Source organism: Aristaeella lactis, assembly GCF_018118585.1.
Lineage (GTDB): Bacteria > Bacillota > Clostridia > Christensenellales > Aristaeellaceae > Aristaeella > Aristaeella lactis.
This window is the reverse complement of sequence record NZ_CP069421.1, coordinates 977,247-1,034,917: the sequence shown is the minus strand read 5'-3', so window position 1 is coordinate 1,034,917 and position 57,671 is coordinate 977,247. Positions and strand designations below refer to the sequence as shown.

The window sequence follows — 57,671 nt, the reverse complement described above, 5'->3', positions numbered from 1 at the left end:
GATCCCCATCCAGCTGGGAAGACAGGACGGAAAAACCGTCCTTTTTTAATTGCGTGAGCGCATCCGGAAGGGATTTCGGGAAAGAAAAGCCCAGGCGGAAAATGCTGCCCATGGTGGAACGCAGCACCTTGGGAGAAAAGAGGTCAGCACATTCCGGACTGAAGAGCACACCGTCAAAACCGGCGGCATCCGCGGTACGGATGATGGTGCCCACATTACCGGGATCCTGGACGCCGTCCAGGGCCAGCAGGCGGGAACCCGCCGCTTCCTTAGCATGAAGATTCAGGACAGCGGCAATGCCCTGGGGAGTCTTTGTGTCGCAGACAGACTGGAACACATGCTCCTGCAGGAGATACGTGCGGATGGAGTCCGGGATGACGAAATCCGGAACAAAACCTTCCCGCAGGAGGACGGCATTTACCGTGAAGGAAGAGGACAGCGCCTCACGAACCATACGGACACCCTCCACGAGGAAGGCATTCTGTTCCAGGCGGCCCTTTTTGTCACGGAGAGAACGCCAGGAGAGAACCTTGGGGTTTTTGAGGGAAGATAGGGTTTCCATAAGTGGGTGGCTCCCTTCAGGGGGCTGCTGGCGCAGCCAATGAATTATTCGCCTAAAGGCGAATGTGAATTATTGAACGACTATGTCGTTCAATATGAATTATCTGCCGTAGGCAGATATGAATTATTCGGCTCCGCCGAATATTTTGGATACTTACACCACAGGCTCATGAAGAAGGTCCAGGAGGGAAGAAATCCAGGCGGCGAGGGCATCGTAGGGGAGGAGCGCGGTGCGGTCGGTGAAGGACTGGGAGATCGCACGGGAGATGACGGATTCGCCGTAGGGGGTGAAGGGATGATAGAAATCACCGGTATAGAAGCCGTGGAAGAGCAGCTCCGCGGAAGCGGGGAACTCCTTCGCAAAACGAAGGATGAACTCCGGCAGGAGCTCCTCCGGACGGACGGAGATGGCGGCGGGTACCATGGACGCCGCGGGCAGGGCAGCGGAAACCTCTTCCAGCACGGAAAGGCCCACAGGGATCTCCATTTTCTTCTCAGAAGAGAAGAGGAAGGACAGGGACGCCACACGGCGGTTCCGGAACATGGTCAGGAAATGCCAGAGAGCAGTTTTATACTGATCCGGCAGGCACTCCGGCAGGATGGAACCGCGGCCGGAAAGGCAGAGGCTCATCTGCTCCGGCAGGAAGTCGTTTTTGCCGGGATCCGCGGCGATCTGCAACAGGATGAGGCCGGAAAGCATCATCAGATAGCTGAAATGGAGCAGCAGGATGGAACCGGTGCGCGTGGGCATACCCGTTGTCGGATTCTGGAGCAGGGCCGGCATCAGCGAGGTGAAGCGGTCCGCAATGAAGCTGTCCAGGGCCAGGCGGGAATGACGCAGGGCGGAGATATCCGCTTTGGCATCACAGAGCGTTTTTTCCAGCATGGAAAGATCCTGCTGGAAGGCGGGATCCTGTATATAACCGAGGTCCTGGCGCAGCATGCCCGGTTCCCGAAGCAGGGAGGGCAGCAGCATATAATGGACGCCCAACGGAATCTGGCAGGTACGGACGGCCTGCTCACGGCCGCGAAGGAACAGGGAAATATCCGCTGTGCAGGCACCGATATCCAGCACCATAAAGCCGCCGCGGGTATCCTCGGAAGCGCAGAGGCGGAAATAGGCGCCCAGGGCGGAACTTTCCGCCGCAAAAGTCACCAGGGGCACATTCTTCGGAATGGGGAAACCGCTTTCCAGGCAGACCTGCTCCGCCAGTTCGGTGAAGAGGGCAGCCAGACGTTCACGTCCGGCCCGTGCCATCTCATCCGGAACGGAGAAACGCCAGCAGAGGGTGGCGGCACCGTCTGAGCGGGCCTGCAGGGCAGTCATGAGCATGATCTGATGCAGGCAGAGGGAAACAGAGCGGCCTTTTTCCTCCTCCCATTTCAGGCAGGTATACAGGGCACCGGAAGGAATGGAAAGCACATCCTGCAAGTCGGAAGACATGAGGACTATTCCATCCTCGAAAGGAAGCGGGGATTCGCCCGGGATATTGCGGAAAATACGGGAAGCGGTGGGCAGCAGAGCCGAGACAGGAACAGCGGGCAGAAATTCCCTGCGGAGAAGATCCCTGGAACGGGCAGGGTTTGTGATAAGCGTACGGACGAGGGTCGGCCCCTGCATTGGACGGCGCTGATGACCGACAGAGAAGACCACGGAAGTTCCCACCGAACCGAAGTCCACACAGGCGGTTACAGCATCCTCCCGGCGGATTTCCGGACGGGGCAGTATATTCAGCACAGCACCCGCAGACTGCGTTCCGCGGAAAAGGGAGAAGGCCAGCGGGAAGGAAGCGGAGCGGCAGACAGAACGTTCCGCGTCTTCCGAGGAGGATACGGTACCGCCATCGGCTGTGCCGGCAGATACACTGAAACCGGCGGGCAGTGACGAATAAATAAAGTAAGCCTTCCAGTCCTCCGGATCAAAGGGAAGATCCGGCCAGACGGAGAGGGTGGGAATATCATGGGCATAGAGACGGACAATCTCTTCCTCACTGTAAACACGGGTCAGCCGCACATCAAAGCTTCCCTCCAGCAGCAGGGTGACCTTAACCGCGTTGTTATCCGCATGATCAAAGGAAAGCATGCCGGGACGGATCATGGTTTTTCCTTCCGGCAGGCGGCAAAGGGCATTACAGAGCGACGGGGACAGGGGCGGAAGAACCGAATCCGCGGGTACTTCATGAGGCTGGGCCTGCTCCTCCTGATCCTGATCGAGCTCCTCTTCCGTCTCTTCCGGCTGGATAGTTACGGGACGGGGCGGCAGGACGCACATGGCGGACATAAGGGCATCGCCGATGATCTCCCGGCCTCGGGCAGGGAAAAGGGTCAGCAGGTCACTGAAGGGCTGCAACGCGGCGGAAGCCAGGTTTTCGCCCAGGCATTCCGTAAGGATTGTCAGGACGGAAGGAGACTTGGGATCCCAAGGCCAGGTCAGTTCCGTATCCGGGGAAGTGACGGGCTTGGCTGCTTTTTCCATCAGGTCGGACGCTGCTTCCCGGGCTTCCGGCAGGGCATCCGGATAACGTTCCAGGAGCTTGCCGAGTTCCTGCATCAGACGCTCATGATAATCATCAGACGCGCTGGAAAGGATTTTGCACTCACTGTCCAGGAGACTGAGGATCCACTTTTCCGCGGGAAGCGGAATGGCTTCCAGCAAGGTACGGGAGCTTTCCCGGGCAAAGGGAACATCCCTGTACAGGAACAGGATATCATCCGGTACAGAGCAGGGTGAGGCTGTAAAGGAGGAACGGCCCATGAGCGCCGCTGCGATTTCATCGGAATCCAGGAAACGTTCATAGAAACAGGGTGTGCGCAGCAGGGTATCGCTGAACGCCGGCAGCATCCGGAGACCATAGGCAGCCTTCATCCGGAGCTTGAGATGATCCGGCAGCGCGGATGAAAGATGTACGGGATCCAGGTCTTTGAAGAAGGCGGTAAGGAAGGAAACAAGGGCTTCAGAACCTTCTTCCGGTAAGGCTTTGATCATCCGGTCCAGCTGTTCACGAAGGATCGTACGATCCCCCTCACACAGAACGCCGCAGGGATCCCGGAAGGAAAGCGTCTCCGAGTCAAACCAGGGAGAGGCAAAGACAGGGATCAGGGAAGTATGTGCCGCAGTCAGGCGGGCAGGCAGTAAAGCCCGGCCCGGAATAAACAGGGCAAAGGGAAGGCTGGTATCCTCTTTTTCAAGAGAGCAGATATATACGCTGTCTGTGCCGCGGGCGGCCAGCCAGGCATTCAACACGGGAGAATCCCCGGACTGATACTTTACAACAGAAAGGGAAGCTTCATCAGAAGCACGGCGGCGGTACTGTCGAAGCAGGAGCAGGGCCAGCAGGGCACGCCTGACAGGAACGGGATCCTCCCCGGCTGAACCGGGCAGAAGCGGCAGCAGGGAATCCACTGTCAGCAGGGGACCCGCAGGGTACAGATCCGGCAGGAGCGGAAGGGCTGGTACTTCACCGGCAGAAACGAGGCGAATGGGACGCAGTTCCGCCGTGCTGACATCCAGGGCGGAAAGGCAGAGTTCGGACAGCGGATCAGTCGCCGAATCCGGGGATGAAACGGACTGGAGCTGGCGGAAAAGCTGCTTTGCGTCAGACAGGGTAAAACCGGGGAAAAGAGAAGGAAGCAGGCTGATAAGCTCCTTCTTCGATGCTTCAAAGGAATCCGCGGAAGGTGTGATCAGGACAGACAGCTTTTCAGCCGCCGCGGGATCAAAAATCAGGGAAGAGAATGAGGTGAGACCTTCCAGGGAAGAGGGAGTATCAGACTCCAGACGGGCGGACAGCGAAGGATCGGAAATATCCCGGTCACAGCGGGCAACCGCCGCCTCCAGCAGGCGGATCCGGCGGGCAATGGAAGCTTCAGCCAGATGATCCCCGGATGCCTGCGCAAGCACATCAGCCTGACGGGTCTTAGCCTTTTCCAGTGCCTCCTGGCAGCGCTGACGGCAGTTATGCAACGCCAGGAAAGCCCAGCAGCCGCCAACGGTTTTGAAGAGTTCATCCCTTTTATCGGTTTCTTCTTTCAGCTGGGCAGCGATATCCTCCAGGCGGCGGCCGGCTTTTTCCTCCTCCGTATCCGCCATGGAGACACGGTGAACCGGACGGACATTCAGAACACCTGCTTCTTCAGCTTCCGCCCTGGAGACATCATATTCTGAAGCGACGGTGACCGTTTTGCCGCAGGCATCCACAACCTTCTGCCAGAGAGGATCGGAAACGGCCGGCAGGCGCATCTGATCCGGCAGGAAGCGAAGGGTGGAGAGAATCTCCGACAGGACAGCACTGAAAGCGCGACGGACCCGGGAAATGCTATCCCGCAGTTCCGAAGGATTCGCATGCTGACCCGCAAGACGACGGAAGAACCCGCCGCGGGAATTGCGGCCAAGGGAACGAAGGGCGCCCTGGCGATCGCAGGCAGAAGAAAGAGAGGGGAAAAGATCGGCCAGCAGCCAGGCGGAAGAATGCATAAAGGCGGCAAAAGACTTTGCCTCTTCCCCCAGGGACTGAAGAGTCAGGATTCCGGGTAGGGTAACTGTATGAAGCCCCGGGGCAGGCACTTTGGACGCGGTGAAAAAGCGGGCCAGGCACCTGGCAAGGACAGTGTAAAGCAGGCGGATAGATTCCGGTGAGCGGAGCATGGAGGAAGGCATAAAGAGCAGCCAGACCGCGTCCGCACAGGCGGTACCGGGACGATCCGGACGGCCGGCAAGATCCTGTTCAGCCAGCGCACGGACAGAAGAAGCAAAGCAGTCACTCTCGGGTCCGGACGCATTCAGGGATCCGGTGCCAATACAGAAAAGGGAAAGGCAGGACGGATCCGCTTTGACCGTTCTGCTGAGCCAGCGAAGCAGCGCAAAGGAAGCACCGGCGGAAAAGGGATCGGCAGGATCACATAGAATCGCTACACGGTATTCTTCCGCAGAGGAAACGCAGGACCTGATCTTTTCAAACCAGGTACGCATGGGAGCGGTAGTGCCTTCCGGATCAGAAGAAAGCAGGACCGAAAAGGCCCATTCCACCGCTTCACGGTCAGTTTTGTAAGAGAGGGGAACGCCCTTACCGCGCAGTGCGGCCAGGAGGGCAGCGGAAGACGGATCCTCAGACAGGCTGAGGACAGAAGGAAGCTGCGGACGGAAAGACTGATATACAAAAGAAGACGGGAAAAGGGAAGCATTATCCCCGTGTTTCAGGAGAGTATGCATCCTGTTCAGGTCTTCGGCAAGAGTCGGGATCAGCGGATCAGATTCGACGTCTGTGATATGAAAAATGTCCAGGCCGGTAACAGGAAGCGCGGCACCGCAGGAAAGAGCGGAGAAAAGCGTTGGCAGAGAGGCACCCGCACGCTGGCCGACCGGAATGAGAAAAGACTTCAAAAGAGAGCCCCCTCTTTCATTAAATACATAACAATAAAATATTCTACGTGAGAGGAGAGAAAACCTTCCGGAGGGAAGGTGAGGAGTGGTATAATGCTTGGAGGAAGGTGTGCGCCTTCGGATGAAAGTGGTAAGTGAAATATTTCAAAGCAATGAATTGCTTTGAAATGTGAAATACGCCTTCGGCGTGTGAAATATTGGGCTGCGCCCAATGTGAAATATTCGCCTGCCGCCGAATGTGAAGGTTACTGGCGGCTGCGGCCGCGGGGAATGGCTGCTGACGCAGCCAAATGATATGTTGACTGCGTCAACATGATATATTCTGCTTTCAGCAGAATATGATATATTGAGCCTGCGGCTCAATGTGATATTTTCGGCTAAAGCCGAAAGATTTATAGTGTTAACAGCTGAAACAAACAGTGAGAGAGGAGAACTAAAAGATGAAACATGAAAGAGTGATCGCGGGAATAGGATGCTTTTGCTGGATCGCGGGATTTATCGTGTTTATGGTTGGGATGAACCTGGAAGGGGCAATTAAAGAATGGATGTCCGTGGTGGGGAGCATTGTGTTTTTTATAGGGCTCGTGATTGTGGGAATCATTTGGGCGAAGAAGAAGTACATTGATGAGGATGGGGATAGTAAGGAAGAGGGTAGTGTGCCTTCGGATGAGGCAGGTAAGTGAAATATGGGGCTTCGCCCCATGTGAAATATCGGCCCAAAGGCCGATGTGAAATATTGAACGGCGAAGCCGTTCAATGTGAAATGTGGCCTGACGGCCACGTGAAAGATGGTGGGCTGCTGACGCAGCCGAATGGAAAAACCGCTTACAGGATGTAAGCGGTTTTTGAGTTGAGAGTTTGCGATACTGCTTATCAGCTGCGATAACCCTTTGGGTTTTGTGTCTGGAAACGATAGGTATCCCTGCACATATCCTCCAGGTTCTTTTCGGCTTCCCAGCCGAGAAGACGCTTGGCTTTGGAAGGATCGGCATAGTTTTCGGCGATGTCGCCGGGACGGCGGGGAGCGATGACATAGGGAACATTCACATTATTCACCCGCATGAAGGTGTTGACCAGATCCAGGACGGAATAGCCGTGACCTGTACCCAGGTTAATGATCTCGGAACCGGTATGGGAAGCGGCATAGTCACAGGCCTTCACATGACCTTTGGCAAGGTCCACCACATGAATGTAGTCCCGGACGCCGGTGCCGTCGGGGGTGGGATAATCGTTGCCGAAGACGGAGAGCTTTTCCAGTTCGCCGACAGCTACCTTGGCCACATAAGGCATGAGGTTGTTCGGAATGCCGGAAGGATCCTCACCGATCAGGCCGGAAGAATGGGCGCCGATGGGATTGAAATAGCGCAGGAGTACAATGCTCCATTCCGGATCGGCAACAGCCTGGCCTTCCAGGATCTTCTCGATCATGTACTTGGTCCAGCCGTAGGGATTGGTGCAGCCGGCTGACTGCATATCCTCACGGTAAGGCACGGTGTCCTGGTTGCCGTAAACTGTGGCGGAAGAGGAAAAGACGATCTTCTTCACGCCATGGGCCTGCATGACCTCACTGAGGGTGAGGGTGGTATCCAGGTTGTTGCGGTAATAGAGCAGCGGCTTGGCAACGCTTTCACCAACCGCTTTCAGGCCGGCGAAATGAATGACGCAGTCAAAATCATTTTCCGAGAAAATACGGTCCATAGCCGCCTTGTCCGCCACATCCGCTTCGTAATGGGGAACGGGACGGCCGACGATCTTTTCGATCCGGCGGATGGATTCCGGGGAACTGTTGACATAGTTATCCACGATAACGGGATCATGACCCGCGTCACAAAGTTCCACGCAGGTATGGGAGCCGATAAAGCCGGCACCGCCGGTAAGCAGAATTTTCATAGCTGTTTATTCCTTTTCATGATCAGAATTCTTACAGGACGGCCGGATAGACACCGCTGTCATGAAGCTTTTTCAGTTCCGCGGAGACATAATCCTTATCTTCCTTGTAGGTGACGCCGAACCAGACAGCATCCGTGGAAAGGACTTCGACCTTCAGGCCGCGGAGATGCATGAGACGGTCCACCAGGGAAGGAAGGAGACACTCCTTTTTGAGCGGATCACCTGTATCGTCCTTAAGGAACTCAGACAGGTAAAGCATCGCTTCGTCAAAGAAGGAGGGCGCAAAGCCCCACAGGTTCATGGAAACCAGGGCATCCGGATCCAGAAGGTTTCCCTCGGGATTGTCATGGATATCACGGATGGTTCCATCCGGGAAGGGCAGGATGCTGAAGGTTTCGGTAACCTTGACCAGGTGACCGGTATTATCCGTTGTGCAGACACCGCGGGTGACATGGCCGTGCTTGGAAACCGTGTTCTTCAGGTAGTAAGCGACCATGTAGGCTTTGTTTTCTTCCGTCTGCAGGCGGTGAAGGGCATCCGCCATGGCCTTGAAGGCATCACGGCCATAATAGTCATCGGCATTGATGACAGCGAATGGCTCATGGATAACATCCTTGGCACAGGCAACCGCGTGCACGGTGCCATAGGGCTTTGTGCGGTCAGCCGGCGGGACAAAGCCGTCCGGCAGGGAATCATATTCCTGGTAAGCATATTCCACTTTGACCTTTTTCGCGATCTTATCGCCGATCATGGAGCGGAAAAGCTCGTCCATGCTCTTACGGATGACAAAGACCACCTTGTCAAAGCCCGCTTCCACCGCGTCGTGAATGGAGTATTCCATGAGAATCTCGCCATTGGGTCCGATCCTGTCAATCTGCTTGTTTCCACCGTAACGGGAGCCGAGTCCGGCTGCCATGATCAGAAGGGTTGTGTTCATGATCTGATATCTCCTCTTTTTGCTTTGATATTCGATCCGGGACTCTTCTGAAAGCCCTGGGTTGAATCTTTTTTCAGGAAAATGGTCACTGTCCTGAGGATAAGTTTCACATCCAGCCAGATAGAAAAGCTTTCGATATACATCATGTCGAGCATGAGCTTATCCTCGGCAGAGGTATTGTAACGGCCTTCAATTTGCGCGTATCCGGTGAGGCCGGCCTTCATCTTTTCACGGTAGACGAAGCTGGGCAGGTTCATCTTATAGCGGGCAACGTTGGCCATCATCTCAGGACGGGGGCCGACAACGGACATATCCCCGATGAGGATGTTAAAGAACTGGGGAATCTCATCCAGCCGGTAACGGCGAAGGAAGGCGCCCACTTTGGTAATACGGGGGTCATCCACTGAAACGGAAACCTGGACTTCATCCAGTTCACTGTGGACCTTCATGGTCCGGAACTTACGGATGGTAAAGGGACGGCCTGCCACAGTCAGCCGGGACTGCTTGAAAATGACGGGACCGCCGTCTTCCAGCTTGATCAGCAGGGAGATCAGCAGGATGAAGGGGGAGAAAAGGATCAGCGCAAAGAGCGAGATGATGATATCCCCGAACCGCTTGGCAAAACGCTGGAAAGGCGTGATCTTATTATATTCCATGGACAGGAAGGCCGCGTCATCCACGATGGTGGGCCGGGCATTACAGAGCATGATATCCTCCAGTTCAGCCTTGCACATCACGTCCTTGCGGTCGTCATAGCAGAGCTTCAGGAGGGCAACCTTAGCACGGTCCGGCACCGCGCCCAGGAAGATCACATCCGCCATTTCAATGCGCTGGGCAAGATCCGGAACGTTATACAGGACTGTATCCTCCACACGCCACTGGAGCTGGTACCGTTCGATCTTCGCGCGGAGCGCCTCTTCCTGGGAAGGGGAGCCGAGGATCAGCAGGCAGCGGCGGGGAGGGGTAAAATAGAAATACAGCTGATTGCCGACGCGGACAAAGAGGATGATGACGATCACCTGGATGACATAGCAGAGCAGCAGGTATAACAGGTCCGGACCGAACAGGATCAGAGTCTGATTGTTGTTCGGGTTCACGTTCATGATCTGCAGCTGGATATAGGTGATGATATCGGTGATCGCGATGCCGGAGATCATGGCGGAAATAACGGGTTTATTCTTCTTCCGGCCCACATCAAAACCACCGTAGACCGCGTGCATGGCGATGCTCATGGCTGTGAAGGTGAGCAGCGTTGTGGCAAGGGTACGGTTGATATGGCGAAGAAAGTAGTTATTGACAGAAAGGCATACGAAAAACGCGATGCCAAGGATAAGATACAGGATAACGGAGATGGCACCGATGAGAATGGTGGTCTTTGTCTGATGAGATGAGTGATCCCGGAATGGCAAAAGTACCCCTCCATTTCTCAAAAACTATATTATTTTATCATAGGCTGAAAAGGGGTGTCAATGCGGCAAAAATGAGTTTACAAGACCCTATTATAATGATAAAATATTTTATTGAGTCGTCCCTTTCATGACGGCTTGATGACTGGATTCAGAAGAAGATTACCGCAACAGCGGAAAGGGAAAAATAATGAAGCGAAAAGAGCAGAACTTTACGCAGGACACCGGATTCATGCCCCAGGGCGGTTATCCGCAGGGGTCCTATCCTGCGGGCGGTACCGGCTACCAGGGCTATCCCTCACCGCAGGGACAGCAGGCACCGGCCGGCTATACACAGCCCCAGGGATATCCGCAGACGCAGGGCTATCCCCGGCAGGGCGGATACTTCCAGAATCAGAATATCCCGCAGATGCCCGGAACGGCGGGAGCGAGAAGCTACCAGACACCCCAGGTCGCGGGCGGACAGACCGCCCCGGGAACCGCTGAACCGGCATACATCGGCCAGGGATCCTTCGCACAGACCGGTTACCAGCCACAGGCATACGGACAGGGACAGACCCAGCCCGGATACCAGGCCGCGCAGCCTTATCCGCAGCAGACAGGATACCAGCCGAATCCCGCGGGCACGACTCCCGGCTATCCTTATCCCGGAAGCCAGGCACCTGCCGGCAGCTATATTCCCCAGACTCCTTACAGCCAGGGATATGTGACGCCCGGATACCAGGCGCAGGCACAGGCCGGTTACCAGGCACAGACCGGATACACCCAGGGATACGGCGCCTACACCCAGATGGGCCGCGCTCCGCAGACTCCTGTGAACCCAATGCAGGGACCCGGCGGACAGGTGCCGCTGAACGGCGGCGGATACGTTCCGCAGCCTGTTCCTGTGCGGAAAAAACCGTTTGAAATGACGGATGCCTACCTGCTGATCCTTTGCGCGGTGCTGCTGGTGCTTTTCGCACTGGGAATGTTTGTGCCGGGACTGGGCGGCATCAAGTGGCTTTTCCTGGCCCTCGCGGCAGGAGCCATCGGCCTGTTCTGGTTTAAACCCATGATCGCCAGCAACAAAAGGCTGTGCTTCTCCATCGTCTTCGGAATGCTTATGCTGGTCACCGTGATCGGCCTTGTGACAGGCGGCGCCGGCGACACCGGTGCTGACCGGACCAATAACCAGCAGACCGTCAATACAGGAGCGGCTTCTGTTTCACAGGAAAACAACGGCGCCCAGCAGGCGGCGCAACAGCAGGCTGTGCCTGTTACTCCGGCACCGGAGGAAACACAGGAAGTTGATCCTGAAGAGCAAAAGATCAGCAACAGGCTCCGTGAATTCTTTGAGTACTGGACAAACAATGATATAGATAAAATGCTCAACCTGTGCAGCCCCAAATGGAAGGCCAACACAGAAAATCCCAGGAACTCGCTGTTTAACCTTCTCAGCAACAGGAAGCCTACGGACATGAGCAAGGTATATCCTGAAAGCATCTCAGGCACGTCCCAGGACACATCGAGAACCATTACCCTCTCGGCAGAGATGGACAGGAACGACGGTAAGGAGCCTGTTCAGTACCGTATTGGCGTCATTATGAAGTATGAATATGATGACCAGTGGTATGTGGATCCCCAGAGCCTGAAATCCAATGAACCGGTTGTTACAAAGGATCCGAACGAAACACCCACGCCGGAACCCACACCGAAGCCGGAAACCAGCGCTTCCACGATTTTGTATTATAACCCGGATGGCGGCAAGAGCTATCACCGGGATCCAAACTGTCCTTCCACCAGCTCGAAGTACCTTCCTTTTAAAGGACAGTTTACGTACGGTGAACTGCTGGCCGGGCAGCACGACGACCTTACACCCTGCTCAAGATGCGCCGCTCCCTGGAAGGGAGAAGGACAATAATGCACAAAGCCTGCGAAAAGCTGCGCCTTCAGATCAGACAGGTCCATGAAGGCCGGTACCTGCTCGGACTTTCAGGCGGAGCCGACAGCACAATGCTGCTGACACTGCTGGCACCTGACGCAAGGGAAGGCAGGATCAGGCTTGAGGCAGTCCATGTGAACCACGGACTGCGGGGTGCGGAATCTGATGAGGATGAACGGTTCTGCCGTGAACTGTGCGAAAGGGAAGCCGTTCCCTTTACCGCATACAGGGCGGAACTGGACGGACGGAAAGATGAAGCTTCCGCCCGGACGGCACGATTTGCCTTTTTCCGGGAACGATACCTGGAAACCGGCGCGGACGCGCTGATCCTGGCTCACAATGCTGATGACCAGGCGGAAACCTTCCTGATGAGACTTCTGCGGGGAGCCGGTCCCGAAGGGCTGGAATGCATGCGGAACGATGAGATCACGGACGGGATCCGGATCCTTCGGCCGATGCTTGGAATCCGCAGGGATGAAATCCGTGAGGCCCTCAGGACAGACAGCCTTTCCTGGCGGGAAGACTCCACCAATGGACAGGACGTTTACCTGCGCAACCGGATCCGCAAGGAACTGGTTCCCGCGATGGAACGGATTGCTGAAAACGCTGTGGAAAAGATCTGCCGCACCGCCGGACAGATCGCGGATGATAACGATACGCTGTATGAGCGGACGGAAAAACTGATCCGGGAGCATTGCAGCGGCAGTACACTGGAAGCCGCAGCGATCGCGACGGAACCGGCCGGCATGCGGAAACGGGTGCTGCGAAAATGGTGGACCATGAACGGTCCCAGACTGAAGGAACATGCCCTGAGCGCCACACAGACCGATGAGCTGGACAGGCTCCTGATCAGTCATAAAGGAAAGATCAACCTGCCGGGCAACCGGCACGCCGTACGGACAGGCAGGTACCTGTTCCTTACGGGAAATGAAGAAAAAAAGCCTGATCCGGTTTCCTTCTGCACACCGGAGACGGCTTTTGGTTCTTTCCGGCTTACGGTAACCCCGTCAGAAGGCAGACCCGGAAACGGTAAGACAACGCAGGAAGTTCCGGAAGATTTCTGCGACGGATGTGTGATCCGGACCCGGAAAGACGGAGACAGAATCCGGCCTTTCGGATCCGCCGGACACAAAAAGCTCCAGGACTTCCTGACGGACAGGAAGATTGAGGAGCCATTCCGGGACAGGATCCCGCTTCTCTGCCGCGGCGATGAGGTACTGCTGGTATGCGGCGTAGGCGCGGGAGATATACCAGGATGGAATCCGGATGATCATCCGGTGAGACTGACCTGGCACGGCGATATGCCCTGGGCAGAAAAGACAGGAGAGTAAAACAACATGGAACAGAACGCCAAAATCTACGAAGACCTTGAGAAAATCCTTGTAACCAGGGAAGAAATTGCTGAAAAAGTCAGGGAGCTTGGCCGCAGGATCACCGCGGACTACGCCGGAAAAGAACCGGTGCTGGTCTGCATCCTGAAAGGCGCGGTACTTTTCTTCTCGGATCTGATCCGGGAGATCGACCTTCCGCTGACAGCTGATTTCATGGCGATCTCCAGCTACGGAAGCGCCACCAAAACCAGCGGCGTTGTCCGCGTGCTGAAGGACCTGGACAAGGATATCGTCGGCAAGGACGTTATTATAGTGGAAGATATCGTTGATACCGGCGTGACGCTGAATTACCTGAAGAGCATGCTGGCTCACCGGGGCGCCGCCTCCATCCGGATCGCGGCCCTGCTGGACAAAACAGCCCGCAGGACAGTCAAGGACCTGAAGGTGGATTATGTGTGCTTTGACATCCCGGATGCCTTTGTGGTAGGCTACGGGCTGGATTATGACCAGACCTACCGGAACCTGCCGGATATCGGCGTTTTATCCCCGAGAATCTACGGAGAATAATCCACAAAGGCTTGAGGAAACACTGATTAACATCTGACGGACCCCATTAGTCAGATTTTCCTTATAAGGAGGAATACCTTTTGAACAGAAAACCATCCAGAGGCATCATCGGATACGTTGTGCTGCTTTCAACGCTGCTGCTGATCGCTATCCTGCTGAACGGCGGGCTTAACCAGACGGTCAGCCGCAGGATCGAATATCCCCAGCTGCTGGAGATGATCAAGGAAGGCAAGGTGGCCCGTGTTGCTGTGCGCAACAACTCCCTTGTCGGCCTGACGAACTCCACCACTGTGCTGAGGGATGATTTCCCGGAACGGAACTATGACTTTGAAACCACGATCGGTTCTGATTTCCTGGAAACAGCACGGCAGATCGAGGCGAATAAAAAAGGCGTCAGCCTTGACCAGATGACGGTGGACCAGCTGTCCTTTGACCTGGAATACCGCGCGCCTGTTGTGGTGCCCTGGTGGTATGACCTGCTGCCTTACCTGATCATGCTCGGCATTTTTGCCGCGATCTGGTTCGTGATGATCCGGTCCCAGGCTGGCGGCGGCGGAAAGGTGATGTCTTTCGGCAAGAGCCGCGCGCGGATGCAGGATCCGACCAAGAACAAGGTAACTTTCGCGGACGTTGCCGGCGCGGATGAGGAAAAGGAAGAACTGCAGGAAATGGTGGACTTCCTTAAGAATCCCCGCAACTATACGGAACTGGGCGCGCGCATTCCCAAGGGTGTGCTGCTTGTGGGACCTCCCGGAACAGGTAAAACCCTGCTGGCCAAGGCGGTTGCCGGAGAAGCGGGCGTACCCTTCTTCTCCATCAGCGGCAGCGACTTTGTGGAAATGTTTGTCGGGGTAGGCGCCAGCCGTGTTCGCGACCTGTTTGACCAGGCCAAGAAAGTGGCTCCGGCCATTGTTTTCATTGATGAAATCGACGCGGTTGGACGCCATCGCGGCGCCGGACTGGGCGGCGGACATGACGAACGTGAACAGACCCTGAACCAGCTGCTGGTTGAAATGGACGGTTTTGCGGTGAACGAAGGCATCATTGTGATGGCTGCCACCAACCGCAGGGACATCCTGGATCCGGCGCTGATGCGTCCCGGACGTTTTGACCGCCAGGTGACCGTAAACTATCCGGACCAGAACGGACGCGTCGCGATCCTGAAGGTTCACAGCAAGGGCAAGAAGCTGGACGAGCATGTGGACCTGGACAATATCGCCAAGCGGATGCCTTACGCGACCGGTGCTGACCTTGAAAAAGTCATGAACGAGGCCGCCATCCTGGCTGCCCGTGCCCGGAAGAAAAAGATCGACCAGCAGCTGCTGATCGACGCTATCGCGCGGGTTCAGATGGGTCCTGAAAAGAAGAGCCACAAGGTAAACGAAAAAGACCGCAGGATGGTAGCCATCCATGAAGGCGGACACGCGATCATCGGACACCTGCTGGAAGGCTGCGATGAAGTCCACCTGATCACCATTGTGCCCCGCGGACAGGCCGCGGGCCATACCCTGGCACTGCCGGCGGAAGAGCATGACAATATGAGCCGGAGCCAGCTGCTGGACCAGATCACCATGATGCTGGGCGGACACGCCGCGGAAGAAGTCGGCCTGGGCGAGATCTATACCGGATCCTCCAGTGACCTGAAGCGGGCAACGGAGATCTGCCGGAAGATGGTCACCCAGTTCGGTATGAGCGACAATATCGGAACGATCTACCTGGGAAGTGACCAGGAAGTCTTCGTGGGTATGGAATTCGGCCAGAGCCGTGAATACAGCGAGGAGATCGCGGCCAAGATCGACCGCGAGGTTGCCGATATCCTGGCGAAGTGCTATGAAAAGGCGAAGAAAATCCTGACAGACCATAGCGACCGGCTTGAGACCCTGACCCAGGCACTCCTTGAGCAGGAAACCCTCAACCGCGCTGAGTTTGTTGAGCTGATGGAAACGGGTAAGATTCCGGAGGGAACGAAGGAAGACAAACCCAGGACCGCTGCCGAGATCATTGCCGAAAGCACTGAAGCACAGCAGGAAATCGCTGAAGAGGCGAAAAAGGACGAAATGACAGAAGCTGAGATCAGCACTGCAGAAACCACCGAAGACACAGCCACGGAAACTACAGAAGCCTGAACATATAAAGGCAGACATTGAAAACAGAGGGAAAGGAGGAAGCAGTCATGGCCGGACGCAGGACAGACCGCGTAAACCAGACAAACGGAAACCAGATTCCGCAGCGGGTGGAAGACGCTGCCAGGACCATGATGAATAACGCATCCTCCGGTCCGCGGCGCGGGTATATCCCGAACGCCGCAGGAAGACAGCAGATCCCTCAGCAGCAATGGCAGCAGATTCCGCCGGGATACTACAACAATGCGCAGAACCAGCAGCCTCCCTATGGGGGATACTATGCACCGCAGCAGCCGCAGCAGGCATACTACCAGCCGCAGCAACCGGCCAACGGCGCCCAGCGGGGATATGTGCCGGTTGGCGGTAGTACCGGCAAAAAGCCAAAGACTAAGAAAAAAGGCCATAAGGTGCTGACGGTACTGGCCTGCCTGGTGCTGATCGCCGCCCTGGGAACAGGCGGATATTTCGCCATCACCAACCATATCCGTACACAGACTATCAACGATAAGGTAACGCCCTATGACGGACTGTTCTGCCCGGGCGTCTATGTGGACGGGATCCACCTGGGCGGCATGACGCCGGAGCAGGCGGAAAATTCCGTGATATCCCAGATCAGGCAGCAGCATGACAACTGGAAGGTTCAGCTGACCTACAACGGAGAAGTGCTGGGTGAGATCAACGCGGATATGCTTGGTTTTTCCGTTGATACAGCCACTGTGCTGACCAACGCCTGGGCGCAGGGTCATACCGGTACAGCTGAACAGCGTTATGACGCCATGCTCCGGCTGGAACAGGAACCGTATGAGGATTATACGGCCAAGCCGGAAGGGAATACACAGGTGATCGACCAGAAGCTGGCGGAGATCAAGGAAAAAATCGATACTCCGGCCAGGGACGCGACGATGACCTTTGACCCGTCACAGAGCTATCCGTTTCTGTTTGAAGAGGAAGTGTACGGCAGGGTACTTGATACAGCGCCGCTGAAGGAGCAGCTGTATCATATGGTTTCCACCATGGAGACAGGATCGGTGGAGATTCAACCTGAACCCATTGAACCGATGGTGAAGGTTAACGACCTGAGGAGCACCTGCGCGCTGCGGGCCGAAGCAACCACGAAGATCGACCATCATTCAACCGATGAGCGGAATAAAAATATTGCCCGGGCGTTTGAATTCATCAACGGCACGGTGCTTAAACCCGGAGACACCTTCAGTTTTAACAAGGTGGTAGGCGAGCGTTCGCTGGCCCGCGGTTTTTATGAAGCGATTGAATACGTATCCGGCGAACATGTGACCGGCGTCGGCGGCGGAGCCTGCCAGGCCAGCACCACCGTTTACCAGGCAGCGCTGAAGGCGGGCCTGAACGTAACAAAACGGTACTTCCACAACGATAAGGTTTCCTACGCGGATTACGGACTGGACGCCACCGTGTACTGGGACCGGAAGGACCTGGTTTTCAAGAACAACACGAGCGGCAACATCTATATTACCGCCGTGGTGGAAAAGGATCCGGACGGCAAGAAAAAGAGCAGCCTGCGCACCCGGGTGGATATCTACGGAATGTACCGGGGCGACGTGCGGTATGAACTGCAGTCCGAGATAGCCGAAACGATCATCAACACCCAGAAACCCAAATACAAGAAAGACACCAACGGCGAGTACACCAGCTATAAGGACGAACAGGTGACGGTTGTGGAAGCCAGGGACGGTATGAAAGTGAATGTGTACCTGGTGGAATACACCGGCGCGTTCCTGACAGACAGGAAACTGCTTTACACAGACACTTACGAACCGCAGCCCGAAGTGATCTACGTGGGTACCAAGAACAGATAAACAACATAAAGATAAAAAGAAGAGCGGCTTCCGGAAATCCGGAAGCCGCTGATTGTTTGTCCTGGAATGGATTAAGCTTTGCCGTTGCAGCCGAGCACGTCCACGATCTTGTGAGCGACCATGTCCTTGACAGCCTGACGGGCGGGCTTGAGGTACTGGCGGGGATCGAAGTGATCCGGATGCTCCGCGAAGTACTTACGGATGACCGCGGTCATGGCCAGACGGATGTCGGAGTCAATGTTGATCTTGCAGACAGCGCTGCGGGCGGCCTGACGGAGCTGCTCTTCCGGAATGCCGATAGCACCGGGCATGTTTCCGCCGTACTTGTTGATCTCGGCAACGAATTCCTGCGGCACGGAAGAAGAACCGTGGAGCACGATCGGGAAGCCGGGCAGCTGCTTGGCGCACTCTTCGAGAACGTCAAACCGGAGCTGGGGCTTGGTACCGGGCTTGAACTTGTAAGCGCCGTGGCTGGTGCCGATGGCGATGGCCAGGGAGTCGCAGCCGGTGCGGGTCGCGAAGTCGACCACTTCTTCGGGATGGGTGTACATAGCCTTGTCAGCGTCGACGGAAACTTCGTCTTCAACGCCGGCCAGGGTGCCCAGTTCGGCTTCGACCACAACGCCGTGATCGTGAGCGTACTCAACGACCTTACGGGTCAGGGCGATGTTCTCTTCATAGGGCTTGGAGGAAGCGTCGATCATGACGGAAGTGAAACCGCCGTCGATGCAGCTCTTGCAGAGCTCGAAGCTGTCGCCGTGGTCCAGGTGCAGGGCGATCGGGATTTCAGGATTCTCGATCACAGCAGCCTCAACCAGCTTGACCAGGTAGGTGTGGTTGGCATAGGCGCGGGCACCCTTGGAAACCTGCAGGATAACGGGAGCCTTCAGCTCGCCGGCGGCCTCGGTAATGCCCTGGATGATTTCCATGTTGTTGACGTTGAAAGCGCCGACAGCGTAGCCGCCGTCATAGGCCTTCTTAAACATTTCAGTAGTGGTTACGAGTGGCATAGACAGGAACCCTCCTTCGTCTTTTTTACAAAGGGATTATAGCACACAGCCGCTTGAAAATAAAGCGAAAGAGAAGAAAAAGTACAGCAGAGAATAATATGTAATTCAGAATTCAGAATTCAGAATTCAGAATTATAGATACTGATCGGCTGAAAACAAAGCAAAGAACAATTAAGCATTCATATTGCCGCGATCGTTGTTACCAAAGTGCCTGCGGCACTTTGACAACTGCTCAACAATTCAGAATTCAGAATTATAGATACTGATCAGCTGAAAACGAAGCAAAGAACAATTAAGAATTCATATTGCCGCGGTCGCTGTTACCAAAGTGCCTGCGGCACTTTGACAGCTTCAGCATGGCTGTTGTCAGCCAAATCGCAGATTTGGGCAACTGCTCAACAATTCATCATTTAATGTTGAACATATATTTTAAATATAAGAAATCATTAAATGTGGTGAGTAACAGAAAAGGCAGTATTTATATTGTATTTTATATGGTTATGGAATACGGAAAGAATACGAAGGCGGGCGGAAAACAAGTTGATAATGGGTTATGAAAAGAGTAAAATAGACTGCATCCATATATATCGGAGGGACAGTCATGTATCCTATTGTCAAGAAGCGCGTTCTGAACGAAACTGTGACCCTGATGGAAGTTGAAGCCCCCCTGGTTGCCCGCAAAGCATTGCCCGGGCAGTTCATCATTTTCCGCATTGATGAGGAAGGGGAGCGGGTGCCGCTGACCATCGCCGGATATGACCGGGAAAAAGGCACCGTGACCATCATATTCCAGAAGGTTGGTTATACAACCGAAAAGCTGGACAGCCTGAACGAGGGAGACAGCCTGCTGGACTTTGTGGGACCGCTTGGCGAGCCTACGAAAACAGAAGGTATCCACCGCTGCGCCGTGATCGGCGGCGGACTGGGTGTCGCTATCGCTTATCCCCAGGCGAAGGCGCTTCATGACGCCGGTGCTGAAGTGGACCTGATCGTCGGTTTCCGGAACGAGCACCTGATCATCCTGAAGGATGAACTGGAAGCTGCCTGCACCAACCTGATCATCATGACAGATGACGGCAGCAACGGCAATAAAGGATTTGTTACCCAGGCCCTGCAGAAGCAGATGGACGCAGGCCGGGAATATGACACCGTGATCGCCATCGGCCCGCTGCCGATGATGAAGGCTGTATGCGATATGACGCGTGAGCCCAGGATCCGGACGATCGTCAGCATGAACCCGATCATGATCGATGGTACGGGAATGTGCGGCGGCTGCCGGCTGACTGTCGGCGGCGAGACAAAGTTTGCCTGCGTGGACGGACCTGACTTTGACGGCCACCTGGTGGACTTTGACGAAGCAATGGCCCGGGGACGTATGTTCCGTCCCGAAGAAGCAAAGGCCAGGGAAAAGCACATTTGCAGGCTGACAGGGGAGGCAAGATAACAATGGCGAACATGAGTCTTCAGAAACATCCGATGCCCGAGCAGGATCCGCAGGTCCGCGCCGGGAATTTTAAAGAAGTTGCCCTTGGATATACCGCGGAGATCGCCGTGGAGGAAGCCCAGCGCTGCCTGCATTGCAAAAACGCGCCCTGCGTAACGGGATGCCCGGTGAATGTACCGATCCCGGATTTTATCGATAAGATCAAGGAAGGCGATTTTAACGGCGCCTACCAGGTGATCCGTTCCCAGAACGCCCTGCCGGCTATCTGCGGCCGTGTGTGCCCGCAGGAATCCCAGTGCGAAAGCAAGTGCGTACGCGGCATCAAAGGCGAGCCTGTCGGCATCGGCCGGCTTGAACGTTTTGCCGCCGATACAGCCATGGCCCAGGGCAAAGCAACCACTGAAAAAGCCGCTCCCTGCGGCAAGCGCGCCGCGGTGATCGGCAGCGGCCCCGCGGGCCTGACCTGCGCCGGTGAACTGGCAAAGGCCGGCTGGGACGTGACGGTTTATGAAGCCCTTCATACCGCCGGCGGCGTGCTGATGTACGGCATTCCGGAGTTCCGTCTTCCCAAGAAACTGGTGGAACGGGAAATCAGCACCCTGAAGGAACTGGGCGTGAAGATCATCACAAACGCCGTGGCCGGAAAAGCCTTCACAGTGGATGAACTGCTGGAAGAAGGCAATGACGCGGTCTTCATCGGCAGCGGCGCCGGCCTTCCCAATTTCCAGAAGATCCCGGGCGAAAGCCTGTGCGGCGTATATTCCGCCAATGAATTCCTGACCCGCCTGAACCTGATGAAGGCCTATACCTTCCCGGAACATGACACGCCGGTGAAAATCGGCAGCCATGTGGCGGTTGTCGGAGGCGGCAACGTGGCAATGGACGCGGCGCGCTGCGCGAAGCGGCTGGGTGCTGAGGTGACGATCCTCTACCGCCGGAGCGAAGCTGAAATGCCCGCCCGTGCTGAAGAAGTGCACCATGCCAAGGAAGAGGGCATCCAGTTCCATATGCTGACTGCTCCCATCTCCATTGAAGGAGATGAAAACGGATTTGTGAAATCCATCCGCTGCATTGAGATGCAGCTTGGTGAGCCGGATGACCGGGGCCGCAGGCGCCCGGTGCCGGTGGAAGGCAGCGAATACGAGCTGCCGATGGAAACAGTGATCATCGCCATCGGCAACAGCCCGAATCCGCTGATCAAAAAGACCACGCCGGATCTTCCCACAGAACGCTGGGGAGGCATCCAGACGGATGAAAACGGCAGGACAGGGAAGAAGAACGTCTACGCCGGCGGCGACGCCGTGACAGGCGCGGCGACAGTCATCCTGGCTATGGGCGCGGGCAAGAAGGCCGCTGCCGCCATCCTGGAGGACCATCCCTGCTGAACACAACAGGAAGGAAAGAATCATGTTCGGGTTTGATGAACGGTATGCCATGTTCGACATCACACCGGTGGAGAATCAGTTTATCCTGGAGTATCTTCCGGCGGCGAAGGGAGACTATGTCAAGGTCTACCTGTACGGACTGATGCGCTGCTATCATCCCGAAGAAGATATCAGCCTGAAGCAGATGAGCCATGAGCTGAACATGACTGAAGAGGACGTCGAGACCGCTTTCCGTTACTGGGAGCGGCGGCGCCTCGTCAGGCGTGTCAGCGACCAGCCGCCCAGGTGGCAGTATGTGAACATCAAACAGCTGAGCCTGACGTCTGAAGACAGCTGTGATCCGGAATATGAGGAATTCAGCAAAGACATCTATGATGCCTTTGACGGTGTGCGCCGTCTCCACGGAAGTGAGCTGAACACCTGCTTTGACTGGCATGAAAGCCTGAAACTGCCGACGGAAGTCATCATCATGCTGCTGAAGCATATGGCAGAGCAGAAGGGGAAAAACTTCCGGATCCGTGACGCGGAAAAAGTCGCGGCACAGATGGCCGCCGAAAACATCCTGACCGTGGACGCGGCGGAAGAGTTCTTCTCCCGGGATGAACTGGCCTACGCAGGGATCCGCAAGATCCTGAAAATGATGGGGAAGCGCTACCTGCCTTCTGAAGCGCAGGTGAACCTGTACCGGAAATGGAATCGGGAATGGGGGTTCTCACATGAAGCCATTGAGGCTGCCGTTGACCTGACGGCCAAGGGCGATCCGAGTCTGGCGTACCTGGACGGAATCCTGAACAGCCTGAAGCAGGAGAACGGCGATCCTTCCGGCATGACACCCGATACGATCCGGGAATCCACGCGGAAGGCGGACGGCCTCAGGGAAGTGCTGAAGGAACTTGGCAGGGGCGAAGTCAATCCCCGCAGCCTGCAGCTGTATGATGAGATGACAGCCCTGTATCCGCAGAAGGTGATCCTGACAGCAGCCCGGGAATGCGGACACAACGGCAAGGATGCCGGAGAAGTTGTCAAGCTGCTGAAAAGCTGGAAAGAAAAAGGACTGGAAAGCGCAAAGGAAGTGGAAGACTATGTGAAAGCCTTCCATGAACAGACCGCGCTGCTGCGTGAACTTCGGCAGATCTGGGGAACAGATGAGAACCGGATTGGTAAAACAGACCGGAGTCTGATCACGAAATGGGAAAATGAATACGGATTCAGCCGGGAACTGATCCTGGCTGCCGCTCCATACGCGGCTGAAGCAAAACAGCCGATGGCCTATCTTGATAAAATCCTCGAAGGATACCATAATAAAGGCATCACGACGCCCGCCCAGGCAAAGAAGGAACATGAAAGCGGTGCCGGAAAAGGACTGGCCAGGACCGGCAAGGTACTGCCTGCCCAGGATTTCGCACAGCGGGATTATTCCGGTGTTGAGGATGAAATGATCCGTGACCTGGCGAAGGAAATGGAAGCCTATAAGCGCGGAAACGGGGGTAAATCCGATGCGTGAAGAGCTGCTGCTGGAACTGGAAAATGAATATGAACAACAGCGGATCCGGAATGAACAGGAGGAAGCCCTGCGGAAGGAACGTATCCGCCTGGAGCAGCCTGAGATCTATGCCATGACCAAAGAACGGGAAAACCTGATCTTCGGCACGCTGCGGGATATCCTGAACAGGAAAGCGGATACAGAGGGCCTGCCGGAGAAAATGGAAGCCCTTTCCGCACAGATCCGTGTGAAGCTGACGGAGAACGGATTCCCTGCAGACTACCTTGCTCCGGTATATCGCTGCCCTGTCTGCAAAGATACCGGCAAGACCGGGGACCTGATCAAGGAACCCTGCGAATGCTATAAAAAAGCATACCAGCGGAAACTGCGGGAAAAGATCGGCCTGACACGGGACCGGAAGGAAACTTTTGAAAACTTCGATGAAAACGTGTTTCCGAATGAGAATATTCCCGGACAGGAATTTTCCCAGCGGGAGCTGATGAATCATTACAGGCGGATCTGCGAGGAATGGGCAGACGGCTATCCCAATGCCCGCTGCCGTGATCTCCTGCTGACCGGCGGCACCGGACTGGGAAAAACCTTCCTGCTGCGGGCCATGGCGGAAAGGCTGATCGAGCGGGACGTGAACGTACTGATCATCAGTGCTTACCGGATGATCGAGATGCTCCGGAAAAGCTACTTTGACAATGACGACAGCGCTTCTGAACTGATGGACGTTGACGTGCTGATGATCGATGACCTGGGCAGTGAACCGCTGATGCAGAACATTACAGTGGAACAGCTGTTCAACCTGCTGAACGAGCGGCAGGGACGGGGGCTTTCCACCGTGATCTCCACCAACCTTGAAATGCCGAAATTCAGGGAAAGATATACGGAACGCGTTGCTTCCCGGCTGAGGGACAGCATGAACTGCAAGGTGCTCAGCCTGATGGGAAAGGATATCCGGACCGGAGGAAACCAGAGAGCATGAACATCCAGATCTACTGCGGAAAGAAAAACTTTGACGCCCAGAAGGCGGAAAGGTATTTCAAGGAACGGCGGATTCCCTTCCAGGCGCTGGACCTGAAAAAGCATAAGCTGGGAGAAAGGGAGATCCGGATGATGCTTTCCGCGATCGGCATGGAAAAACTGATCGACCGGGAAGATAAAAAAGTGAAGGAACATCCCGCCTGTTACTATGACCGGGAGGAGCTGCTGATCCCCGCTATCCAGGAGAATCCCTGGCTGCTGAAACTCCCGATCGTAAGGAACGGGAATAGAATGACGATTGGCTACCAGCCGGACGTCTGGGACCAGTGGGAATAAGGAGACAATTTATATATGAAGATCCACGGACTGCAGAAAATGACGCTGCTGGATTTCCCCGGCAGGGTTGCCTGTACTGTGTTTTTCGGGGGCTGCGATATGCGCTGCCCCTATTGCCATAATGCGGAACTCCTGGACGGAACAGCACCGGCGGTGATGGATGACACAGAGCTGCTGGCTTTCCTGAAAAAGCGGCAGGGGCTGCTGGACGGAGTCTGCTTTACCGGCGGTGAACCGCTGCTGCAGAAGGATCTGCCTGAATTCGCGGCGAAAGTACGGGATCTGGGGTATCCGGTGAAACTGGATACGAACGGGAATCATCCCGACAGGCTGGAAAAGATGATCCGGGAAGGCCTGGTGCAGTATGTGGCCATGGACATCAAGAACAGCCCGGAACGGTACGCGGAAACCGCGGGACTGCGGCAGATGGACCTGGCACCGATCCGGGAAAGCGTGAGCCTGCTGATGGAAGGCAAGACGGATTATGAGTTCCGGACCACCGTGGTGGCAGAGCTTCATGATGATGAAAGCTTTGAACAGATCGGACAGTGGATCAAAGGCGCAAAACGGTATTACCTTCAGCGGTTTACGGACCGGGATACCGTGCCGTTCCAGGGACTGCATTCCCCGGAAAAAGAACAGATGGAACACTGGGCGGAGATCGTCCGCCCCTATGTACCCGCGGTGGAACTGCGGGGAGTGGAATAAAACCCCGCCGGGACAGGCGGAAAGGACAAAAACATGCTTATTGAAAACGGTTATGTATTCACAGGGAAAAGCTTTGAATCGGATCTGAGCATCCGGATGATGAACGGCATTGTTACGGAGATCGGCGAGGGACTGCGGGCGGAGCCGGGAGAAAAAGTGATCGACCTGGAAGGGGATTACCTGCTGCCGGGTTTTGTGGATGTTCATATCCACGCTTTCCGCGGAAGCGATACCATGCACGGGGAAACGGAGATCCGGCGGATGAGCCGCGAACTGGCGGCTACCGGCACCGGTGCCTTCTGCCCCACGACCATGAGCGCATCCATGGAGGATACAGCGAAGGTCCTGCAGGATATCCGCAAGGTGACGGAACAACCGGAACGGACAGGAGCAAGGGTCCTGGGAGCCCATATGGAAGCTCCTTTCATGAGCGAGAAGAAAGCCGGCGCGCAGCTGAAGGAGTTTTTCCGGGATCCGGACTGGGACACGCTGCTGAACATGGCCGGTGATCCCTCCCTGGTGAGGCTGATCACTATGGCGCCGGAAAGGGACGGAAGCGAAGCGTTCATCCGAAAAGCATCCGCTGCCGGTATCCATGTTTCCGTCGGACATACGGTGGCCACAGCGGAACAGGTTCACCTGGCGGCTGACTGGGGCGCGGATCACATTACCCATACCTTCAACGCGCAGACTCCGATCCATCACCGTGAGCCGGGTGTACCGGGAGCGAGCCTGACCGATGACCGGTTCTACTGCGAAATGATCTGCGACGGAATGCACCTGGCAGACGATATCGTGAAGCTGCTGGTCCGGTGCAAAGGCGCGTCACGGGCTGTGGCCATCACCGACGCGATGGAAGCCGCGGGTATGCCGGATGGTGAATACCAGCTGGGCGGCCAGCCTGTGTTTGTGAAAGAAGGCGCGGCACGGCTGGCGGACGGTACCCTGGCCGGTTCAGTGCTGCTGATGAAAGACGCGCTGCATAACCTGATCCACCGGTACGGCGTGGTTCCGGCTGACGCCTGCGCCATGTGCATATCCACTCCCGCAGAGTCCATCGGCGAAAGCGTCGCGGGACACATGGTCCCGGGGAGCCCCGCCATCCTGACCAGATGGTCCAGGGACTGGGAAATGATCAGCGTGATCACGGATATCGGAGAAAGTTGCCAAGCGGAAAGCTGAATGATATAATCTCAACCGATATTAAAGAGAGGGTGAAGCTGCATGCACAGCATGACGGGATGCGGAAGCGGCAAAGTACAGCAGGACGGCTGGGAGGTTACGGTTGACCTGAAAACGGTGAACCATCGTTTCCTGGATGTCAGTATGAGGCTGCCGCGGCATCTGGCCTTCCTGGAGCAGACTGTACGTGACTGCATTTCCAGGAAGATCAAAAGGGGACACGCGGATGTGTTCCTGACCGTGAAACGGACAGATTCTTCCGCCATGACCGTGGAAAGCGACCCGGAACTGGCTAAGCTCTATATCGCCGCTGCCGCGCAGATTGCCGGCCAGACAGGCGTTACAAATGACATGACGGTCAGCCGTCTGATGAAGATGGAAGGCGTGCTGACACTGAATGAAGCGGAAATGAACGAGGAACTTGTTTCCGCCATCTGCGCCGAAGCGGCTGATATCGCCGTGGAACAGCTGGCCCAGATGCGCGCCCGGGAAGGCGCCAACCTGAAGGAAGACCTGAAGGTTCATCTGGACGCCGCGGATGAGCTGAGGCAGGCCATCCTGAAGCGGGCGCCGCTGGTTGTGGACGAGTACCGCGAAAAGCTTGAGACCAGGCTGAAGAACCTGCTTTCCGAACCGGTTGAACCCCAGCGGCTGGCCCAGGAGGTTGCCGTGATGGCTGACCGGTGCGCCATTGATGAAGAGCTGGCCCGGCTGGACAGCCATATCCGCCAGATGAGGAAATACCTTGAAACTGACGGGGAGACAGGCAAGAAGATGGATTTCCTGGTACAGGAGATGAACCGGGAAGCGAACACCATCGGATCCAAGGCTTCTGACGCGGCGATCGCGCAGCATGTGGTGGACCTGAAAAGCGAAATCGAAAAGCTTCGCGAACAGATTCAGAATGTGGAGTGACGGGCTATGAAACTGGTGAACATCGGATACGGAAACATGCTCGCTTCGGAGCGACTCGTGGCGGTTGTTTCCCCGGAAGCCGCTCCGATCCGCCGGATGATCCAGGACGCGCGGGACAGCGGACGGGTGATCGATGCCACCTGCGGTCATAAGACCCGGGCGGTGATCGTAACCGATTCGGAACATGTTGTTCTTTCACCGCTGCTGCCGGAAACGGTGGCAGCCCGGATAGATGAACGGAGAGGGATGGAGGAAGACGCATGAAGGAAACAAGAAAAGGCATGCTGCTGGTCATCTCGGGGCCATCAGGTGCCGGCAAGGGAACGCTTGTCGCCAAACTGCTTGAGAAAGACCCGTCCTTCTGCTTCTCTGTCAGCGTGACAACACGCGGGAGAAGGGAAAACGAGATCGAAGATGTTCATTACCACTTTATTTCTGACGAGGAATATGATAAACTGCTTGCCGAGGATGCGTTTATCGAGCATGCCAGTGTTCACGGCCACCGGTACGGCACGCTGAAAAGCGAAGTGTACGAACGGATGGAAAAGGGACAGAACGTGCTGCTGGATATCGATCCCCAGGGAGCGCGGGAAGTCATGAGCAAGGAAAAGGACGCGGTCAGCGTTTTTATCCTTCCGCCGAGCTATCATGACCTGAAAGTACGGCTTCACACCCGGAACACAGAAAATGAGGAAGAGATCCAGCGCCGGCTGAACAATGCCCGGGGCGAGATCAAACAGATTGACCGGTACCGCTACCTGATTGTAAACGACAACCTTGAACTTGCTTTTGAACAGCTCGTTGCCATCGTCCGGGCTGAAAAGCAGAACACAGTGCGGTATTTCCCTGTGATCGAGGAATAACCCTGTATACCTGAGGAGGAAAAGAAATGTCTATTGTTGATCCGAGCGTACTTGAACTGCTGAACCACGCTGAAAGCCGTTACACCCTGGTTGTTGAAGCCAGCAAGCGCGGCCGCGAGATCGTGAACGGCGCCCTGCCGATGATCGACGCGGAAGGCATGAAACCGCTGAAGACCGCCGTTGAGGAAATCAACCGCGGGCTGCTGACCTATGACAACCCCGTTGAGCAGGAGGAGCAGAACTGATATGGATCTGACCGGCAGGGAGATCGTGCTGGGAGTAACGGGAGGCATTGCCGCGTATAAAAGCGCGGAGCTTGTCTCCCGTTTGCGTCATCTTGGCGCGAAAGTTCATGTGATCATGACCGAAAACGCGACGAAGTTTGTTTCGCCGCTTACTTTTCAGACGCTTTCGGCGAATCCTGTCGTAACAGATACATTCCAGGCTCCTGAATACTGGAACGTGGAACATGTGGCCCTGGCGAAGCTCGCGGACATTTTCGTGATCGCTCCGGCCACAGCCAATATCATTGCCAAGATGGCGACGGGAATCGCGGATGACATGCTTTCCACGACTGTGCTGGCTACGAAAGCGCCTGTGCTTGTCGCTCCGGCGATGAACACCGGGATGTGGACAGCGGCTGCCACCCAGGAGAATATCCGGATCCTGAGTGAGCGCGGTGTCCGGTTTATCGGACCGGAAAGCGGTATCCTTGCCTGCGGCGATGAAGGCGCCGGCAGGATGAGCGAGCCGGAAGCCATTGCCGAAAGAATCTGCGGCATGCTCAGCCGGGGCAAAGACCTTGCCGGGCTGAAGGTGCTGGTGACAGCCGGAGCCACCCGGGAACGGATGGATCCCGTGCGTTATATCACGAATGATTCCAGCGGCAAGATGGGATTCGCGATCTGCGAGGCTGCCCGGGACAGGGGAGCGGATGTGACGGCTGTTTTCGGCAGCGTCAGCGTTCCCGTGCCGGAAAGAGTCCGCAAGGTTCCGATCGAGTCAGCGCAGGACCTGTATGACGCGATGATGAAGGAAGCCCCGGGGCACGACGTCATCATCCAGGCCGCGGCGGTATGCGATTACCGCGTGGATGATAAAAAAGCCACGAAGATCAAGAAAAAAGCCGGAGAACCGCTGGTCCTGACACTGACGGAAAACCCGGACGTGGCAAAAGCTGTCGGTGAAATCAAGAAAGAGGGACAGATCCTCTGCGGATTTGCCGCCGAGACGGACCATGTGAAACAGAACGCCCAGGCGAAACTGAAAAAGAAGAACCTGGACCTTATCATTGCCAATGACGTGACCGTGCCCGGAGCCGGATTCAACGTGGATACGAATATCGCCTCGCTGATTACCGAAAAGGGAACGGAAGAGCTGCCGCTGATGAGGAAGAGGGAACTGGCGGACGTGATACTGGATAAGGTAATGGAAATGAGGAAGTGAAGAAAACCCTGCACAGCGGACTGTGCAGGGTTTTATTGAAAAATGAAAAATGAAGAATGAATAATGAATAATGGTGGAGAAAACAGCACGGAGTGCTGTTTTTTTGAATGAATTATTGAACAGCACAGCTGTTCAATATGAATTATCGGCCAAAAGGCCGATATGAATTATTCGCCTATGGCGAATATGAATTATGGCCTGCCGGCCATATGATATAGTGTGTCGCTTTCGCGACGGGATTGAGCTGCTGAAGCAGCTCAATGTGATATATTAATCTGCTACTGTTTGGTCGAAGGGAAGAGCTGCGGCGTTGGTGCCGTCGTTCCAGAGCCGGTCAAGGCCATAGAAGGTACGTTCGTCGCGGTGGAAAAGATGGACGATGACCTGGCCGTAATCCAGGACGATCCAGCGGCCTTCACGGCGGCCCTCACTCCGGCGGAGATCCAGGCCTTCCTGAGCCATCACCTCATCCACGGCGTCCGCAAGGGCGGAAACCTGGGTGTTGCTGCGGCCGGAAGCGATGACCATGGTATCGCACAGGACGGTCAGGTGGGTCACGTTCAGAACAACGATGTCCTGGGCTTTGCGGTCATAGAGGAGACGGGCGAGACGAAGTACGGTTTCCTGATCCTGCATGATTTATCCTCCAATAGTTTTATTGAGCGGGACCCGGAAGGATCCCGGGGATATCTTTATTCAGCGGACAACCTGACGAAGCCAGGTAATGGTGTCACAGGTGCGGGGATAGAGATACCAGCCCCTGGACTTTACATAATCAACGGTCCCTTCCAGGGAGAGGAGCAGTGCCTTTTCGAGGGAAGAACGGGAAAGAACACGGACCTCTTCCAGCAGCGGGAAAGATTCCCGAAGCGGTTCCATGAAATCCGCCAGGCAGACACACATGGCCAGGCGGGACATGCCCGGATACCCGGTGTTATGGAAGCGGATGGCTTCCAGTACATCCGGATCAGTCATGCCGTAAAGCTGTTCCGCCAGGCAGGCACCGGCAATGGAATGGAGCAGGGCGTCACTGGCGAGGACATCCGGGTCATCCGTGAGGTGATTGTCAACAGCAATCCGCTGCATATCCTTTATAGGAAGGCATTTCGCGCAGTCATGCAGAAGGCCGGCCTGTTCCGCCTTCAAAGGGTTTTCCCCGTACAGTTCCGCCAGCTGAACAGATGTGCGGGCGACGCTCAGGGAATGGGCATAGCGTCTGGGCTTCAGCGCTGTGAAAAGATGATCCATCCACAGATCAATATGCTCCATCTTATGCGGGAAGCCGCAAAGGCCTTTACACCGGCAGTATTCCAGTACCGGGACGGACAGATCCTCTTCAACGGAAACTTCAGAAGTATCCGAAACATCCGGCAGAAGGCGCAGCTTCGCGTCCGGATAAAGTTTGGACAGTTCTTTCATAACGGCGTCTGAACCCGGACCCGCATCCATATCCAGACAAAGCCTGGACGGGATGAGCCGTTTATCACAGGCGCAGGCGGCAACGAGCATCTTCCAGCGGTCTTCCGCCGGAACGAGGGCTCCTTCACCGGACAGCAACAGCAAAACACGGTCCACGGAACCGCTGTCCAGCAGAGTGAGAGCCGCATGGATATGCGAGGATCGGACAGGATCAAACCTGCCCCCCACGATGCCGATGCGCTCTTTTTTTGCCAAAGGAAAGAACCTCCTGATTTCTGTTACGGATATTATAAACGAAAAGGACCGGATAGGGAAGATGTTTCCAAATAAATTTACGGAAAAGCTTGCTTTTTCATTTCCAACGTGATATTATTTCATGCGATGGTTTTTTAAGGATCCTAAGGGGAGGTGAACCGAGTTGCCGAATATCCAGTCCGCAAAGAAGCGCGTTAAGGTCAGCGAGAAGAAGAATCTTCAGAACCGTATTGTCAAGAGCGGAATGCGTACTTCCATCCGGAAGTTTGACGCCGCTGTTGCCGCTGATGCGCAGAACGCCAATGAGCAGCTTTCCGCGACTTCCGCAGTGATCGATAAGGCCGCGTCCAAGGGCGTGATCCATAAGAACGCCGCCAATCGGAAAAAGGCCCGCCTGGCCAAGCAGTTGAACAAGGCTGCCAATGCCTGAGCCGGAACCGCGTGTGATAAACTCCCTTCCAGAATGTTGGAAGGGGTTTTTCTGTTTTTCGGGAAGATTTTCATTTCGTGCTTCGTCTTTATAGTTGAATCCGATTACAGAGAGGAAGTGTCAAGGATTTTGAAACGATTCACAAAGATTTTAAGCCTGGTAACCGCGCTCCTGATGGTGCTGTGTATGACAGCGGCTTTCGCCGAAACGGAAGCTGAAGGCGAGGAACAGGGCGTGGATGAGATCCTGCAGATGATGGATATCTCCGACGTTGAGCAGACTGAAGGAATGGGACTGGAAGAGATGACGGAAGCCTTCACGGAATCCGCCATGGGTGAATACCTGGATGCGGCGACCGGTTTCAGCATGCAGTATCCCTCCATATTCCAGTTTGACGAGAATACCGGGAACTCCGCGGCGACAACAGACGGAAAGGCCACCCTTTCCATCGAAAACTATGATACCGCCGGCGGGCTGACCAAAGAGGCCCTGCTGGAAGCGATCAAACTGGAAGTGCCGGATTTTAAACCCGGCAGTGATGACAACAACGGATGCATTCGTGTTGACCGGAAAAAGGACGGTTCCACCATGCAGACCGACCTGTACTACCTGACCGGAAAGAGCTTCCATCATATTATCCTGACTTATCCCGCAGGGGAAGAGGAAAAGTATTCCTCCTATATCGAATATATGATCAATACGATGGAAACAAACGATACGGATCTTGGCTGATTCGATTGCATAAGCGGAAGGAATGACAGGAATGACAAACAAGAAACATCTGATTATTATTCTCGCGCTGGTACTCGCGATGACGGCGGTCCTGCCCGTCAGCGGCGCGCTGGCCGATACAGCAACCGTCAAGGGCGGCTGGCTCGTGCTTCGGGCTGCCCCGTCCTTCAGCGGAACCATCCTGGCCAGCTATCCCAGCGGAACCGTAGTCACCCTGAACGGGCAGAACGGATCCTGGTACGCGGTAACAGCCCCGGACGGAATGAGCGGCTACATGCTGGGGGATTACCTGCAGATCGTCGGAAGCGGCAACAGCAGCAGCGGTCTGACCCTGATTGACAGCACAGCCTATGTTACCAGCAAAAACGGACTGAATGTCCGGCTGAGAAGCGGCCCCGGCAAGGGATATTCCATTATCGGATCCTATGCCCCCGGAACCAAGTGCACCGTGCTTTCTCCCGGAAACAACTGGTGCCGGATCCAGATCGGTTCCATGACCGGCTATATGATGACCAGCTTCCTGACGAGCAACGCGTCTTCCGCACCGGCACCCGCCCCGCAGCCCCAGCCGGTAACGGATGAATACCAGGTTTACGTGACAAGCGGAAACGGCAAGGGCGTTAACCTGCGCTCCGGCCCTTCCAAGTCCTATCCTGCCATCGGCTTCTACAGCGTGGGCACAGCAGCAGGGATGATCACCAGGGGAGCCACCTGGAGCTACATCCGCGTTGGCAACCGCTACGGATATATGATGACGCAGTTCCTGACCGAGAGCCAGCCAGTGGTGAATCCTGTTGTTCCGGTTACCGGTGCCTATGTGGTCAGCGCCAACGGACGGAACGTAAACCTGCGGTCCCAGCCGACCACGGCCAGCAGCATCCTCCGCTCCTTTAAACCCGGCACACCCGTGACGGTTATCACAAGGGGAACGGAATGGTGCTTTGTGCTGATCGACGGATACTACGGCTACATGATGAAACAGTTTATCTATGACGGTATATACCCCGCAACGGGCACGGATCTGTACTTCTAAACTGTGATTTCGGATAATATTACCAATCTTTTTCGCATGTTTTACAAAATACAAAAGTAAAACAAAAGATGAAAAAAATGCCGGTACACTCTTTCCAAGTGTACCGGTTTTTGCTATAATTTGATAAACAAAAGGCCCAACAAGCCGACAATCAGAAAGGGGAAAACCATCTATGAAAAAGTTTTTTGCTCTGCTCCTGGCTGCTGTGATGATGCTGGGAATGGTATCCATCGCCTCTGCTGAGAGCAGCATGAGCGTCGCGATGATCACCGACTACGGTGACATCACCGACCAGTCCTTCAACCAGACCACCTACGAAGCCTGCAAGGCGTTCTGCGAAGCTGCCACCATCAACTTCCAGTACTACAAGCCCGCTTCCGACTCCGATGAAGACCGTATCTCCTCCATCGAGAAGGCCATTGATGACGGCTTCAACGTCATCGTGATGCCCGGCTACGCTTTCGGACCCGCGATCCAGAAGGTCGCTCCCGAATACGATGACATCACCTTCATCGCCCTGGACGTGAGCGAAGGCGACATCGGCGACCTGGCTGCCGCCGTTCCCGCCAACCTGTACTGCGCTGTGTATCAGGAAGAGCTGTGCGGCTACATGGCCGGCTACGCTGCTGTGAAGCTGGGCTATAAGAAGCTGGGCTTCCTGGGCGGCATGGCGGTTCCCGCCGTTGTCCGTTACGGCTACGGTTTTGTGCAGGGCGCTGACGCCGCTGCTGCCGAACTGGGCGCTGAAGACGTTGAAATCAAGTATGTATACGGCAACCAGTTCTACGGCGATGCTGACATCACCGCTTACATGGACACCTGGTACAGCAACGGCACCGAAATCGTGTTCGCCTGCGGCGGCGGTATCTTCACCTCTGCCGGTGAAGCGGCCCAGAAGGCCGGCGGCAAGGTCATCGGCGTTGACGTTGACCAGAAGGGCACCATCGACAGCATGTACGGTGAAGGCATCACCGTGACCTCCGCCATGAAGGGCCTGGCTGCCACGGTTAACACCGAGCTGGCTTCCATCCTGAACGGAGAATTTGCCGGCGGCAAGGTTGAGAACCTGGGCCTGGTTTCCGACAATCCCGAAGATAACTTCGTGCAGATCGCTCCTTCCACCCAGTTCGCTGACGGCTTCACCGCTGAAGATTACGCGGCCCTGGTCGTCAAGATGAACGCCGGTGAGATCAAAGTGTCCAACGCTATCGACGCTGAACCTGCCACGACTGCAGCGAAGGTTGAATACCTGGGCAACATCAAGTAATCATCACCCGATCGCCGGGGATGCACAGCATCCCCGGTTTTTGAAAAAAACCCCTGTTTTCCTGGCGGTAAACGGGGGTTTCTTTCAGAAAACGAAGGATCATCTTCGTCTTCGGGAACTATCACGGAAAGCAGGTGCTGCAAATTGGGCGAAAACCATAAGAGTGAATATGCCATTGAGATGCTGCATATCACGAAAAGATTCCCCGGGATCATCGCGAACGATGATATTACCCTGCAGCTCAGGCACGGTGAGATTCATGCGCTGCTCGGTGAAAACGGCGCCGGAAAATCCACCCTGATGAGCGTGCTGTTCGGCCTGTACCAGGCGGAAGAGGGAACCATCAAAAAGGACGGTGTTGAGGTTAAGATCAACGACCCGAATGACGCGAACGACCTGGGAATCGGCATGGTTCACCAGCATTTTAAGCTGGTGGAATGCTTCACCGTGCTTGACAATATCATCCTCGGCGATGAACCCACCGGGGCCTGCGGAATCCTGAAAAAGGCAGAGGCCCGTAAAAAGATCATTGCGCTTTCCGAAAAATACGGACTGCAGGTTGATCCGGACGCCCTGGTACAGGATATCACCGTTGGCATGCAGCAGCGGACGGAAATTCTGAAGATGCTGTACCGGGACAACGAGATCCTGATCTTTGACGAACCGACCGCCGTGCTGACACCCCAGGAAATTGAGGAACTGATGCAGATCATGCGGAACCTGGCGGCGGAAGGAAAGTCCATCCTGTTCATCAGCCACAAGCTGGCGGAGATCATGGCGGTGGCTGACCGGTGCACGGTGCTCCGCAAGGGCAAATACATCGGAACGGTGGAAACGAAGAACACCACCATGGAAGAACTTTCCGCGATGATGGTGGGCCGGAACGTCAATTTCCATGTGGACAAGCAGCCTGCCCATCCCGGTGAGGTTGTGCTGGATATCCAGCATATGACCGTTGCCTCCAAAGCCCACAACAACAACGCCGTGAAGGACGTTTCCTTCCAGGTGCGGCGCGGAGAGATCGTCTGCATCGCCGGAATCGACGGCAACGGACAGACAGAACTGGTATACGGCCTGACCGGCCTGGAACCCCTGGTGAACGGCAAGATCCTGATGGACGGAAAGGATATCACCAAAGCTTCCATCCGGAAACGCTCCATGAACGGTATGAGCCATATTCCGGAAGACCGGCATAAATACGGCCTGGTACTGGATTACTCCCTGGAATACAACATGATCCTGCAGACCTATTTTGAATCCAGGTTCACGGACAGGATCGGATTCCTGAGAAGGAAGAACATCCGGAAGTATTCCGACAAGCTGATCGAGGAATATGACGTCCGTTCCGGACAGGGATCCATTACCCCGGCACGGGCTATGTCCGGCGGAAACCAGCAGAAGGCGATCATCGCCCGGGAAATCGACAAACAGCCCGAGGTCCTCGTGGCGGTGCAGCCGACCCGCGGCCTGGACGTGGGTGCCATCGAGTTCATCCATAAGCAGCTGGTGGCCCAGCGGGATGCCGGAAAGGCTGTACTGCTGATCTCCCTGGAGCTGGATGAGGTGATGGACGTTCCGGACCGGATCCTGGTGATGTATGAAGGCGAGATCGTGGGCGAACTGGATCCGAAAAAGACCACGCAGGAGGAGCTGGGCCTGTACATGGCCGGCGCGAAGAGGGATGAGGTGAAGAAGGCATGAGAAAGATCCTGAAAAACGAAGCCGTGCAGGCTTTCCTCGCTTCGATCCTGTGTATCCTGGCCGGAATCCTGATCGGATATATTGTGCTGCTGATCATCAATCCCGCAGGTGCAGGGGAATCCATCCTGAACATCATCAAAAACTTCTTTACCTGGAAACGGCCGCAGCAGCAGATCAAGCAGCTGGGCAACACCCTGGCCAAGACCATGCCGCTGATCATGTGCTCCCTGAGCATCCTGTTTTCCTATAAGGTGGGCCTGTTCAACATCGGCACGGCCGGACAGTATGTGGCGGGTGCCTGCGCCAGCCTGTACGCCGCGCTGGCATGGAACTGGGGATGGCTCCCGTGCATGATCTTCGCGATGGTCTGCGGCTCCCTGCTCGGCGCCGTGACAGGCCTGCTGAAAGCCTACTGCAATGTGAATGAGGTCATTTCCGGTATCATGCTGAACTGGATCTCACTCTATACCGCAAATACGTTATTAACCCAGGTGAAGGAAACAGCCAGTCCGTACACCCTTTACCTGAACAAGGAGAATCCCGGTTCCCTGCTTCCGACACTGGGGCTGAACAAACTGTTCAACAACAATGAGTATGTCACACTGGCTGTCCCGCTCGCCATTATCGCCGCCATCGCGGTCTGGATCATCCTGAGCAAGACCCGGTTCGGCTATGAGCTGAAAGCCACAGGCAACAACAAGAATGCCGCCAGATACGCCGGCATGGCCCAGAACCGGAACATCATCCTGACACTGATGATCTCCGGCGCACTGGCAGGCCTGGGAGCCTCCCTGCTGTACCAGACCGGATACATGAGATGGGAATGCACCCAGTCCTCCGTTCCGGCCATGGGATTCAACGGAATCGCCGCCGCCTTCCTGGGCGGACTGCACCCGCTGGGCGCCCTGTTCTCCTCCTTCTTTATCCAGCACATCACCGACGGCGGACAGTATGTGAACACGAATTTCTATTCCTCACAGATTTCCGACGTGATCTCTTCCGTGATCATTTACCTGTGCGGTTTCGTACTGTTCATCAAACTGATCATCAGACGCTCCCTGAAACGGCATGATGAAAAGAAGGAGGCTAAACAATAATGCTGCTTCTGATCCAATACACGCTGATCTTCGCCTCCGTACTGATGCTGGTGGCCCTGGGAGGATGTATCTCAGAGCATTCAGGCGTTATCAACCTGGGCCTGGAAGGAATTATGGTCATCGGCGCGCTGGGCGGTGCACTGGTGATGAGTTCTGCCGGGATCACATCTCCGGCACTGATGGTGATCCTCGCCATGCTGGCGGCAGCCCTGGCCGGTATGCTGTACTCGTGCCTGCTGGGTGTGGCGGCGATCCATTTCAAAGCGGACCAGACGCTGGTTGGTACGGCCATGAACCTGCTGGCCACCGCCGGCGCTACCGTGCTGGTGAAGGCCATGAACACGGCCGCGAACCCGGACAACCATTCTTCGGAAATTGAGTACATCGGCGCCCGGAAGATGTTCATCGTGAATATCAACGGGTTCGAGTTCAACTGGTTCATGCTGGTGGCCGTTATCGCGGTGCTGCTGGTATACTTCCTGCTTTACAAGAACCGGTTCGGCCTTCGCCTGATGGCTTGCGGCGAGCATCCCCAGGCGGCAGGCTCTGTAGGTATCAACGTATACAAGATGCGCTGGGCCGGCGTCCTGATCTCCGGACTGCTGGGCGGACTGGGCGGACTGTGCTACATCCTGGCCGGCGTATCCCTCTGGAAATTCGAGAACGGCGTGGCCGGCTTCGGTTTCCTGGCCCTGGCCGTTATGATCTTCGGCCAGTGGAAACCCACAAGGATCGCCCTGGCGGCGCTGCTGTTCGGCCTGTTCAGGGCGCTGAGCAACACCTACGCCGGATTCCCGTTCCTGGTTTCGCTGAACCTGCCCGGCAATGTGTACAACATGATGCCCTACATCGTCTGCCTGATCGTGCTTGCCTTTACATCCAAGGCGTCCCACGCGCCGAAGGCGGAAGGTATTCCATACGACAAGGGATCCAGATAAAGGAAAAACAACATCGGGAGCTGCCCGCTCGGGCAGCTCCCTTGTTTGTGAATTGTTCGTGAATCCTGGGCCGTTTGACTTTTCAACAGGGTCAAAATCGTGTATAATAAATGTTTGAATGGAGGTGATTCTATGAACGATATCTGGTCAACGATCCGCGGCATGGCCTGGAGCCTGACCCATCGTCTTGGAATCATCGACGTGATCGACATCCTGATCGTGGCAGTGATCATTTATGAGCTGCTGCTGCTGACCAGGCATACACGGGGAAGCGCCCTGCTGAAAGGCCTTTTCCTGCTGTTCCTGATCGTACTGCTGAGCAATATCCTCGGACTGACAAGCCTGAACTGGCTGCTGCTGGCTGTGCTGCAGAACGGTGCCATCGTACTGGTTGTCCTGTTCCAGCCTGAACTGCGCAAAGCGCTGGAGCGCATGGGACGCAGCAGGCTGATCACCAAGGGATCCCACCGGAATGCCGATGAAGACACCGAAGTGATCATTGAGGAAATCGTACAGACCGTAGTGGACCTGAGCCGGAGACGGGTTGGTGCCCTGCTTGTGTTTGAACGGAAAACCGGCCTTCAGGACGTGGTGGAGACGGGAACTATGCTGAACTCCGAAATCTCCGCCCCGCTGCTGGAGAATATTTTTGAACCGAATACCCCCCTGCATGACGGCGCTGTAGTCATCCGGGATGACCGGGTGATGGCGGCGGCCTGCATCCTGCCCCTTGCTGAAGCCAGCGGCGTGATCCGCGGACTAGGAACACGCCACCGGGCTGCTGTCGGCATTACCGAAAACACAGACGCTGCGGTGATCGTTGTTTCCGAGCAGACCGGTATTGTCAGTTTCGCGGCGGACGGCATGCTGAAACGGCCGTTTACCGTTGAGGATATCAAAGCATTCCTGCATGAGTTCTATACTTCCCGTGCATCGGGGATCGGTTCCATCCTCCGCAGGCTTAAGAAGAGATTTACGGAGGAAAAAACGGCATGAGCGAGCAGAAAAACAAAAGGGATTTCCGCAATACCCTCATTATGCTGCGGGACGCGCTGAAGCACCTGCTGCTGCATAACGGATGGCTGAAGCTGATCGCCATCGTTATTTCCATATGCCTCTGGGCCGGACTGATCTCCCAGGACGAAAGCATTACCCGGGACAAAACATTCCAGGACGTCAGGGTTACCGTACAGGGAACAGAGATCATGAAAAATAACGGCTATATCGTTGTGTCGGACCTGGAAGGCCTGACAGCCGATTTCACTGCCGCTGTACCGCAGAAACAATATGAAGCAGCCGATCCTTCTTATTACAATATCAGACTTGACCTGAGCCGGATCAACCAGACCGGTACACAGGAAATCAACATAGACAAATCCTATTCAAAACAATACGGTAAAGTGACTTCCATCACACCTTCTTCAGTGACAGTTGAGGTTGAAAACTATAAACTGAAGAAGATAGGTGTTCGCGCCTCCTGCCCCAAGCCGGATGGTGTCTGGTATGATCTCACCTGTGATCCTACAACATTTGTGATTTATGGACCGCAATCGATTGTTGATGAAGTGTTTTTCGCCAGAGTTGATATAGACCCTGAAGATATCGACTGGACGGAAGGTCAGTATTCCGGCGCTTTCCAGTTTAAACTGTACAACAGGGCAGGACAGGAAGTCGATGCTTCCAAGATAACTGTTACAAGCGCCAACATTGAAACAAACAGCGTTATCGTAACCTTTACGATCCTGCCAGAAAAGGCATTCCATGCCAGTGACCTGATCAATATAACGGGTACACCGGCCAAGGGATACAAGGTAAATAACGTCCGGTTTTCTCCAGAAACGATCAAGGTAGCGGACAGTTCAGACATCCTGGACGAGATGGAAACACTGTACCTTGACAGTGACACTGTCAATATAGACCGGGCGAAGGAAGACGTTACAACCCAGATCCAGGTGTATAAACCTACAGACAACTCTCAGATGGTGAATGGTACCACCATTACGGTCACTGTCGATATCGAACCGACAGAAGAAGAGCCGTAAGGAGAAGCTTATGGGCAGTTTGGCTAATTCCATATTCCGGCTGATGCTTGGCTGGATCCAGGGGATCGCAGCCGCATTATGGTCGGCTTTTACAAGTGAAAAAGGCGGATCTGTTTTCGCGTGGTTCGGCAAGCACTGGATTCCGATCGCGATCGTTCTTTGCGTGATCGGACTCGTGTCTGATCTGTGCGTTTATCTGGTTCGATGGAAACCGTTCCGGAGATGGTTCGGTTTTCTCCGGCACGAAAAAGTGGAAGAAAAGGAAGTCCGCATCCGGCCCGTCACAAGGAAGGAAACAGAGACTGTTCCCGTGCGGGAGGAAGAAGCGGAACAGCCTGCTCAGCCGCGGCGCAGAAGGCGTACGGCAGAATACGCTGAGAGCACAGAAAACGGACATGCCTATATTCCCAGCGAACATGCTTCCATGCCTGAAACGGTGAACGAAAGGGGATATGAACCGCCTGTTCAGCCCCGGAACAACAGGCAGCCGGAATATGCCGCGGAGAGGAACCCTGAAAGGCCCGGACGGGCTGAATCCTATTCGGCAGATGAGCCGGACTTCTCCAAATGGCAGGTTAAACCCGCAGCAGCGGAACAAAAGGTAAATGAAGAACTGCCGACTCCGGCAACTGTGACCAAGGCGGGATACCATGTGCCGGCGGACAGCCCCTACCGCAGGCCCGAACCGAAAACGGAAAAAGAGCCTATTGTAAGACAGCCGGAGATCAGGGAAGATACGGAACGGCAGAATCCTGTGACCGTTGGCAGGCGCCGGCGGCTCCGGATCACTGACCTGTTTACGGATCCTGAAGAAGAACTGAGACAACTGGAAGCTCCCCAGAATGTGATTGACAGCAGCAAGGCTTACCGGGAACCTGTTTATCCCAGAGGATGGAAGAAAAGCGAGAGTGACGGACAATGAACCAGCTGACAGGCGATAAACGGTATCTCGTGCTGACCGGTAACTACGGAAGCGGCAAGACAGAACTCTCGCTGAACCTGGCACTGTCGTTCGCAAAACAGTATAAGACCACGCTGGTTGACCTTGATATTGTGAATCCCTATTTTCGGAGCGGCGAAAAGGCTGAGGAAATGCGCGCGGCGGGGATCCGGATGCTGATGCCCACTTACGCCATGACGACTGTTGATATCCCAGCACTGCCCGCGGAAATCCAGAGCGTATTTGAAGTACCATCAGACCGGGTTGTGTTTGACGTGGGCGGCGATGATACAGGCGCGGCTGCCCTTGGCCGGTATTATCCCTCCTTTATGGCCCGCAGGGATGACACGCTTGTGATGTTTGTGGTCAACTGCATGCGGCCGCTGACAAGGGAAACAGACGAGATCATCGACCTGGCACAACGGATCCAGAACCGGGGAAGACTGAAGATCGATGTGCTGATCAACAACACCAACCTGGCAGACCAGACAGAACCGGGCATGGTGGAAGCCGGAGAAAAGACGGTTCTTTCCTGCGCGGAAAAGCTGGGAATCAGCAGGGTTTTCACCACCGGGAAAAAGGACGTGCTGGAACAGTGCCGCCTGGAAACACCGACAATGATCATGAAACGGTATATGGCACCGGAATGGATGGAAGACTTATGAAAACAGAGTTACCGGAAGCGTTTGTCCGGAGAATGCGGGAACAGCTCGACGATGAGCTGTCCGCTTTTTTGCATGCGCTGGATGAGGATCCGGTAAGGGGAATCCGTTTCAATCCGCGGAAAGAGACGGAAGCAGCTGATCCGCTGAGAACCGGGGAACGTGTTCCCTGGGAAGAAAACGGATATTACCTGGAAGCTGATTCCAACGCCGGATCCATGATCCTGCATGAGGTCGGCGCGTTTTATATCCAGGAGCCCGGTGCCATGATGCCGGCGGCGGTGCTGGCCGCGAAGCCGGGGGAAAAAGTATTGGATCTTTGTGCCGCCCCGGGCGGGAAATCCACCCAGATCGGCTGTGCCATGCAAGGGGAGGGGCTCCTGGTCTGCAATGAACCGGTCCCGAAGCGTGCGGCCATCCTGAGCCGGAATGTGGAACGCATGGGACTGCCCAACGCGCTTGTGACCTGCGCAAAGCCCGAACAGCTGGCAGAAAAATGGGAAGAAGGGTTTGACGCGGTCCTGGTGGACGCCCCCTGTTCCGGCGAAGGCATGTTCCGGCGGGATCCTGAAACGAGGAATGAATGGACAGCGGAAAAAGCGGAAGGCTGCGCGGAAAGGCAGCGAGAAATCCTGAAAGAAGCCGCCAGACTGGTCAGGCCGGGCGGCAGGCTTGTGTATTCCACCTGCACCTATAATCCACAGGAAAATGAAGACAATGCTGCCTGGTTTGCGAGGGAGTTTCCGGAATTCCATCCGGAAGGATTCTCCCTGCCGGGAATTGACGCTCCGGACGGAATCTATACCTGTTATCCGCACCGGATAAAAGGAGAAGGGCAGTTTGCCGCCCTGTTCCGGAAAAACGGAAATGAAGAACCAGATATAAGGGAAGACCAATCGCTTCCTGTGCCCTCAAAAAATGACAAAGCCCTTTTCAGACAGCTTTTTCCCGAACTGCCTGAACCGAACCGTATTCTTGGAAGCACCTTCATTTCCATGCCGGAACTCCCGGACGTGAAGGGGATCCGCATTCTTCGGGCCGGTCTTCACCTGGGAGAAGTGAAGGGAAAAGTCGCCGTACCGGATCACGCGGCGGCGGTCTGTTTCAACAGGCCTGATATGCCTGTAAAAGAATTGAACGCTGATGAAGCCGCACGGTATATGAACGGGGAAACCATATCTTCAGAAGAGAACGGCTGGATCCTGATGTCCTACCGGGGACTTGTGCTCGGATGGGGAAAGGGAAGCGGCGGCATCATCAAAAACCATTATCCCAAAGGACTCCGGGGGCCGTACTACATACCGTAAAAAAACAGAAAAACATTTTTTGAACAAATGGATTGAAAACGATACCGATGTGTAGTATACTTTCCTTAAGCAAAAAATGATGCAACAAGCATCAAAAACAACAAGGAGGCGCTCCCATGAAAAAGTTTATTTCACTATTTTTGGCTGTTCTGATGGTATTCGGCCTTTTTACTGCTGTACACGCAGAAAAAGCTCCTGAAGAATATGCCGGTACACTGACCATTTATTCCCCCCATGATGCTGATCCCCTCAACGCCGGTGTTGCCGGTTTTGAAGCCAAGTATCCGAACGTCAAGGTTGAGATCGTTGCCGACGGTACCGGCAACCTGCTGAACAGAATCAAGGCCGAGGCGGCCGCGCCGGAAGCTGACATCCTGTGGGGCGGCGGAGCTGACTCCCTGGCAGCCTACAAGGAATATTTCCAGAGCTACAAGCCTTCCTGCATCGACCTGATCGATCCCAGCCTGTATGATCCGGAATGCCTGTGGATCGGTGAATCCCCCCTGCCCATGGTCTTCCTCGTGAATACCGACCTGGTGGCCGAGGCTGATATTCCCCAGAGCTGGAAGGATCTTGCGGATCCCAAGTGGGAAAAGAAGATCGCCATGGCTGATCCCGCTTCCTCCGGTTCCGCTTACACCCAGCTGAACACCATGCTGATGATCTACGGCCAGGTTGAAGATGACTACGCTGCCGGCTGGGAATTTGTCAAGGGCCTGATGAACAACCTGGTGATCCAGTCCGGTTCTTCCGGCGCCCACAAGAACGTGGACTCCGGCGAATATCCGATCGGTATCACCCTTGAAAAGGCTGCCGTCCAGTACGACCTGGAGAACGGCCACCTGAAGATGATCTATCCCACCGATGGTACCTCCGCTGTTCCGGACGGTATCGCCATCGTGAAGGACTGCAAGAACCTGGAACTGGCTCAGCTGTTTGTTGAATACGCCCTGAGCGCTGAATGCCAGGAAGCCCAGAACAAGGACTACGGACGCCGCCCGATCCGCAGCGACGTCACGCCTGTGGGTCTTGAACCCCTGAGCAGCATCACCCTGATGAACTACAACTTCGACTATGCCGGCGCCAATAAGGCCGACATCGTTGAAAAGTGGCAGGATGCTGTTGTAGGTGACTAATACGAATTTGATAATATTATGAAATGAGGAGAAGGAGTGCTCCGGTTTCATGGCCGGAGCACCCTTTTCCACATTCATACGGGAGGATTATTTCATGAGCCATGCCGTTATTGTTGACCATGCTGTAAAAACATATGGAGATTTTACCGCCGTAAACGGAATCAGCCTTACAATTAACCCCGGCGAGTTTTTTACCCTGCTGGGCCCTTCCGGATGCGGAAAAACCACACTGCTGAGGATGATCGCCGGTTTCAACACGGTGGACGGCGGTGAGATCCGCTTTGATGACAAAGTGATCAATAATGTACCCGCACATAAGCGGGATATAGGTATGGTATTCCAGAACTATGCCATTTTCCCGCATCTGAACGTGGCTGACAACGTCGCGTACGGCCTGAAGGCCCGGCATGTGCCCAAGGCGGAAATCGGGCCCAGGGTAGAGGAAGCGCTGAAAATGGTCCAGATCGACCAGCTGAGCACCCGGAAACCCAACGAGCTTTCCGGCGGACAACAGCAGCGGGTCGCACTGGCACGCGCATTTGTTATTGAACCCAGCGTTCTGCTGATGGATGAACCCCTGTCCAACCTGGACGCCAAACTGAGGGTCCAGATGAGGACAACGATCAAAAAGCTGCAGAGAAGGCTTGGTATCACAACGGTTTATGTGACGCATGACCAGGAGGAGGCCCTGGCCATCTCCGACCGGATCGCCGTCATGAACCAGGGAAATATCATGCAGATCGGTACGCCGGAAGAGATTTACCGGAAGCCGGCCAATCCCTTTGTGGCAAACTTCATCGGTGTCAGCAATTTCATTGACTGCAATGTAAAAACAAGCCAGGGAAGCGCAGAGGTCAACCTGCCGGGTAATTATTCCATTTCCATCCCGGTTTCCAGGGAATACAGCGGGGAAGCGATCCTTTCCGCCCGTCCGGAACAGCTGTTCTTTGACGAAAAGGGTATCCCCGGCAAAATCAACATGTCCATTTTCCTGGGTGACTTTATCCAGTATGAAGTTGAACTGACGACAGGCCAGGTTATCGAACTGAATGAATATACCAAGGACGTCAGTGAAATACGGCATGACGGGGAAGAAGTCCATATCAGCATGAATCCTGCACAGGTGAGCCTTTATGAGAAGGAATCCAAGGAGGTGCTCTCATGCTGAGAAGCAAAAAGGGCCAGCCTTTCTATAAGGATTTCTGGTTCTGGGTCAAGATCCTGATCTTTGTCGTGTTCCTGCTGTTCCTGGTTTATCCCTTTTATACGCTGGTGGTTAACAGTTTCTTCTCCTCCAAGGCAGATGGAGTGACATTGTACAATTTCCAGCGGTTCTTCCAGAAGAAATACTATTACCAGGCACTGGGAAACAGCCTGAAGATCAGCCTGATCCCCACACTGATCTCCGTACTGATCGGCGTTCCGATGGCCTATCTCCAGACGAGATACAACATCGCGGGAAAGACTTTCTGGCATGTGCTGATCATCCTGAGCCTGATGTGTCCGCCTTTCCTTGGCGCGTACAGCTGGATCATCCTTTTCGGCAATGCCGGTATTGTAACACAGTTCATGAGCAACCTGTTCGGATTCCAGATGCCCACCATATACGGGCAGGGTGGTATCTGCGCTGTATTCACGCTCAAGCTTTTCCCGTATGTTTACCTGTATGTATCCGGCGCTATGGGTTCCATTGACCGCAGTGTGGAAGAATGCGCGGAGAACCTGGGATCCGGCAAGCTGCGCAGACTGCTGACGGTGACGGTACCGGTGGTTCTGCCTTCCATTGCCGCAGGCGCACTGATGGTATTCATGACCGCCCTGGCGGACTATGGTACACCCGGTATCCTTGCGGGCGGAGATTTCCGTACATTGCCGACGCTGATCTATAACGAATACCTGTCCGAGACCGGCGGAAACGCCAACCTGGCCAGCGCGATCTCCATGATCATCGTGATCATTTCGCTGCTGATCCTCTTTATCCAGAAAGCATGGGTTGCCAAGCGGAACTATACCATGTCAGCGCTTCGGCCGCCGCAGATCATAGAATACAAGGGATACAAACGCTTCCTGGTTACCCTGCCGGTTGCGATCGTAAGCCTGATCGCGTTCATCCCGCAGATGGTGGTTGTACTGTGCTCCTTTGTGAAGACCAACTATTCCAACTTCGTCTTTGAGGAAGGTTTCACGCTTGAGCATTATGCTGAACTGAGCCGGAGCCTGACATCCCAGATCAAAAACACATTCGTATTCTCCACTGTCGCCATTGTGATCATCCTGATCCTTGGTATCCTGATGAGCTATGTGATCGTCAGGAGAAGAGGGAAGACCGGCGGTGCCCTGGATATGCTGATGATGGCTCCGTACGTTATTCCCGGTTCCGTGCTCGGCCTCTGCTATATCGTCGCGTTCAATAATCTGGGAAGAACGCCTGAGGGAACGGTGATCAAACTGACCGGTACGGCGGCGATCATCATCATTTCCATGATCATCCGCAAGATGCCGTATACAGTACGATCGGGCAGCGCGTACCTGATGCAGATGGATCCAAGTGTTGAGGAAGCATCCATCAACCTGGGCGTCTCCCCGATGAAAACCTTCATCCGGGTTACTGCCCGCCTGATGCTGCCCGGAGTCCTTTCCGGCGCGATCATCAGCTGGGTTACCTGCATCAACGAACTATCGACTTCCATTATGTTGTATACGGGCAAGACAATGACCATCACCATTGCCGCCTATACCAATATCGTCCGGAATTCCGTAGGCACAGGCGCCGCCCTTGCCTCCATCCTGACGCTGACAAGCGGTGTGCTGCTGATCATTGTGTTCAGGGCCAGCAAGGGCAAGGTCAGCTTCGTATAAATCCGGGATGACCGAACAACGTGTGGCAGGACCACCGGAAAGAAAAGGAAAAGAGCATGATCCGGAACATTGTATTTGATATGGGACAGGTTATCCTGACATTTGATCCGAAACATTTTATGGACCGGGAACAGATCAATGATCCGGAAGACAGGAAACTGATCCTGAACGAGCTGTTTCTTTCAGTTGAGTGGGCACAGATGGACGCCGGTACCCTGACAGAGGAAACCGCTGAACCGCTTATCCTGAAACGCTTTCCGGAAAGGCTGAAGGAAACGGTGCGGAATCTGCTGTATAACTGGGCATATCCCCGCGAAACGATCCCGGGAATGGAAGACATCGTCAAGGGCCTGAAGGATGCCGGTTACAGCATCTACCTGCTCAGCAACGCCAGCAAGGCACAGCATCAGTACTGGCCCCTGGTTCCGGTGAGCGAATACTTTGACGGGAAACTGATCTCATGCGATGTGAAGGTGGTCAAGCCCTGCCACAGAATCTATGAACTGTTTACAGAAAAGTTTGACCTGAATCCGGAAGAATGCATCTTCATTGATGACGCCACCGCCAATGTCGCGGCTGCCATTGCCTGCGGCTGGCAGGGAATCGTATTTCACGGAGACGCTGCAGAACTGAAGCAAAAACTCAGGAAAGCCGGAGTCAGGATCTGAAAAGACAAAAAACCTGTAAAATCAATGAAGTCAGGCAAGAAAATGCTTGACTTCATTTGCTGTTTGACGTAAAATAGCGGTTGGCAATCAATAGCTCCGCTAGCCCCGGTAGCCATTGACTCATTCCGAACATGCGACCATCATGGGAGGAAACACTTCAACCATCAACCCAAGGAGGAAGTACTTTGAAGACATTTATTCCTAAGGCTGCTGACATCGACCGCAAGTGGTACGTTGTCGACGCGGACGGGATGGTTCTGGGCCGGCTGGCCAGCCAGGTTGCCAACATCCTTCGCGGCAAGAACAAGCCGATTTATACCCCCAACATGGATACCGGTGACTATGTGATCATCATCAACGCTTCCAAGGCTGTCCTGACCGGCAAGAAGCTGGATCAGAAAGTCTACTATCATCACAGCGGATATGCCGGCGGCCTCAAAGAGACCAAGTACCGCAAGCTGATGGCTGAAAAGCCCGAGTTTGCTGTCCGCCGCGCTGTGGTTGGCATGCTGCCCAAGGGACCCCTGGGACGGCAGATGGCCAAGAAGCTTAAGGTTTATGCCGGAGCCGAGCATGATCAGGCCGCTCAGAAGCCTGAAGTGCTGGATCTGAAGTGACGCGGAAAGGAGAATACAGAGAATGGCTAAGGTAGAATACAGTGCGGTTGGTCGCCGTAAGAAAGCCGTTGCCCGCGTCCGTCTGGTTGCCGGCGATGGCAAAGTCACGATCAACAAGCGTGATATCGATACTTATTTCGGTCTGGAGACCCTGAAGATGACCGTTCGTCAGCCCCTGACCCTGACCAACACCGGCAGCTTTGATGTTGTGGTGAACGTCAACGGCGGCGGACTGACCGGACAGGCCGGCGCAATCCGTCACGGCATCAGCCGTGCGCTGTGCAAGGCTGATCCGGAACTGCGCGGCACCCTGAAGAAGGCCGGCCTGCTGACCCGCGATCCTCGTATGAAGGAGCGCAAGAAGTACGGTCTGAAAGCAGCCCGTCGTGCTCCCCAGTTCAGCAAGCGCTGATTTATCCAAATGGTTTTACAATCCCTGTACCAATGGGTACGGGGATTTTTTCATGAGAAGCGCTTGAAAGCGGATGCGCTGAAAGTTATAATATGCATGCAATACAAATTGTTTACGGAGGATCCGGAAATGAATGAATGGAATAACCTGGACAAGCTTTCATCCTATCAGGACCTGCAGAAGGCGGGACGTGTTGACCTGACGAAAGTCATGGCAGGACAGGAAGGAAGCGACAGAGTCGGAAAGTACCAGGCCCCGATGGCCGCAGGCCTGCGTTTCAACTATGCCGCGAAACAGGTGGATGACGATATCCTCAAAGGCCTGTGCAAACTGGCTGAGGAAGCGCAGCTGGCTTCCAAGTTTGAGGAACTGTACAACGGCGCTGTGATCAACACCGGAGAGAAGCGGCTGGTGCTGCATCACCTGACCCGCGGACAGCTGGGCGGCACCGTCAACGCAGACGGCAAAGACAAGCGCGCGTTCTACACCGAACAGCAGGAGAAGATTGCCGCCTTCGCAAAGAAGGTTCATAACGGCGAGATCCTGAACGAAAAAGGCGAGAAGTTCACCACAGTCGTGCAGATCGGTATCGGCGGAAGCGACCTGGGTCCCCGGGCCATGTACCTGGCACTGGAAAACTGGGCGAGGAAGAACAACACCTGTCTGATGGAAGCAAAATTCATCAGCAATGTGGACCCTGATGACGCTGCCAATGTGCTGGCGGGAATCGATCCTTCCCGCACGATCTTTATCCTGGTCTCCAAATCCGGTACCACACTGGAAACCCTGACCAATGAATCCTTTGTGAAGGACGCGCTGAAAAACGCGGGCCTTGACGCTTCAAAGCACATGATTGCCGTGACCAGCGAAACCTCTCCGCTGGCAGGCAACAGCGATTACCTGGCCGCTTTCTTCATGGATGACTATATCGGCGGACGGTATTCCTCCACCTCTTCTGTGGGCGGCGCGGTGCTTTCCCTGGCATTCGGACCTGAAGTATTTGCCCGTTTCCTGAAAGGAGCAGCTGAAGCGGATAAGCTTTCCGCCGGAACCGATCCCATGCAGAACGCTGCTATGCTGGATGCCCTGATCGGCGTGTATGAGCGGAATGTGCTTGGCTATCCGGCCACCGCCGTACTGCCTTACTCCCAAGCCCTGAGCCGGTTCCCTGCGCACCTGCAGCAGCTGGATATGGAATCCAACGGCAAGAGCGTAAACAGAAGGGGAGAACCCGTGGATTATCCCACCGGACCCATCATCTTCGGTGAACCCGGTACCAACGGCCAGCATTCCTTCTATCAGCTCCTGCACCAGGGAACCGATATCATTCCGCTGCAGTTCATTGGATTTGTAAACAGCCAGGCTGAAACGGACGTAACAATCCAGGGCAGCACAAGCCAGCAGAAGCTGTGCGCCAACGTGGCCGCCCAGATCATGGCTTTTGCCTGCGGCAAGCAGGATGAGAACCGGAACAAGAACTTTGCCGGCAACCGGCCCAGCAGTATCATCATCGGTGACAAGCTGACGCCTGAAGCACTTGGCGCCCTGCTGTCCCACTATGAAAACAAGGTCATGTTCCAGGGCTTCCTGTGGAACCTGAACAGCTTTGACCAGGAAGGCGTACAGCTGGGCAAAGTGCTCGCGAAACGCGTACTCGCCCATGAAACAGACGGCGCGCTGAAGGCGTTCAGCGACCTGCTGAAAATCTGACAAAGACACAAAAATCCGGTCCCTTTTCGGGACCGGATTTTTTATGCCTGAAGAGTACGGAAGGCGGCCGCGCGGCCGAGCCGGTTCATGACGGCCAGGCCAACGCCTTCAGGAGGGATCACCTCACTGAAGACGGCTTCCATACCTTCCTCATCCAGTTTACGAAGAATATCGAAGAGCCTGTGTGCAATCTCGGATGGATCAGCCGAGGATCCGATATCATGGGGATGACATTCCGCAAGTTCACTGACATGCTCTGTAAAGCACAGCACACAGGATTTTACGCCCTCGGCTTCCTGCTGACTGTACAGTTTCCGGAGCAGGGGAACCACCCTGGATTCAGGTCCTTCCACCAGGGTTACAACCGCATGGGGAGCATAGTGCTTATAGCGCATGCCCGGAGAAAGGGCAGTCTCGTTCTCCCGAAGAGGCCGGAGCACGCTGCCGGCGACCTTTACTTCACATCCCAGGACGTGGGAGATCATGCCGGGAGTGATGCCGCCGGGACGAAGGACCACCGGTTCTCCGTGACAGAGATCCAGCACGGTGGATTCCACACCGACGTCACACATACCGCCGTCAATGATCAGCGGGATCTTTGTATTCATATCCTCCAGCACGTGGGCAGCTGTGGTGGGACTGGGACGCCCTGAACTGTTGGCCGAAGGGGCGGCAATGGGCAGGCCGCAGGCTATGAGAAGATCGCGGGCAACAGGATGGGAGGGCATGCGGACAGCGACCGTCGGCAGGCCGGCGGTAACCACATCCGGTACAGCCGGTTTCTTTTCACAGAGAATGGTAAGGGGACCGGGCCAGAAGGCATCCATCAGCGCCTGCGCGCCTTCAGGAAGGACACAGAGGGGCTCCAGCTGCGACTGGTCATGAATATGCACGATCAGGGGATTGTCAGCTGGCCGGCCTTTTGCCGCAAAAACAGAGAGCACAGCATCGCTGTCCAGCGCGTTGGCACCGAGACCGTAAACCGTTTCCGTGGGAAAAGCTACCAGCCCGCCACCGCGCAGGATATCAGACGCGAGGGAATAGGTTTCGGGAGACGGTTTCAGTAGAGCAGTTTCCAAAATTGATCACTTCCGGTTCAGGAGATTCATTTTCTCCGTTTTTTCCGCCAGGCGGAGCCCGTCTGTAAACGGAGCAAGATCACCGTTCATCACGTTGGCTGTACGGTTCACAGTCAGGCCGAGACGATGATCGACGACATAGTCATGGTTGAAATAGTAGGTGCGGATCCGGTCGCTGCGTTCACCCCAGCCGATCTGACTTTTCCGGTCTTCCGCATGGGCCGCTTCCTGCTGTTCCCTGAGGCGGTCCAGGAGCCTGGAACGAAGCACCCGCAAAGCCTTTGCCTTGTTTTCCAGCTGGCTGCGCTCATCCTGGCAGGTGACAACCAGACCGGAAGGCAGGTGGGTGACGCGGACAGCACTGTCTGTTGTATTCACGCCCTGGCCGCCGTGGCCGGAAGCATGGAAAACATCGATACGAAGGTCTGAGGGATCAATAGTCATCTCAATCTCCTCCGCTTCGGGAAAGACCGCAACAGTGACGGTGGACGTATGGATACGGCCGCTGCTTTCCGTGACAGGAACACGTTTGACGCAGTGCACGCCGCTCTCAAATTTCAGCCGTCCAAAGGCTTCCGGACCGGAGAATTCAAGCAGCGCCTCGTTGACACCGCCCAGGTCTGTATCACTGAGGGAGAGGATGGAGGACTGGAGGCGAACCCGGTCAGCATACTTAAGGTACATACGCATCAGATCACCGGCAAAGAGGGCGGCCTCGTCACCGCCGACACCCGCACGGATCTCCATAACCACATTCCGGTCATCCAGCGGATCCGGCGGTACGAGCAGCAGCCTGAGCTCATCCAGGAGGTTTTCCCGTTCCGTGTCCAGCGAAGACAGCTCCGCATTGGCCTCGGAAGCCATCTGGGGATCGGAGAGCAGCTCGCGTGCATCGGCAATCTGCTGTTCAACACGGTGGAACTGCTGATATTTCAGGATCACAGGTTCCAGGCCGGAACGTTCCTTCAGGCAGGCCTGATAACGCGGAAAATCACGGATCACCTCCGGCTGGGCAATCGCCTCAGACAGTTCCGCGTAACGGTCGGCAAGGGCATCCAGCTTATCAAACATAGAACCTCCATCAGGGATGGGTTGAAAGTATCATTCTCCGGATCCCGGAAAGATCTTCCCGGATCTGAATCGATTCATATCCGTAATCGGAAAGGAGCGCGGAAACCGCTTCATCCTCGCTGATGCCGAGTTCCATCAGCAGGAATCCGCCGGGTGAAAGGCGGGGAAAAGCTTCACGCACAATCCGGCGGTAAACGGAAAGACCGTCATTCCCGCCGTCCAGCGCAAGGCGCGGCTCCCGCAGGACTTCCTCCTGGAGAGTGTCACAGTCAGCGGAAGGGATATAAGGCGGGTTGCTGATAATCAGGTCAAAGCTTGTTCCGCTGAACGCTTCCAGCAGGTCACTTCGGCACAGAGCCACATCCGCGCCGAGCAGGGACGCGTTTTCAGCCGCAAGGTCGAGCGCGTCAGGGGATATATCTGAAAGGGTTACGGAAGCAGAAGGCAATTCCGCTTTCAGGCTGATGCCGATACAGCCGCTGCCGCAGCAAAGATCCAGGATACGGGGTGAAGAGCGATCCTTCAGGAGCTCAAGGGCCCATTCACAAAGCAGCTCTGTTTCAGGCCGCGGGATCAGAACCCGGGAATCCACCCGGAACATCCGGCCGTAAAACGGAGCCTCTCCAAGCAGATACTGCAGAGGGATCCGTGAGAGCCTTTTCTCCGCAAGGGACTTAAAGGAATCAATCACAGAAGGATCCAGAACCGTTTCCTCATCCAGGCGAAGAGCCAGGGGAGGACGGCCGGTCAGATGGGACAGCAGGAGAGCGGCGTCATTGACCGGATCCGGAATACCGGCCGCGCAGAAGCTTTCAGAAGCGCGGCGGATCAGTTCACGGCAGGTCATGCTTCCGGAGCCGGATCAGCATCCGCGTTATCAGCATCGGTCTCTTCTTCAGCCGCTTCCTCTACGGGAGGAATATAACCGGGTTCAGACTGGCGGTAATCCGTAAAGACGGCCCAGCCTTCGGGCGTGCGCTTCGCGTGATCCGGAATGCCGTTGAGAACCACATTCACAGAAACGATCGCGCATTCCAGCATGGATTCGTCCGGTTCCCGGGTGGTAAGACGCTGCATCTGCAGCCCGGGCCAGCGCAGGATACGGGCAATTTTGCTGTTGGAGTGGGCCAGTCCCATCAGGACTTCATAACTGACACCGGCCACAATAGGCAGCATGGCCAGATGGAAAAGGAAGCGGACGAAGAAATTGCTGATAGGTACCAGCACGTTCAGCACAAGGAACAGCAGGATGCTGATGGCAAAGACGATCAGCAGGAAAGCTGTTCCGCAGCGCGGATGCAGGCGGGAGAAGGTCTGCGCGTTTCCGGGCGTGAGCGAAAGGCTGGATTCATGGCAGTGCACGGATTTGTGTTCAGCACCATGGTACTGGAAGGTACGGCGGACTTCCGGCACGCAGGCACAGAAGATCATGTACCCGACGAGAATCATAATCTTCACCAGGCCGCCGATGAGGGTATAGCCGATGGTGGACATACCGGCACCCCGGAGCAAACTTTCCACCCCGGCAGGAATCGCAATGAAAAGGACTACGGACAGGATGACGGCCAGGATGATCGCAAAGGCCATCACGATCTTGTCTATGCCTTTACCGAGCTTCCGGGCAAGCCATTTTTCGAACTTTGTAGGCTCTTCATCCAGCATTCCCAGCATTTTGGTGGAATCCTCCAGGGTGTTCATGCCGTAATAAAGCATGGTACCCATGTTGATAATACCCCGGATAAAGGGCTTTCCCATCCAGGGATGTTTTTCCTTGAGCGGAACAAAAGGCGTCAGCTTGGTGACCATGGTGCCGTCGGGACGACGGACAGTGACGGCGGTGGCGTTTGGAGAGCGCATCATGACGCCTTCCATGACGGCCTGGCCGCCAACATCGAATTTCTTTTCCTGCTGTGTATTCATAGGAGGATCAGTGTCCTTTCGTAAAAATCAATGTAGTAGGTTTTCGACACAAAGCGTTGTATTCCCTTTGCTTCACGCAATTTTCACATCGGTGCCACAGGAACGTCATCCAAGGAAACCAAGGTATTCATTGAAGACGTTAAAAAGCATGTCTCCGGACGCTGCCGGAAGGACCATATCTGTCCTGCCGATGGGCACAAAGTCAAAATAATCGGAAGCCGCGGTGAGCACGAGGGCGGGAATGATCTCAAAGGAGGGACCGAAGATCAGTTCCAGGAAAGGACAGTACTTGGCGGACTGCAGGACTTCATCCGGATCCACTTTATCCTTCATTTTGAATTCCAGACTGAATACATGCCCGGGGGCAATCACCAGCACGTCCGCATAGATCCGGATCATCCGGGAGCGGTTAAGGCGGAGCTCAAAAGCGATTTCCCAGTCCAGGAAGGACGAATCCGTCATGGAGGAAAGGTCCCGGAAAAGGGAACGCATGACTTCACGGCAGTCCAGGAACGAATGGATCAGCCCACGCTGATCATTCAGGTTCCGGCCGATCCTGCGGCAGCCATCCTGCAAAGAGCATAACCATTCTTCCTCATCGGTGTCCACGAACTCCCGTACGATTCCGTACCAGCCGGAGACTTCGTACAGACCTTCATGTACCGGACCCTGGCGGATGAGCGCATGCCACCGGAAGGCATCATCCTCATAGCATAGTTCCCGCATGAGCGGGGATGAAAAAAGGAGATGATTCACTTCCTTACGGGAAAGCGACAGCCTGGAAGCGATCTCTTTGGCCATGAGGCCGTCACTGACAGAGATGAGGGAATAGACAGCGCGTTCCTCCGCGGAAAAGGAAAGGAGCCTGACAGACATTCCCGGATCACCTCCTGTAAAGACAGATGAATTATAGCATATTCTTGCAAAAAATGCTTGCAATGGAGACCTGAATATGTTAATATACTTTTTGCGGTTTAACCGCCATTGCATACGCGAAAGAGGTGAAACAGCAATGAAGGAAAATATTCATCCCCAGTATGGTAAGTGCGTGGTTCGCTGCGTATGCGGTGAAACTTTTGAAACCGGATCTACCAAGAAAGAGATGAAGGTGGATATTTGTTCCAAGTGCCATCCTTTCTACACCGGCAAGCAGAAGCTGGTAGACACGGGCGGACGTGTTGACCGCTTCAAGAAGCGCTTCAATATTGAATGAGTTTCCTATGGACGTGCTGATATACAGCACGTCCTTTTCTTTTGCTTTTCATGAACAGAAAACCGGTCCGGCAGAAGTACCGGACCGGTGATGTTTTCAGGGAAATGATCAGTCAATCTGGTCGGAGACTGCGAGATCGAACAGGTCTTCGACTTCCTTCTTCGGAGCCTTGTCGATCAGGGAAACGACGATGGCAAAGAGGAGACCGACAACGAAGCCGGGGATAATCTCATAGAGACCGAAGATGCTGCCCGGATTCTGCTGACCCAGGATCAGCCAGGCAATATCAACAGCCGCACCGGAAGCGATACCGGCCACGGCGCCCCAGAAGGTGAAACGCTTCCAGAAGAGGCTCAGCAGGATAGCCGGACCAAAGGCGGCGCCGAAGATGCCCCAGGCATTGGAAACAAGGTCCATAATGCTCTGGCTGTTGGGATTGGAAGCAATCAGCACGGCGATAACGGCGATGATCAACACAACATAACGGCCGACCCAGAACATTTCCTTATCTGTTGACTTGTTTTTCCGGATCACGGGCTTGTATACGTCAGACGCAAAGGCGGAAGACGCACAGAGCAGCTGGGAATCCGCGGTGGACATGGCGGCTGCCAGGATGGCGGAAAGCAGAATACCGGAAATGACAGCGGGGAAGATGGTCCGGACCATCTGGATGAAAACGGTGGAGGAATCGGTAACTTCTCCCAGGAAAAGATGACCGATGCATCCGGCGGCCACAGAGAAGATGATGATCAGCACGTTCCAGGAGATACCGATCTTCGCGCTCTTGCGAAGGTCCTTATCACTGCGGACGGACATGAAGCGGATGATGATATGGGGCATGCCGAAATAACCAAGACCCCAGCCAAGGCCGGAAGCCACGGTTTTCCAGTCCGGGAAAAGATTCCAGTAATCAGGATTGGCCTGGCTCAGGGCTTCAACGGTCATCTGTCCCTGTCCGCCGCTGATGAGGCCCAGGGCGAAGATGGGAGCGATGAGGAGGGCGCCGAGCATCAGCAGGCCCTGGAAGAAGTCTGTCCAGCAGACGGCGCTGAAGCCGCCCATGAATGTGTAGCCGATAATAATGGCAGCAGCAATATACATAAAGATCTGCTGATTCAGCAGGTCATTGCCCGCAATAAAGATATTGCCGCAGACAGTCTGGAAAAGCGTACCGCAGGCTTTGACGCTGGAAGCGGCATAGATGGTGTAGGCGATCAGGAAGATAATGGCACAGAGGATCTGAAGAGCCTTGCTGGAGGATTTGAACCGGTTTGTCAGGTACTGCGGAAGGGTAATGGAGTCGTCCGCAGCGATGGAGAAACGGCGCAGGCGGGGCGCTTCGAAAATCCAGCTGAGGGCATATCCGACAGCCAGACCGATGGCGATACAGGCCTGACCGATACCGGCCGCGTAGATGGAAGCGGGGAGACCCATCAGAACCCAGGCACTCATA

The 57,671-nt window shown here is 55.2% G+C and carries 52 protein-coding genes (2 of these 52 cut by a window edge); 38 read left to right on the top strand and 14 right to left on the bottom strand.

The features are described 5' to 3' along the window. Both JYE50_RS04955 and JYE50_RS04950 read right to left on the bottom strand, forming a co-directional pair. Positions 1–562, bottom strand: the 5' portion of a protein-coding gene (locus tag JYE50_RS04955) for a TrmH family RNA methyltransferase (protein ID WP_084094767.1). 185 nt of this gene lie to the left of the window's left edge; only the first 562 of its 747 coding nucleotides appear in the window; the start codon lies at positions 560–562; the stop codon falls past the left edge of the window. A gap of 153 nt (positions 563–715) precedes the next feature. Further along, entirely contained in the window at positions 716–5,941 is a 5,226-nt protein-coding gene (locus JYE50_RS04950) for a hypothetical protein (RefSeq protein WP_084094766.1), read from the bottom strand. Between the two features lie 440 nt (positions 5,942–6,381). On the opposite strand from JYE50_RS04950, the gene JYE50_RS04945 reads away from it, so the two are divergent. Next, entirely contained in the window at positions 6,382–6,624 is a 243-nt protein-coding gene (locus JYE50_RS04945; protein WP_084094765.1) for a hypothetical protein, read from the top strand. A 190-nt stretch (positions 6,625–6,814) separates the two neighbouring features. Here JYE50_RS04945 and galE read toward each other — a convergent pair whose 3' ends face one another. From galE to JYE50_RS04930, 3 genes are read right to left on the bottom strand one after another with little or no spacing between them, the layout of a single operon-like run. Further along, complete coding sequence (gene galE, locus JYE50_RS04940; RefSeq protein WP_084094764.1) at positions 6,815–7,831, bottom strand: UDP-glucose 4-epimerase GalE; 1,017 nt, start codon at positions 7,829–7,831, stop codon at positions 6,815–6,817. Positions 7,832–7,862: 31 nt separating this feature from the next. Continuing rightward, on the bottom strand, positions 7,863–8,768 hold the full coding sequence (locus JYE50_RS04935) for a nucleotidyltransferase family protein (RefSeq protein ID WP_084094763.1): 906 nt from the start codon (positions 8,766–8,768) through the stop codon (positions 7,863–7,865). Then, on the bottom strand, positions 8,765–10,177 hold the full coding sequence (locus tag JYE50_RS04930) for an exopolysaccharide biosynthesis polyprenyl glycosylphosphotransferase (protein WP_179138221.1): 1,413 nt from the start codon (positions 10,175–10,177) through the stop codon (positions 8,765–8,767). The genes JYE50_RS04935 and JYE50_RS04930 overlap by 4 nt, the downstream gene beginning before the upstream one ends. Before the next feature lie 187 nt (positions 10,178–10,364). On the opposite strand from JYE50_RS04930, the gene JYE50_RS04925 reads away from it, so the two are divergent. The 5 genes from JYE50_RS04925 (at position 10,365) to JYE50_RS04905 (ending at position 17,948) form a co-directional block, all read left to right on the top strand. Continuing rightward, entirely contained in the window at positions 10,365–12,074 is a 1,710-nt protein-coding gene (locus tag JYE50_RS04925; protein WP_084094761.1) for a hypothetical protein, read from the top strand. Next, positions 12,074–13,426: a tRNA lysidine(34) synthetase TilS gene (tilS, locus tag JYE50_RS04920; protein WP_179138220.1), complete on the top strand. Its 1,353-nt coding sequence runs from the start codon at positions 12,074–12,076 to the stop codon at positions 13,424–13,426. Before JYE50_RS04925 ends, tilS begins: the two co-directional genes overlap by 1 nt. Positions 13,427–13,450: 24 nt before the next feature. Further along, positions 13,451–13,993, top strand: coding sequence for a hypoxanthine phosphoribosyltransferase (gene hpt / locus JYE50_RS04915; RefSeq protein ID WP_283399160.1), 543 nt, complete (start codon positions 13,451–13,453; stop codon positions 13,991–13,993). Positions 13,994–14,073: 80 nt separating this feature from the next. Beyond that, entirely contained in the window at positions 14,074–16,119 is a 2,046-nt protein-coding gene (gene ftsH / locus JYE50_RS04910) for an ATP-dependent zinc metalloprotease FtsH (protein ID WP_084094758.1), read from the top strand. A gap of 47 nt (positions 16,120–16,166) precedes the next feature. Next, the gene (locus JYE50_RS04905; RefSeq protein ID WP_084094757.1) at positions 16,167–17,948 is read left to right on the top strand and encodes a VanW family protein; all 1,782 of its coding nucleotides are present in this window, start codon (positions 16,167–16,169) and stop codon (positions 17,946–17,948) included. Between the two features lie 71 nt (positions 17,949–18,019). On the opposite strand, the gene fba is transcribed toward JYE50_RS04905, so the two are convergent. Beyond that, on the bottom strand, positions 18,020–18,958 hold the full coding sequence (fba, locus tag JYE50_RS04900) for a class II fructose-1,6-bisphosphate aldolase (protein WP_084094756.1): 939 nt from the start codon (positions 18,956–18,958) through the stop codon (positions 18,020–18,022). 601 nt (positions 18,959–19,559) lie between these two features. Between fba and JYE50_RS04895 the strand changes: the two genes are divergently transcribed. Genes JYE50_RS04895 through coaBC form a run of 12 tightly spaced genes read left to right on the top strand, consistent with a single transcriptional unit; the run spans position 19,560 to position 29,710 of the window. Then, the gene (locus JYE50_RS04895; protein WP_084094755.1) at positions 19,560–20,402 is read left to right on the top strand and encodes a sulfide/dihydroorotate dehydrogenase-like FAD/NAD-binding protein; all 843 of its coding nucleotides are present in this window, start codon (positions 19,560–19,562) and stop codon (positions 20,400–20,402) included. A gap of 2 nt (positions 20,403–20,404) precedes the next feature. Next, positions 20,405–21,787 carry an NADPH-dependent glutamate synthase gene (gene gltA / locus JYE50_RS04890; RefSeq protein ID WP_084094754.1) on the top strand — a complete coding sequence of 461 codons (1,383 nt, stop codon included), beginning with the start codon at positions 20,405–20,407 and terminating at the stop codon, positions 21,785–21,787. Between the two features lie 22 nt (positions 21,788–21,809). Further along, positions 21,810–23,291 (top strand): DnaD domain protein, encoded by a 1,482-nt coding sequence (locus tag JYE50_RS04885; RefSeq protein WP_084094753.1) that lies wholly within the window; start codon positions 21,810–21,812, stop codon positions 23,289–23,291. Next, positions 23,284–24,261, top strand: a complete 978-nt coding sequence (locus tag JYE50_RS04880; RefSeq protein WP_084094752.1) for an ATP-binding protein — start codon at positions 23,284–23,286, stop codon at positions 24,259–24,261. Before JYE50_RS04885 ends, JYE50_RS04880 begins: the two co-directional genes overlap by 8 nt. Then, positions 24,258–24,596 carry an arsenate reductase family protein gene (locus JYE50_RS04875; protein WP_084094751.1) on the top strand — a complete coding sequence of 113 codons (339 nt, stop codon included), beginning with the start codon at positions 24,258–24,260 and terminating at the stop codon, positions 24,594–24,596. Before JYE50_RS04880 ends, JYE50_RS04875 begins: the two co-directional genes overlap by 4 nt. 15 nt (positions 24,597–24,611) lie before the next feature. After that, positions 24,612–25,304 carry an anaerobic ribonucleoside-triphosphate reductase activating protein gene (locus tag JYE50_RS04870; protein ID WP_084094750.1) on the top strand — a complete coding sequence of 231 codons (693 nt, stop codon included), beginning with the start codon at positions 24,612–24,614 and terminating at the stop codon, positions 25,302–25,304. 33 nt (positions 25,305–25,337) lie between these two features. Further along, a complete protein-coding gene (gene nagA / locus JYE50_RS04865; RefSeq protein ID WP_084094749.1) occupies positions 25,338–26,486 on the top strand; it encodes an N-acetylglucosamine-6-phosphate deacetylase in 1,149 nt (382 codons plus the stop codon). Positions 26,487–26,528: 42 nt separating this feature from the next. Next, a complete protein-coding gene (locus JYE50_RS04860) occupies positions 26,529–27,401 on the top strand; it encodes a YicC/YloC family endoribonuclease (RefSeq protein WP_084094748.1) in 873 nt (290 codons plus the stop codon). Between the two features lie 6 nt (positions 27,402–27,407). Next, positions 27,408–27,665: a DUF370 domain-containing protein gene (locus JYE50_RS04855; protein WP_084094747.1), complete on the top strand. Its 258-nt coding sequence runs from the start codon at positions 27,408–27,410 to the stop codon at positions 27,663–27,665. Beyond that, entirely contained in the window at positions 27,662–28,264 is a 603-nt protein-coding gene (gene gmk / locus JYE50_RS04850; protein ID WP_084094746.1) for a guanylate kinase, read from the top strand. Before JYE50_RS04855 ends, gmk begins: the two co-directional genes overlap by 4 nt. Before the next feature lie 26 nt (positions 28,265–28,290). Next, on the top strand, positions 28,291–28,509 hold the full coding sequence (gene rpoZ / locus JYE50_RS04845) for a DNA-directed RNA polymerase subunit omega (RefSeq protein ID WP_084094745.1): 219 nt from the start codon (positions 28,291–28,293) through the stop codon (positions 28,507–28,509). Between the two features lies 1 nt (position 28,510). Then, complete coding sequence (gene coaBC / locus JYE50_RS04840; protein ID WP_084094744.1) at positions 28,511–29,710, top strand: bifunctional phosphopantothenoylcysteine decarboxylase/phosphopantothenate--cysteine ligase CoaBC; 1,200 nt, start codon at positions 28,511–28,513, stop codon at positions 29,708–29,710. A 270-nt stretch (positions 29,711–29,980) separates the two neighbouring features. On the opposite strand, the gene rsfS is transcribed toward coaBC, so the two are convergent. After that, entirely contained in the window at positions 29,981–30,346 is a 366-nt protein-coding gene (gene rsfS, locus JYE50_RS04835) for a ribosome silencing factor (RefSeq protein WP_084094743.1), read from the bottom strand. 60 nt (positions 30,347–30,406) lie between these two features. Beyond that, the gene (yqeK, locus tag JYE50_RS04830; protein WP_084094742.1) at positions 30,407–31,384 is read right to left on the bottom strand and encodes a bis(5'-nucleosyl)-tetraphosphatase (symmetrical) YqeK; all 978 of its coding nucleotides are present in this window, start codon (positions 31,382–31,384) and stop codon (positions 30,407–30,409) included. A gap of 163 nt (positions 31,385–31,547) precedes the next feature. Here yqeK and rpsT point away from each other — a divergent pair, with 163 nt between their 5' ends. From rpsT to JYE50_RS04735, 19 genes are all read left to right on the top strand, one after another. Continuing rightward, positions 31,548–31,814 (top strand): 30S ribosomal protein S20, encoded by a 267-nt coding sequence (gene rpsT / locus JYE50_RS04825; RefSeq protein WP_084094741.1) that lies wholly within the window; start codon positions 31,548–31,550, stop codon positions 31,812–31,814. A gap of 129 nt (positions 31,815–31,943) precedes the next feature. Next, positions 31,944–32,546 carry a hypothetical protein gene (locus tag JYE50_RS04820; RefSeq protein ID WP_084094740.1) on the top strand — a complete coding sequence of 201 codons (603 nt, stop codon included), beginning with the start codon at positions 31,944–31,946 and terminating at the stop codon, positions 32,544–32,546. Positions 32,547–32,577: 31 nt separating this feature from the next. After that, a complete protein-coding gene (locus JYE50_RS04815; protein ID WP_179138219.1) occupies positions 32,578–33,579 on the top strand; it encodes an SH3 domain-containing protein in 1,002 nt (333 codons plus the stop codon). A 172-nt stretch (positions 33,580–33,751) separates the two neighbouring features. Next, a complete protein-coding gene (locus JYE50_RS04810) occupies positions 33,752–34,846 on the top strand; it encodes a BMP family lipoprotein (protein WP_084094738.1) in 1,095 nt (364 codons plus the stop codon). Positions 34,847–35,026: 180 nt separating this feature from the next. Further along, positions 35,027–36,547 carry an ABC transporter ATP-binding protein gene (locus tag JYE50_RS04805; RefSeq protein WP_084094964.1) on the top strand — a complete coding sequence of 507 codons (1,521 nt, stop codon included), beginning with the start codon at positions 35,027–35,029 and terminating at the stop codon, positions 36,545–36,547. Continuing rightward, positions 36,544–37,644 carry an ABC transporter permease gene (locus JYE50_RS04800; RefSeq protein WP_084094737.1) on the top strand — a complete coding sequence of 367 codons (1,101 nt, stop codon included), beginning with the start codon at positions 36,544–36,546 and terminating at the stop codon, positions 37,642–37,644. The genes JYE50_RS04805 and JYE50_RS04800 overlap by 4 nt, the downstream gene beginning before the upstream one ends. Beyond that, on the top strand, positions 37,644–38,582 hold the full coding sequence (locus JYE50_RS04795; RefSeq protein WP_084094736.1) for an ABC transporter permease: 939 nt from the start codon (positions 37,644–37,646) through the stop codon (positions 38,580–38,582). Before JYE50_RS04800 ends, JYE50_RS04795 begins: the two co-directional genes overlap by 1 nt. 132 nt (positions 38,583–38,714) lie before the next feature. Beyond that, positions 38,715–39,578: a diadenylate cyclase CdaA gene (gene cdaA / locus JYE50_RS04790; protein WP_084094735.1), complete on the top strand. Its 864-nt coding sequence runs from the start codon at positions 38,715–38,717 to the stop codon at positions 39,576–39,578. Next, on the top strand, positions 39,575–40,624 hold the full coding sequence (locus JYE50_RS04785; protein ID WP_084094734.1) for a CdaR family protein: 1,050 nt from the start codon (positions 39,575–39,577) through the stop codon (positions 40,622–40,624). Before cdaA ends, JYE50_RS04785 begins: the two co-directional genes overlap by 4 nt. Before the next feature lie 10 nt (positions 40,625–40,634). After that, positions 40,635–41,546, top strand: a complete 912-nt coding sequence (locus tag JYE50_RS04780; RefSeq protein ID WP_084094733.1) for a hypothetical protein — start codon at positions 40,635–40,637, stop codon at positions 41,544–41,546. Further along, positions 41,543–42,229 carry a nucleotide-binding protein gene (locus JYE50_RS04775; protein ID WP_084094732.1) on the top strand — a complete coding sequence of 229 codons (687 nt, stop codon included), beginning with the start codon at positions 41,543–41,545 and terminating at the stop codon, positions 42,227–42,229. The genes JYE50_RS04780 and JYE50_RS04775 overlap by 4 nt, the downstream gene beginning before the upstream one ends. Continuing rightward, complete coding sequence (locus tag JYE50_RS04770) at positions 42,226–43,533, top strand: RsmB/NOP family class I SAM-dependent RNA methyltransferase (RefSeq protein WP_179138218.1); 1,308 nt, start codon at positions 42,226–42,228, stop codon at positions 43,531–43,533. The genes JYE50_RS04775 and JYE50_RS04770 overlap by 4 nt, the downstream gene beginning before the upstream one ends. Positions 43,534–43,649: 116 nt before the next feature. Beyond that, complete coding sequence (locus JYE50_RS04765; protein ID WP_084094730.1) at positions 43,650–44,669, top strand: extracellular solute-binding protein; 1,020 nt, start codon at positions 43,650–43,652, stop codon at positions 44,667–44,669. 94 nt (positions 44,670–44,763) lie between these two features. Further along, positions 44,764–45,837: an ABC transporter ATP-binding protein gene (locus tag JYE50_RS04760; RefSeq protein ID WP_084094963.1), complete on the top strand. Its 1,074-nt coding sequence runs from the start codon at positions 44,764–44,766 to the stop codon at positions 45,835–45,837. After that, positions 45,831–47,528: an ABC transporter permease gene (locus tag JYE50_RS04755; protein ID WP_084094729.1), complete on the top strand. Its 1,698-nt coding sequence runs from the start codon at positions 45,831–45,833 to the stop codon at positions 47,526–47,528. Before JYE50_RS04760 ends, JYE50_RS04755 begins: the two co-directional genes overlap by 7 nt. A 20-nt stretch (positions 47,529–47,548) precedes the next feature. Continuing rightward, on the top strand, positions 47,549–48,196 hold the full coding sequence (locus JYE50_RS04750) for an HAD family hydrolase (protein ID WP_084094728.1): 648 nt from the start codon (positions 47,549–47,551) through the stop codon (positions 48,194–48,196). A gap of 185 nt (positions 48,197–48,381) precedes the next feature. Beyond that, positions 48,382–48,813, top strand: a complete 432-nt coding sequence (gene rplM / locus JYE50_RS04745; RefSeq protein WP_084094727.1) for a 50S ribosomal protein L13 — start codon at positions 48,382–48,384, stop codon at positions 48,811–48,813. Positions 48,814–48,835: 22 nt separating this feature from the next. Further along, positions 48,836–49,225 (top strand): 30S ribosomal protein S9, encoded by a 390-nt coding sequence (gene rpsI, locus JYE50_RS04740; protein WP_084094726.1) that lies wholly within the window; start codon positions 48,836–48,838, stop codon positions 49,223–49,225. Positions 49,226–49,354: 129 nt separating this feature from the next. Beyond that, positions 49,355–50,935 (top strand): glucose-6-phosphate isomerase, encoded by a 1,581-nt coding sequence (locus JYE50_RS04735; RefSeq protein WP_084094725.1) that lies wholly within the window; start codon positions 49,355–49,357, stop codon positions 50,933–50,935. Between the two features lie 41 nt (positions 50,936–50,976). Here the strand turns inward: JYE50_RS04735 and JYE50_RS04730 are convergent, their stop codons facing one another. The 5 genes from JYE50_RS04730 to JYE50_RS04710 form a co-directional block, all read right to left on the bottom strand. After that, a complete protein-coding gene (locus JYE50_RS04730; RefSeq protein ID WP_084094724.1) occupies positions 50,977–52,014 on the bottom strand; it encodes an L-threonylcarbamoyladenylate synthase in 1,038 nt (345 codons plus the stop codon). 6 nt (positions 52,015–52,020) lie between these two features. Then, positions 52,021–53,085: a peptide chain release factor 1 gene (gene prfA / locus JYE50_RS04725; RefSeq protein WP_084094723.1), complete on the bottom strand. Its 1,065-nt coding sequence runs from the start codon at positions 53,083–53,085 to the stop codon at positions 52,021–52,023. A 10-nt stretch (positions 53,086–53,095) separates the two neighbouring features. Beyond that, entirely contained in the window at positions 53,096–53,932 is an 837-nt protein-coding gene (gene prmC / locus JYE50_RS04720) for a peptide chain release factor N(5)-glutamine methyltransferase (protein ID WP_084094722.1), read from the bottom strand. Next, positions 53,929–55,005: a DUF1385 domain-containing protein gene (locus tag JYE50_RS04715; protein ID WP_084094721.1), complete on the bottom strand. Its 1,077-nt coding sequence runs from the start codon at positions 55,003–55,005 to the stop codon at positions 53,929–53,931. The genes prmC and JYE50_RS04715 overlap by 4 nt, the downstream gene beginning before the upstream one ends. A 105-nt stretch (positions 55,006–55,110) precedes the next feature. Next, positions 55,111–55,881 carry a helix-turn-helix domain containing protein gene (locus JYE50_RS04710; protein ID WP_084094720.1) on the bottom strand — a complete coding sequence of 257 codons (771 nt, stop codon included), beginning with the start codon at positions 55,879–55,881 and terminating at the stop codon, positions 55,111–55,113. A gap of 136 nt (positions 55,882–56,017) precedes the next feature. On the opposite strand from JYE50_RS04710, the gene rpmE reads away from it, so the two are divergent. Further along, a complete protein-coding gene (gene rpmE / locus JYE50_RS04705; protein ID WP_084094719.1) occupies positions 56,018–56,218 on the top strand; it encodes a 50S ribosomal protein L31 in 201 nt (66 codons plus the stop codon). A gap of 108 nt (positions 56,219–56,326) precedes the next feature. On the opposite strand, the gene JYE50_RS04700 is transcribed toward rpmE, so the two are convergent. Continuing rightward, positions 56,327–57,671 carry the 3' portion of a sodium/proline symporter gene (locus tag JYE50_RS04700; RefSeq protein WP_084094718.1) on the bottom strand. 161 nt of this gene lie beyond the right edge of the window, so the window shows 1,345 of its 1,506 coding nt (coding positions 162–1,506); the start codon falls outside the window, past its right edge; the stop codon is at positions 56,327–56,329.

Bases quoted from the DNA above. Each gene is read 5' to 3' on its own strand.
- JYE50_RS04760 (WP_084094963.1), top strand. From the start codon at position 44,764: ATGAGCCATGCCGTTATTGTTGACCATGCTGTAAAAACATATGGAGAT.
- JYE50_RS04945 (WP_084094765.1), top strand. From the start codon at position 6,382: ATGAAACATGAAAGAGTGATCGCGGGAATAGGATGCTTTTGCTGGATC.
- galE (WP_084094764.1), bottom strand. From the start codon at position 7,831: ATGAAAATTCTGCTTACCGGCGGTGCCGGCTTTATCGGCTCCCATACC.
- prmC (WP_084094722.1), bottom strand. From the start codon at position 53,932: ATGACCTGCCGTGAACTGATCCGCCGCGCTTCTGAAAGCTTCTGCGCG.
- JYE50_RS04810 (WP_084094738.1), top strand. From the start codon at position 33,752: ATGAAAAAGTTTTTTGCTCTGCTCCTGGCTGCTGTGATGATGCTGGGA.
- fba (WP_084094756.1), bottom strand. From the start codon at position 18,958: ATGCCACTCGTAACCACTACTGAAATGTTTAAGAAGGCCTATGACGGC.
- JYE50_RS04805 (WP_084094964.1), top strand. From the start codon at position 35,027: ATGCTGCATATCACGAAAAGATTCCCCGGGATCATCGCGAACGATGAT.
- JYE50_RS04885 (WP_084094753.1), top strand. From the start codon at position 21,810: ATGTTCGGGTTTGATGAACGGTATGCCATGTTCGACATCACACCGGTG.
- JYE50_RS04925 (WP_084094761.1), top strand. From the start codon at position 10,365: ATGAAGCGAAAAGAGCAGAACTTTACGCAGGACACCGGATTCATGCCC.
- JYE50_RS04855 (WP_084094747.1), top strand. From the start codon at position 27,408: ATGAAACTGGTGAACATCGGATACGGAAACATGCTCGCTTCGGAGCGA.
- JYE50_RS04765 (WP_084094730.1), top strand. From the start codon at position 43,650: ATGAAAAAGTTTATTTCACTATTTTTGGCTGTTCTGATGGTATTCGGC.
- rpsI (WP_084094726.1), top strand. From the start codon at position 48,836: ATGGCTAAGGTAGAATACAGTGCGGTTGGTCGCCGTAAGAAAGCCGTT.
- JYE50_RS04785 (WP_084094734.1), top strand. From the start codon at position 39,575: ATGAGCGAGCAGAAAAACAAAAGGGATTTCCGCAATACCCTCATTATG.
- JYE50_RS04815 (WP_179138219.1), top strand. From the start codon at position 32,578: ATGACAAACAAGAAACATCTGATTATTATTCTCGCGCTGGTACTCGCG.
- JYE50_RS04775 (WP_084094732.1), top strand. From the start codon at position 41,543: ATGAACCAGCTGACAGGCGATAAACGGTATCTCGTGCTGACCGGTAAC.
- tilS (WP_179138220.1), top strand. From the start codon at position 12,074: ATGCACAAAGCCTGCGAAAAGCTGCGCCTTCAGATCAGACAGGTCCAT.
- cdaA (WP_084094735.1), top strand. From the start codon at position 38,715: ATGAACGATATCTGGTCAACGATCCGCGGCATGGCCTGGAGCCTGACC.
- rsfS (WP_084094743.1), bottom strand. From the start codon at position 30,346: ATGCAGGATCAGGAAACCGTACTTCGTCTCGCCCGTCTCCTCTATGAC.
- rpmE (WP_084094719.1), top strand. From the start codon at position 56,018: ATGAAGGAAAATATTCATCCCCAGTATGGTAAGTGCGTGGTTCGCTGC.
- JYE50_RS04800 (WP_084094737.1), top strand. From the start codon at position 36,544: ATGAGAAAGATCCTGAAAAACGAAGCCGTGCAGGCTTTCCTCGCTTCG.
- JYE50_RS04710 (WP_084094720.1), bottom strand. From the start codon at position 55,881: ATGTCTGTCAGGCTCCTTTCCTTTTCCGCGGAGGAACGCGCTGTCTAT.
- gmk (WP_084094746.1), top strand. From the start codon at position 27,662: ATGAAGGAAACAAGAAAAGGCATGCTGCTGGTCATCTCGGGGCCATCA.
- JYE50_RS04795 (WP_084094736.1), top strand. From the start codon at position 37,644: ATGCTGCTTCTGATCCAATACACGCTGATCTTCGCCTCCGTACTGATG.
- JYE50_RS04895 (WP_084094755.1), top strand. From the start codon at position 19,560: ATGTATCCTATTGTCAAGAAGCGCGTTCTGAACGAAACTGTGACCCTG.
- JYE50_RS04905 (WP_084094757.1), top strand. From the start codon at position 16,167: ATGGCCGGACGCAGGACAGACCGCGTAAACCAGACAAACGGAAACCAG.
- gltA (WP_084094754.1), top strand. From the start codon at position 20,405: ATGGCGAACATGAGTCTTCAGAAACATCCGATGCCCGAGCAGGATCCG.
- JYE50_RS04870 (WP_084094750.1), top strand. From the start codon at position 24,612: ATGAAGATCCACGGACTGCAGAAAATGACGCTGCTGGATTTCCCCGGC.
- JYE50_RS04875 (WP_084094751.1), top strand. From the start codon at position 24,258: ATGAACATCCAGATCTACTGCGGAAAGAAAAACTTTGACGCCCAGAAG.
- prfA (WP_084094723.1), bottom strand. From the start codon at position 53,085: ATGTTTGATAAGCTGGATGCCCTTGCCGACCGTTACGCGGAACTGTCT.
- JYE50_RS04735 (WP_084094725.1), top strand. From the start codon at position 49,355: ATGAATGAATGGAATAACCTGGACAAGCTTTCATCCTATCAGGACCTG.
- rpoZ (WP_084094745.1), top strand. From the start codon at position 28,291: ATGTCTATTGTTGATCCGAGCGTACTTGAACTGCTGAACCACGCTGAA.
- JYE50_RS04860 (WP_084094748.1), top strand. From the start codon at position 26,529: ATGCACAGCATGACGGGATGCGGAAGCGGCAAAGTACAGCAGGACGGC.
- JYE50_RS04770 (WP_179138218.1), top strand. From the start codon at position 42,226: ATGAAAACAGAGTTACCGGAAGCGTTTGTCCGGAGAATGCGGGAACAG.
- JYE50_RS04935 (WP_084094763.1), bottom strand. From the start codon at position 8,768: ATGAACACAACCCTTCTGATCATGGCAGCCGGACTCGGCTCCCGTTAC.
- JYE50_RS04880 (WP_084094752.1), top strand. From the start codon at position 23,284: ATGCGTGAAGAGCTGCTGCTGGAACTGGAAAATGAATATGAACAACAG.
- JYE50_RS04715 (WP_084094721.1), bottom strand. From the start codon at position 55,005: ATGAATACACAGCAGGAAAAGAAATTCGATGTTGGCGGCCAGGCCGTC.
- nagA (WP_084094749.1), top strand. From the start codon at position 25,338: ATGCTTATTGAAAACGGTTATGTATTCACAGGGAAAAGCTTTGAATCG.
- coaBC (WP_084094744.1), top strand. From the start codon at position 28,511: ATGGATCTGACCGGCAGGGAGATCGTGCTGGGAGTAACGGGAGGCATT.
- JYE50_RS04755 (WP_084094729.1), top strand. From the start codon at position 45,831: ATGCTGAGAAGCAAAAAGGGCCAGCCTTTCTATAAGGATTTCTGGTTC.
- JYE50_RS04780 (WP_084094733.1), top strand. From the start codon at position 40,635: ATGGGCAGTTTGGCTAATTCCATATTCCGGCTGATGCTTGGCTGGATC.